52 protein-coding genes and 1 riboswitch are annotated in these 56,895 nt (G+C 71.8%); of the genes, 25 read left to right on the plus strand and 27 right to left on the minus strand.

Features of this window, described 5'->3' with window-relative positions; translation table 11 throughout:
* The first annotated feature begins 240 nt into the window (after positions 1-240).
* The 10 genes from DLJ59_RS09515 to DLJ59_RS09560 all read left to right on the plus strand — a co-directional run bounded on the left by DLJ59_RS09515 (position 241) and on the right by DLJ59_RS09560 (position 13,827).
* On the plus strand, positions 241-1,611 hold the full coding sequence (locus tag DLJ59_RS09515; protein ID WP_124772134.1) for an L-serine ammonia-lyase: 1,371 nt from the start codon (positions 241-243) through the stop codon (positions 1,609-1,611).
* 71 nt (positions 1,612-1,682) lie between these two features.
* The gene (locus DLJ59_RS09520; RefSeq protein ID WP_124772135.1) at positions 1,683-2,510 is read left to right on the plus strand and encodes an ABC transporter permease; all 828 of its coding nucleotides are present in this window, start codon (positions 1,683-1,685) and stop codon (positions 2,508-2,510) included.
* A 1-nt stretch (position 2,511) separates the two neighbouring features.
* Positions 2,512-3,258 (plus strand): ABC transporter ATP-binding protein, encoded by a 747-nt coding sequence (locus DLJ59_RS09525; protein WP_124772136.1) that lies wholly within the window; start codon positions 2,512-2,514, stop codon positions 3,256-3,258.
* Entirely contained in the window at positions 3,255-5,315 is a 2,061-nt protein-coding gene (locus DLJ59_RS09530; protein WP_124772137.1) for a DUF5941 domain-containing protein, read from the plus strand. Before DLJ59_RS09525 ends, DLJ59_RS09530 begins: the two co-directional genes overlap by 4 nt.
* Before the next feature lie 14 nt (positions 5,316-5,329).
* The gene (locus DLJ59_RS09535; RefSeq protein WP_124772138.1) at positions 5,330-7,540 is read left to right on the plus strand and encodes a bifunctional glycosyltransferase/CDP-glycerol:glycerophosphate glycerophosphotransferase; all 2,211 of its coding nucleotides are present in this window, start codon (positions 5,330-5,332) and stop codon (positions 7,538-7,540) included.
* 123 nt (positions 7,541-7,663) lie between these two features.
* Complete coding sequence (locus tag DLJ59_RS09540; protein WP_124772139.1) at positions 7,664-8,962, plus strand: ABC transporter ATP-binding protein; 1,299 nt, start codon at positions 7,664-7,666, stop codon at positions 8,960-8,962.
* Positions 8,963-9,056: 94 nt separating this feature from the next.
* Positions 9,057-10,067, plus strand: coding sequence for a hypothetical protein (locus DLJ59_RS09545; RefSeq protein ID WP_124772140.1), 1,011 nt, complete (start codon positions 9,057-9,059; stop codon positions 10,065-10,067).
* Positions 10,068-10,130: 63 nt separating this feature from the next.
* Positions 10,131-10,595 (plus strand): DUF4442 domain-containing protein, encoded by a 465-nt coding sequence (locus DLJ59_RS09550; RefSeq protein WP_124772141.1) that lies wholly within the window; start codon positions 10,131-10,133, stop codon positions 10,593-10,595.
* Positions 10,596-10,654: 59 nt separating this feature from the next.
* On the plus strand, positions 10,655-11,458 hold the full coding sequence (locus tag DLJ59_RS09555; RefSeq protein ID WP_124772142.1) for an HAD family hydrolase: 804 nt from the start codon (positions 10,655-10,657) through the stop codon (positions 11,456-11,458).
* Positions 11,455-13,827, plus strand: a complete 2,373-nt coding sequence (locus DLJ59_RS09560; protein WP_124772143.1) for a glycoside hydrolase family 65 protein — start codon at positions 11,455-11,457, stop codon at positions 13,825-13,827. The genes DLJ59_RS09555 and DLJ59_RS09560 overlap by 4 nt, the downstream gene beginning before the upstream one ends.
* Positions 13,828-13,900: 73 nt before the next feature.
* Here DLJ59_RS09560 and DLJ59_RS09565 read toward each other — a convergent pair whose 3' ends face one another.
* Entirely contained in the window at positions 13,901-14,095 is a 195-nt protein-coding gene (locus tag DLJ59_RS09565) for a hypothetical protein (protein WP_124772144.1), read from the minus strand.
* A gap of 197 nt (positions 14,096-14,292) precedes the next feature.
* Here DLJ59_RS09565 and DLJ59_RS09570 point away from each other — a divergent pair, with 197 nt between their 5' ends.
* Positions 14,293-14,943 carry a dienelactone hydrolase family protein gene (locus DLJ59_RS09570; RefSeq protein ID WP_124772145.1) on the plus strand — a complete coding sequence of 217 codons (651 nt, stop codon included), beginning with the start codon at positions 14,293-14,295 and terminating at the stop codon, positions 14,941-14,943.
* On the opposite strand, the gene DLJ59_RS09575 is transcribed toward DLJ59_RS09570, so the two are convergent.
* The gene (locus DLJ59_RS09575; RefSeq protein ID WP_124772146.1) at positions 14,944-16,044 is read right to left on the minus strand and encodes an AI-2E family transporter; all 1,101 of its coding nucleotides are present in this window, start codon (positions 16,042-16,044) and stop codon (positions 14,944-14,946) included.
* Between the two features lie 201 nt (positions 16,045-16,245).
* Between DLJ59_RS09575 and DLJ59_RS09580 the strand changes: the two genes are divergently transcribed.
* Positions 16,246-16,428 carry an antitoxin gene (locus DLJ59_RS09580; protein ID WP_124772147.1) on the plus strand — a complete coding sequence of 61 codons (183 nt, stop codon included), beginning with the start codon at positions 16,246-16,248 and terminating at the stop codon, positions 16,426-16,428.
* A gap of 64 nt (positions 16,429-16,492) precedes the next feature.
* Here the strand turns inward: DLJ59_RS09580 and DLJ59_RS09585 are convergent, their stop codons facing one another.
* A complete protein-coding gene (locus tag DLJ59_RS09585) occupies positions 16,493-17,098 on the minus strand; it encodes a hemerythrin domain-containing protein (RefSeq protein WP_124772148.1) in 606 nt (201 codons plus the stop codon).
* 172 nt (positions 17,099-17,270) lie between these two features.
* On the opposite strand from DLJ59_RS09585, the gene DLJ59_RS09590 reads away from it, so the two are divergent.
* Entirely contained in the window at positions 17,271-18,587 is a 1,317-nt protein-coding gene (locus DLJ59_RS09590) for an FUSC family protein (RefSeq protein ID WP_124772149.1), read from the plus strand.
* A 10-nt stretch (positions 18,588-18,597) separates the two neighbouring features.
* Here DLJ59_RS09590 and DLJ59_RS09595 read toward each other — a convergent pair whose 3' ends face one another.
* From DLJ59_RS09595 to eccB, 8 genes are all read right to left on the minus strand, one after another.
* Positions 18,598-19,242: a C39 family peptidase gene (locus tag DLJ59_RS09595; protein WP_124772150.1), complete on the minus strand. Its 645-nt coding sequence runs from the start codon at positions 19,240-19,242 to the stop codon at positions 18,598-18,600.
* Between the two features lie 224 nt (positions 19,243-19,466).
* Positions 19,467-19,874 (minus strand): pyridoxamine 5'-phosphate oxidase family protein, encoded by a 408-nt coding sequence (locus DLJ59_RS09600; protein WP_124772151.1) that lies wholly within the window; start codon positions 19,872-19,874, stop codon positions 19,467-19,469.
* A 30-nt stretch (positions 19,875-19,904) separates the two neighbouring features.
* Positions 19,905-20,246 carry a YkvA family protein gene (locus DLJ59_RS09605; RefSeq protein ID WP_124772152.1) on the minus strand — a complete coding sequence of 114 codons (342 nt, stop codon included), beginning with the start codon at positions 20,244-20,246 and terminating at the stop codon, positions 19,905-19,907.
* 33 nt (positions 20,247-20,279) lie between these two features.
* A complete protein-coding gene (locus DLJ59_RS09610) occupies positions 20,280-21,098 on the minus strand; it encodes a hypothetical protein (RefSeq protein ID WP_124772153.1) in 819 nt (272 codons plus the stop codon).
* Between the two features lie 155 nt (positions 21,099-21,253).
* Positions 21,254-21,589 (minus strand): hypothetical protein, encoded by a 336-nt coding sequence (locus tag DLJ59_RS09615; RefSeq protein ID WP_148096939.1) that lies wholly within the window; start codon positions 21,587-21,589, stop codon positions 21,254-21,256.
* Between the two features lie 244 nt (positions 21,590-21,833).
* Positions 21,834-23,129 carry a WXG100 family type VII secretion target gene (locus DLJ59_RS09620; RefSeq protein WP_124772155.1) on the minus strand — a complete coding sequence of 432 codons (1,296 nt, stop codon included), beginning with the start codon at positions 23,127-23,129 and terminating at the stop codon, positions 21,834-21,836.
* Positions 23,122-23,490 (minus strand): hypothetical protein, encoded by a 369-nt coding sequence (locus DLJ59_RS09625; RefSeq protein ID WP_124772156.1) that lies wholly within the window; start codon positions 23,488-23,490, stop codon positions 23,122-23,124. The genes DLJ59_RS09620 and DLJ59_RS09625 overlap by 8 nt, the downstream gene beginning before the upstream one ends.
* Before the next feature lie 106 nt (positions 23,491-23,596).
* Positions 23,597-25,201 carry a type VII secretion protein EccB gene (gene eccB, locus DLJ59_RS09630; protein ID WP_124772157.1) on the minus strand — a complete coding sequence of 535 codons (1,605 nt, stop codon included), beginning with the start codon at positions 25,199-25,201 and terminating at the stop codon, positions 23,597-23,599.
* Positions 25,202-25,362: 161 nt separating this feature from the next.
* Between eccB and DLJ59_RS09635 the strand changes: the two genes are divergently transcribed.
* Entirely contained in the window at positions 25,363-26,550 is a 1,188-nt protein-coding gene (locus DLJ59_RS09635; RefSeq protein ID WP_124772158.1) for a type VII secretion protein EccE, read from the plus strand.
* A 22-nt stretch (positions 26,551-26,572) separates the two neighbouring features.
* Here the strand turns inward: DLJ59_RS09635 and eccD are convergent, their stop codons facing one another.
* Positions 26,573-27,970 (minus strand): type VII secretion integral membrane protein EccD, encoded by a 1,398-nt coding sequence (eccD, locus tag DLJ59_RS09640; RefSeq protein ID WP_124772159.1) that lies wholly within the window; start codon positions 27,968-27,970, stop codon positions 26,573-26,575.
* Positions 27,971-28,136: 166 nt separating this feature from the next.
* On the opposite strand from eccD, the gene eccCa reads away from it, so the two are divergent.
* The 3 genes from eccCa to DLJ59_RS09655 all read left to right on the plus strand — a co-directional run bounded on the left by eccCa (position 28,137) and on the right by DLJ59_RS09655 (position 32,920).
* A complete protein-coding gene (gene eccCa, locus DLJ59_RS09645; RefSeq protein ID WP_124772160.1) occupies positions 28,137-32,102 on the plus strand; it encodes a type VII secretion protein EccCa in 3,966 nt (1,321 codons plus the stop codon).
* Between the two features lie 205 nt (positions 32,103-32,307).
* Complete coding sequence (locus tag DLJ59_RS09650) at positions 32,308-32,616, plus strand: WXG100 family type VII secretion target (protein ID WP_030329557.1); 309 nt, start codon at positions 32,308-32,310, stop codon at positions 32,614-32,616.
* Positions 32,617-32,641: 25 nt separating this feature from the next.
* Positions 32,642-32,920 (plus strand): WXG100 family type VII secretion target, encoded by a 279-nt coding sequence (locus DLJ59_RS09655; RefSeq protein WP_030329555.1) that lies wholly within the window; start codon positions 32,642-32,644, stop codon positions 32,918-32,920.
* A gap of 91 nt (positions 32,921-33,011) precedes the next feature.
* Here the strand turns inward: DLJ59_RS09655 and mycP are convergent, their stop codons facing one another.
* Positions 33,012-34,223, minus strand: a complete 1,212-nt coding sequence (gene mycP, locus DLJ59_RS09660) for a type VII secretion-associated serine protease mycosin (RefSeq protein WP_244235929.1) — start codon at positions 34,221-34,223, stop codon at positions 33,012-33,014.
* Positions 34,224-34,294: 71 nt separating this feature from the next.
* Positions 34,295-34,630, minus strand: coding sequence for a helix-turn-helix transcriptional regulator (locus DLJ59_RS09665; protein WP_124772161.1), 336 nt, complete (start codon positions 34,628-34,630; stop codon positions 34,295-34,297).
* 226 nt (positions 34,631-34,856) lie between these two features.
* Here DLJ59_RS09665 and DLJ59_RS09670 point away from each other — a divergent pair, with 226 nt between their 5' ends.
* Positions 34,857-35,558 (plus strand): carbonic anhydrase, encoded by a 702-nt coding sequence (locus tag DLJ59_RS09670; protein ID WP_124772162.1) that lies wholly within the window; start codon positions 34,857-34,859, stop codon positions 35,556-35,558.
* Positions 35,559-35,614: 56 nt separating this feature from the next.
* On the opposite strand, the gene DLJ59_RS09675 is transcribed toward DLJ59_RS09670, so the two are convergent.
* Complete coding sequence (locus DLJ59_RS09675; RefSeq protein ID WP_124772163.1) at positions 35,615-36,634, minus strand: coiled-coil domain-containing protein; 1,020 nt, start codon at positions 36,632-36,634, stop codon at positions 35,615-35,617.
* Between the two features lie 4 nt (positions 36,635-36,638).
* Positions 36,639-36,769: riboswitch (cyclic di-AMP (ydaO/yuaA leader) on the minus strand.
* Positions 36,770-36,935: 166 nt separating this feature from the next.
* Positions 36,936-38,306 (minus strand): YibE/F family protein, encoded by a 1,371-nt coding sequence (locus tag DLJ59_RS09680; RefSeq protein ID WP_124772164.1) that lies wholly within the window; start codon positions 38,304-38,306, stop codon positions 36,936-36,938.
* Positions 38,307-38,617: 311 nt separating this feature from the next.
* Here DLJ59_RS09680 and DLJ59_RS09685 point away from each other — a divergent pair, with 311 nt between their 5' ends.
* The gene (locus DLJ59_RS09685) at positions 38,618-40,723 is read left to right on the plus strand and encodes a copper-translocating P-type ATPase (protein WP_124772165.1); all 2,106 of its coding nucleotides are present in this window, start codon (positions 38,618-38,620) and stop codon (positions 40,721-40,723) included.
* Between the two features lie 6 nt (positions 40,724-40,729).
* Here the strand turns inward: DLJ59_RS09685 and DLJ59_RS09690 are convergent, their stop codons facing one another.
* Positions 40,730-41,026 carry a metal-sensitive transcriptional regulator gene (locus DLJ59_RS09690; RefSeq protein WP_030329541.1) on the minus strand — a complete coding sequence of 99 codons (297 nt, stop codon included), beginning with the start codon at positions 41,024-41,026 and terminating at the stop codon, positions 40,730-40,732.
* 94 nt (positions 41,027-41,120) lie between these two features.
* Between DLJ59_RS09690 and DLJ59_RS09695 the strand changes: the two genes are divergently transcribed.
* From DLJ59_RS09695 to DLJ59_RS09710, 4 genes are all read left to right on the plus strand, one after another.
* Entirely contained in the window at positions 41,121-41,330 is a 210-nt protein-coding gene (locus tag DLJ59_RS09695; RefSeq protein ID WP_124772166.1) for a heavy-metal-associated domain-containing protein, read from the plus strand.
* Positions 41,331-41,343: 13 nt separating this feature from the next.
* On the plus strand, positions 41,344-42,291 hold the full coding sequence (locus DLJ59_RS09700) for a hypothetical protein (protein ID WP_124772167.1): 948 nt from the start codon (positions 41,344-41,346) through the stop codon (positions 42,289-42,291).
* Between the two features lie 12 nt (positions 42,292-42,303).
* On the plus strand, positions 42,304-44,550 hold the full coding sequence (locus DLJ59_RS09705; RefSeq protein WP_124772168.1) for a heavy metal translocating P-type ATPase: 2,247 nt from the start codon (positions 42,304-42,306) through the stop codon (positions 44,548-44,550).
* Between the two features lie 74 nt (positions 44,551-44,624).
* Positions 44,625-44,798, plus strand: coding sequence for a CsbD family protein (locus DLJ59_RS09710; protein WP_124772169.1), 174 nt, complete (start codon positions 44,625-44,627; stop codon positions 44,796-44,798).
* A gap of 59 nt (positions 44,799-44,857) precedes the next feature.
* On the opposite strand, the gene DLJ59_RS09715 is transcribed toward DLJ59_RS09710, so the two are convergent.
* The 4 genes from DLJ59_RS09715 to DLJ59_RS09730 all read right to left on the minus strand — a co-directional run bounded on the left by DLJ59_RS09715 (position 44,858) and on the right by DLJ59_RS09730 (position 48,622).
* A complete protein-coding gene (locus DLJ59_RS09715) occupies positions 44,858-45,514 on the minus strand; it encodes a class I SAM-dependent methyltransferase (protein WP_124772170.1) in 657 nt (218 codons plus the stop codon).
* A 91-nt stretch (positions 45,515-45,605) separates the two neighbouring features.
* Positions 45,606-46,859, minus strand: a complete 1,254-nt coding sequence (locus DLJ59_RS09720; protein WP_124772171.1) for an RNA polymerase sigma factor — start codon at positions 46,857-46,859, stop codon at positions 45,606-45,608.
* The gene (locus DLJ59_RS09725; RefSeq protein WP_244235935.1) at positions 46,856-47,212 is read right to left on the minus strand and encodes a YciI family protein; all 357 of its coding nucleotides are present in this window, start codon (positions 47,210-47,212) and stop codon (positions 46,856-46,858) included. The genes DLJ59_RS09720 and DLJ59_RS09725 overlap by 4 nt, the downstream gene beginning before the upstream one ends.
* A 147-nt stretch (positions 47,213-47,359) precedes the next feature.
* Complete coding sequence (locus DLJ59_RS09730) at positions 47,360-48,622, minus strand: DUF2786 domain-containing protein (protein WP_124772173.1); 1,263 nt, start codon at positions 48,620-48,622, stop codon at positions 47,360-47,362.
* 333 nt (positions 48,623-48,955) lie between these two features.
* Here DLJ59_RS09730 and DLJ59_RS09735 point away from each other — a divergent pair, with 333 nt between their 5' ends.
* A complete protein-coding gene (locus DLJ59_RS09735; RefSeq protein WP_124772174.1) occupies positions 48,956-49,438 on the plus strand; it encodes a DUF2243 domain-containing protein in 483 nt (160 codons plus the stop codon).
* On the plus strand, positions 49,435-50,295 hold the full coding sequence (locus DLJ59_RS09740) for a cytochrome c oxidase assembly protein (protein WP_244235930.1): 861 nt from the start codon (positions 49,435-49,437) through the stop codon (positions 50,293-50,295). Before DLJ59_RS09735 ends, DLJ59_RS09740 begins: the two co-directional genes overlap by 4 nt.
* Here DLJ59_RS09740 and DLJ59_RS36305 read toward each other — a convergent pair whose 3' ends face one another.
* The 6 genes from DLJ59_RS36305 to DLJ59_RS09765 all read right to left on the minus strand — a co-directional run bounded on the left by DLJ59_RS36305 (position 50,296) and on the right by DLJ59_RS09765 (position 56,788).
* Complete coding sequence (locus DLJ59_RS36305; protein WP_158630818.1) at positions 50,296-50,460, minus strand: hypothetical protein; 165 nt, start codon at positions 50,458-50,460, stop codon at positions 50,296-50,298.
* 26 nt (positions 50,461-50,486) lie between these two features.
* Positions 50,487-51,614 carry a CaiB/BaiF CoA transferase family protein gene (locus DLJ59_RS09745; protein WP_124772175.1) on the minus strand — a complete coding sequence of 376 codons (1,128 nt, stop codon included), beginning with the start codon at positions 51,612-51,614 and terminating at the stop codon, positions 50,487-50,489.
* On the minus strand, positions 51,611-53,764 hold the full coding sequence (locus DLJ59_RS09750; RefSeq protein ID WP_124772176.1) for a 3-hydroxyacyl-CoA dehydrogenase NAD-binding domain-containing protein: 2,154 nt from the start codon (positions 53,762-53,764) through the stop codon (positions 51,611-51,613). Before DLJ59_RS09750 ends, DLJ59_RS09745 begins: the two co-directional genes overlap by 4 nt.
* Before the next feature lie 15 nt (positions 53,765-53,779).
* Positions 53,780-54,994: an acetyl-CoA C-acetyltransferase gene (locus tag DLJ59_RS09755; protein WP_124772177.1), complete on the minus strand. Its 1,215-nt coding sequence runs from the start codon at positions 54,992-54,994 to the stop codon at positions 53,780-53,782.
* Positions 54,984-56,150 (minus strand): acyl-CoA dehydrogenase family protein, encoded by a 1,167-nt coding sequence (locus DLJ59_RS09760; RefSeq protein ID WP_124772178.1) that lies wholly within the window; start codon positions 56,148-56,150, stop codon positions 54,984-54,986. The genes DLJ59_RS09755 and DLJ59_RS09760 overlap by 11 nt, the downstream gene beginning before the upstream one ends.
* Before the next feature lie 422 nt (positions 56,151-56,572).
* Positions 56,573-56,788 (minus strand): helix-turn-helix transcriptional regulator, encoded by a 216-nt coding sequence (locus tag DLJ59_RS09765; protein ID WP_124772179.1) that lies wholly within the window; start codon positions 56,786-56,788, stop codon positions 56,573-56,575.
* Positions 56,789-56,895: the final 107 nt, after the last annotated feature.

Below are 56,895 nucleotides of genomic sequence, written 5' to 3' on the forward strand. Positions count from 1 at the left end.
CTCCCGAACCGTCCGCGCCTGCCGCCTGCGCCGGAACGTGCGCGCGGGCGAGATGGTGGTCGGGCGTTCACGTCCCGGACCGGGTGGGCGGTGAGCTGGGCAGGTAGGCTGGCTGATCGGCCTTCCACACCCCGGAGGGCCGGCACCCATACCCCGGACGGTCACGAGCGGGGCCGCCAGATCGGTGGTCACGACCCGGCCGGGTCCCGTACGCCGGGACGACGGCGAGGAAGCGCAGCCATGATCAGTGTTTTCGACCTCTTCAGTGTCGGTATCGGGCCGTCCAGTTCGCACACGGTGGGGCCGATGCGGGCCGCGCGTACGTTCGTTGGCGGGCTGAAGGCCGACGGGTTGCTCGCTGACACGGTGCGGGTGCAGGCCGAGTTGTTCGGTTCGCTGGGTGCCACCGGGCATGGTCACGGCAGTGACCGGGCGGTGCTGCTCGGGTTGGCCGGCGAGTCGCCGGAAACGGTCGACACGGACACGGTCGGGCCTCGGGTGGAGCGGATCCGGGCCGAGCGGCGGATCAACATCCTGGACGCCCACGAGATCGACTTCGACCCGGATCGGGACCTGACGCTGCACCGCCGCCGGTCGCTGCCGTACCACCCGAACGGGATGACCTTCGTGGCGTACGACGGGGCCGGTGCGGAGCTGCGCAGCCGCACGTACTACTCCGTCGGTGGCGGTTTCGTGGTCGACGAGGCGGCGGCTGGCGCGGACCGGATCAAGCCGGACAGCACGGTGGTGCGGTATCCCTTCCTGACCGGGGCGCAGCTCCTCGACGTGACCAGCCGTACCGGTCTGTCGATCAGCGAGGTGATGTTGGCCAACGAGCGTTCGTGGCGCAGCGAGGCGGACATCCGGGCCGGTCTGCTGGAGATCTGGCGGGTGATGCAGGAGTGCGTGCAGCGCGGCTGCGAGCGGGACGGCGTACTCCCTGGGGGGTTGAAGGTTCGGCGGCGCGCGGCGGAGCTGCGGCGCGGCCTGGAGGCGGAGGCCGGGTCGGCGGACCCGCTGCACGCGATGGACTGGGTGACGCTGTTCGCGCTGGCGGTCAACGAGGAGAACGCGGCGGGCGGCCGGGTGGTCACCGCGCCGACCAACGGGGCGGCCGGGATCATTCCGGCGGTGCTGCACTACTACACCCGGTTCGTGCCGGGGGCTGATGACGAGGGTGTGCTGCGGTTCCTGCTGACGGCGGGGGCGATCGGTGTGCTGTTCAAGGAGAACGCCTCGATCTCGGGCGCCGAGGTGGGCTGCCAGGGTGAGGTCGGTTCGGCGTGTTCGATGGCGGCGGCGGGGCTGGCCGAGGCGCTCGGTGGCACCCCGGAGCAGGTGGAGAACGCCGCCGAGATCGGGATGGAGCACAACCTCGGGTTGACCTGTGACCCGGTGGGTGGCCTGGTGCAGATCCCCTGCATCGAGCGGAACGCGGTGGCTAGCATCAAGGCGATCACGGCCGCCCGGCTGGCGTTGCGCGGCGACGGTGTGCACAAGGTGTCGCTGGACAAGGTCATCAAGACCATGCGGGAGACGGGCGCCGACATGAAGGTCAAATACAAGGAGACGGCGCGTGGCGGTCTGGCCGTCAACGTGATCGAGTGCTGAGTCCGGTCGATTCGGGGCAATCGTTCACCGACTGCTAACCTGTCGTCCGTTTCAGGAGGCGGGAGGCTGCGGTGACCTCTGGCGTCGCGGCGTTGTGGTCGCACCGCAACTCGCTGCGCATCCTGGTCAGACGGGATCTGGCGGTCAAGTACCAGCAGTCGGTGCTCGGCTACTTCTGGTCGTTGATCGAGCCGCTCGGCATGGGCGCCATCTACTGGTTCGTGTTCGGGGTGCTCTACTCCCGGGACACCGGCCGGCACCTCGGTGAGGCGGCCGGGTCGTACCCGCTCTTCCTGATCACCGGCATCTTCGCCTGGATGTGGACCAGTTCGGCGCTGAGCGAGGCGACGAACGCGTTGACCGGCCAGTCCCGGCTGATCACCACGATGAACGTGCCGCGTCAGGTCTTTCCGATCGGCCGGGTCACCGGCCGGTTCGCCGAGTACGCGGCCGGCCTGCCCATCCTGATCGCCATCGCGGTGGTCTACGCGGCGCACGGGCGGATCCACCCCGGCTGGTCGCTGCTGTCCCTGCCGCTGGCGGTGGCCGTGCAGGCCGTCCTGCTGACCGGGCTCGCCTTGCTGCTGTCCGCGTGGAACGTGCTGATGCGCGACGTGGAACGGTTGATGCGGCTGATCATCCGGGTGCTCTTCTACGCCACGCCGATCATCTATCCGCTGAGCCTGGTCCGGGAATCGGGGCTGCCGGGCTGGTTGAAGGTGGTGTACGAGCTGAACCCGCTGGTCGGGATCTTCCAGCTGCACCACGCGATCTGGTACCCGGACGAGTTCCCGGACGCCCGGCTACTCGTCACCACGATCGTCGGCAGCCTGCTGGTGCTGGCCGCCGGTTGGTGGTCGTTCCGCCGGTTGGAGCCCGCCGTGCTCAAGGAGCTCTGACGTGGCCGCGCCGATCATCGAGGCGGACGGCCTGGGCATCCGGTTCGTCCGCAACCGTCGCCGTCAACTGCGGCTGCGTGAGTTGTTCATCCACCGGGGTGCCCGTGGTGCGCTGCCCGGCCAGTTCTGGCCGCTGCGGGACGTGTCGTTCACCGTCGAGCCGGGCGAGACCGTCGGGGTGATCGGGCGCAACGGCACCGGCAAGAGCACCCTGCTGCGGCTGATCGCCGGGGTACTCATTCCGGATGAGGGCGACATCCGGGTGCACGGCGCGGTGGCGCCGTTGCTGGAGTTGTCGGCCGGTTTCTCCAACGACCTGACCGGGCGGGAGAACCTGCACCTGGTCGGTGGGCTGCACGGACTGTCGACGAACTACCTGAAGCGGCACTTCGACGAGATCGTCGAGTTCGCCGGTGAACAGGTGGAACGGGCCATCGACACGTCGGTGCGGCACTACTCGTCGGGAATGAAGGTGCGGCTGGGTTTCGCGATCATCTCGCACCTGCCGCATCCGATCCTGCTGATGGACGAGGTGACCGCGGTCGGTGACGCGGAGTTCCGTAAGAAGTGTTACGCGACGATTGATCGTCTGCTCGGGGAGGGGCGCACCTTGGTGCTGGTGTCACACAACGAAAAGGACCTGACCCGGTTCTGCCGTCGGGGGTTGTACCTCGACGCGGGCCGGTTGACGCTCGACGGCACCATCGCCGAGGCGCTCGACGCCTACCACGCCGCGGTCCCGCGGTGACGCTGGCGATCGTGCTCGCCGCCGGGGCGCCCGCGGCGGGCCTGACCACGTCGACCGGTGAGCCGCTGGCCGATCGACTGGCCGCCCAGTTGCGGGCGGCCGGGGCGGCTGAGGTGCGCTTCGCGGCGAACCTCGACGAGCTGGCCGGCCTGGTCGCCACCGCGACCGCCCCCGTGCTGATCACCGGCACGGACCTGGTGGCGCACACCGCGGTACTGCGGCACCTGGCCACCAGCCCGGTGGGGCCCACTGTGGCGTTGGTGCTCGGCGACCCGCCGGTGCCCGGTCGGGCCGCCGTTCGGGAGGAGCGCGGCCAGGTGGTCGACGCCGGCGCGTTGGAGGCTCTCGACGGGGACGCCACCGGTGTGTTCGGCGGTGCGTTGCGGGTTGGCGTGGACGACCTGCCGACCCTCGCGGCAGCCGCCCGGGCCGCCGCGTCCGGGATGCTCCCCGTCGCCGCCCCGATCGGCCCGGCTGGCGACGTGGCACCGCTGCCGGCAACCGCCGGGGCCCGCTCCGGGGGGTCGGTCGCGGCCGGTGGCCCCGGGTCCGCCGTGGACCGGCTCTTCGCGGGCCTCGCGGCGCTCGGCACCCTGATCTTCGCCCAGCGGGTACGCCTGCTCGTCGCCCACCGGGTCGAGGACGCGGCCGGGCTGACCGCTGCCGAGGCTGCGGTGACCGCTGTCGACGAGGACCGTGCCGAGCTGCGGTTGTCGGTGAAGGAGAAGGACGACTTCTTCTCCACCTATTTCGTCAGCACCTGGTCGCCGTACCTGGTCCGGCTGTCGGCTCGGCTCCGGCTCACCCCGACCGGGGTGACGGTGATCTCGGTGCTGTTCGCGCTGGGAGCGGCGGTTCTGTTCGGGGTCGGTGGGCGACCCGCGCTGGTCGGTGGCGCGGTGCTGCTCTACCTCGGCTTCGTGCTGGACTGCGTGGACGGCCAACTGGCCCGCTACACCCGGCACTTCAGTGCCTGGGGTGGCTGGCTGGACACGATGGCGGACCGGGCCAAGGAGTACCTGGTCTACGCCGGGCTGGGCTTCGGGGTGAGCCACGCCGGGCTGGGCAACGGGTGGGCGCTCGCGATCGCCGCGATGACGTTGCAGACCGTCCGGCACATGACGGACACCTGGTACGGGGTGCTGCACGACGAGGCGGCCCGTCGACCGCGTACGGCGACGAACGCCAGCGGTGGGATCGGTGACCGGCTCAACGCGGCGTCGACCCGGGTGCAGGCCGACACCGGTTCGGTGTCGTACTGGTTGAAGCGGACAGTGGTCTTCCCGATCGGTGAGCGGTGGGCGCTTATCGCGTTGACCGTGGCGCTGTTCAACCCACTGGTCAGCCTGATCGCCGTGCTGGTCTGGGGTGTGCTGGCGTTCGCGTACACCGGGGCGCTGCGGACGCTGCGGGCCCGCTGGATGTGGGTGCCGGTGCTGGACACGGTCGACGCCACCCTGCACCGCGACGACGGGCCGTTGGCCCGCTGGTTGCCGGTGGTCCGCCCGATGGGGCCGTTGACCCTGGCGGTGATCGCCGCGCTCGGCCCGGCGGTGCTGCTGGTCGGGGCGTTGCTGGGTGACGCGCCCGAGGGGCTGCGCTGGGCGGTGCCGGTGGCCTTGCTGGTGCTGCTGGTCGGCGGTCTGGGTGCCGGGGCGGCGCACAACGGTCCGTTGGACTGGCTGGTGCCGGCGGCGTTGCGGGCCGCCGAGTACCTGTTCGCCATCGCGGTCGGGGTGGTCGGCGGGGCGCCCGGTTGGCTGATCTTCGGGTACGTCTTCGTGCTCACCGTGCACCACTACGACCTGACCGCTCGGCTGGAGAAGCGGCAGGCGGCACCGCCGCTGCACGCGGCGACGCTGGGTTGGGAGGGGCGTTCGGTGCTGTTGGCCCTCGCGGCGATCGCCGGTATTGCGGGTGTCGGACTGGCTACACTCGGTGCGTACCTTCTCGTGGTTTTCGTGGTGAGCGTCGTCCTGGCCTGGTTCGTGCGACCGGCCCGTAGCGCGCGGGCGTCCGTCGCGCCGGCGGGCGCTGGAGGTGCCGCGCCGCGCTGACGGAGGGCGGCCGGATGACCCTGATCAGCTTCGTGGTGCCGGCCTTCCGGGTGCAGGGATACCTGCGGGAATGCCTGGACTCCATCCTCGGTCAGCCGGTGACCGACATCGAGGTGATCGCCGTCGACGACTGCTCGCCGGACGCCAGCGGCGACATCATCGACGAGTACGCGGCCCGCGACCAGCGGGTCCGCTCGGTCCGGTTGCCGGAGAACGTCGGCCTCGGTCCGGCCCGGAACATCGGGCTGGACCGGGCCGTCGGCGAGTACGTGTGGTTCCTCGACGGCGACGACTGGTTGGCTCCGGAGTGTCTGACCGAGGTCGCCGAACGGTTGCGGGTGACCCGCCCGGACGTCCTGCTGGTCGATCACGTGCGCACCCACTGGAACAACACCGCCACCCGTAGCGCGATGGCGGAGGTGTTTCCGGAGTCGCCGGGCTCGGGCACGTTCCGGTTGCGGGACCGGCCGCAGGCGATGCACCTGTTGCACACCGCGTGGAACCGGTTGGTCCGTCGGGAGTTCCTCGTCGACCTGGGGCTGCGTTTCGCGCCCGGCTGGTACGAGGACGTCTCGTTCAGCTATCCGGTGCTGATGGCGGCTCGGCGGATCGGCGTACTGGATCGGGTCTGCGTCAACTACCGCCAACGCCGCGCCGGCGCGATCACCAAGACCCGGGGTGACCGGCACTTCGAGGTGTTTCCGCAGTGGCACCGGGTCTTCCACCTGATGGATGAGTGGGGGCCGGCGACGGAGGCCCTGCGGCCGGCGGTCTTCGAACGGATGATCTGGCACTACCTGACGGTGCTGGGCAACGGTCAGCGGATCGCGCCGGAGCTGCGGGAGGCGTTCTTCGCGCAGATCACCGCCGACTACGAGCGCTGGCTGCCGCCCGGCGGCTATCCGGTGCCGGACGGGGTCGAGGGGATCAAACACAAGCTGGTCGCCTCCGGCCGGTGGCGCACCTTCAGCGCGTTGCGGGCGGCCAGCCGGGCCCGCGACGCTGCCCGCCGGCGGGCCCGCACGGCTCGGCGCAAGGTCGGCCCGGTCGCCCGGCGGGGTGCCCGGCTGACCCGCGACAGGTTGCTGCGCGAGTACTACCGGGCCGAGTTGCGGCGGCCGATCGATTCGACGCTCGCGGTGTACGCGGCGTACTGGTATCGGGGTTACTCCTGCAACCCGGCGGCCATCTACGAGGTCGCCCGCCGGTTGGCGCCGGGGGTGCGCGGGGTGTGGGTCGTGCGCCGGGACCGGGTGGGCGCCGTGCCGGCCGGGGTGGAGTACGTGGTGGCCGGCACGCCTGCGTACTACCGGGTGCTCGCCCGCGCCCGGTGGCTGGTCAACAACGTCAACTTTCCGGACTTCGTCCGCAAGCGACCGGAGCAGGTGCACGTGCAGACCCACCACGGCACGCCGGTCAAGGTGATGGGGCTGGATCAGCAGCGTTACCCGATCGGCGCGGGCCGGATGGACTTCGCCGGGTTGCTGCGCCGGGTGGACCGCTGGGACTACAGCATCAGCGCCAACAGCTTCTCCACCCAGATGTGGGACCGGGCGTACCCGGCCACGTACACGACTCTGGAGGTGGGGTACCCGCGTAACGACCGCCTGGTCACGGCCGGCCCCGACGAGGTGCGCCGACTCCGCGCGGAGTTCGGCCTCGACCCCGACGAGCAGGTCGTCCTGTACGCCCCGACGCACCGCGAGCACCTGCCCGGCTACCGGCCGCCGTTCGACCCGGACCGGTTCGTCCAGGCGCTGGGTGGTTCGGGTCGGTTGTTGATGCGCAGCCACTACTTCCACGACCGGGATCGACGTCCCGGCCAGCCGAAGGACTGGGAGCGGGTTCGCGACGTCAGCGGCCATCAGCGGGTGGAGGATCTCTATCTGGTTGCGGACGTGCTGCTCACCGACTATTCGTCGGCCATGTTCGATTACGCGGTGCTGGACCGACCGATAGTGCTCTACACCCCGGACTGGGAGGCGTACCGGCTGGCGCGGGGCGTCTACTTCGACGTCACGGCCGAACCGCCGGGCGCGGTGGCCGCCACGTTCGCCGATCTGCTCGATTTGTTCCGTACCGACGCGGTGCGCTCGGACGCGGCGGCCAAGGCACGTGCGCATTTCCGGGCCCGTTTCTGCACGATGGACGACGGGCGGGCGGCGGAGCGGGTGGTGCGTCAGGTGTTCCTCGGGGAGCCGGGCGAGCGGTCCGCGCACTGCTGATCGGGTTTTTGTCGTGTAATAGCGACGACATCGATCGAACATAAGACGTTTACCCGATGTCCTAAATCCATGATGCTGGTCACAGTCTTGGGGGGTTCGGCCGACGCGCTGGGGGGGAAGACGGTGAGCACCGTCACGCTCAAGGATGTGACCAAGGTTTTCCGGGATGGCACGCTTGCCGTCGACAGCATCAATCTCGATGTCAACGACGGCGAGTTCATGGTGCTGCTTGGGCCGTCCGGGTGCGGCAAGTCAACAGTGCTGCGCATGATCGCCGGGTTGGAGGATCCCACCACCGGTGCGGTGATGCTCGACGGCGAGTTGGCGAACGATCTCCCCCCACGCGACCGCAAGATCGCCATGGTCTTCCAGGATTTCGCCCTCTACCCGCACATGACAGTTGGCGACAACATCGCGTTTCCGCTGCGGCTGGCCGGGATCGAGCCCGAGCCGAGGGGCGAGCGGGTCAGTGACGTGGCGAGCGCGCTGGGCATCGGTGATGTGCTGGCCCGCAAGCCGGGTCAGCTCTCCGGCGGGCAGCGGCAGCGGGTGGCGATGGGTCGGGCGATCGTCCGTCGACCCGGCCTGTTCCTGATGGACGAGCCGTTGTCCAACCTGGACAGCGGCCTCCGTGCCGAGCTGCGCGCGGAGATCTCGGGCCTGACCCGTGAGCTGGGCGTCACCACCGTCTACGTCACGCACGACCAGGCTGAGGCGCTCACCATGGCCGATCGGGTGGCCATCATGCGCCGCGGCGTGCTCCAGGACGTGGGCACACCAACCCAGGTGTACGGCCGACCGGCGACGCTCTACGTCGCGGCGTTCCTGGGCAGCCCACGGATGAACCTGCTGGAGGCGTCGGTCTACGTCCACCTCGACCGGTACGTGACGCTCAACCTCGGTGACCAGTCGCTCTACCTGCCCTGGAACGACATCCGCAGTCGGGCCGTGGCGCACTACCACGGTGAGCGGATCGTGGTCGGGATGCGGGCCGAGGCGCTCACCCCGGTCTCGCCGGACAGCCCCGGTGACGTGCTGCGCGGGCGGATCCGCTACCTGGAGCATCACGGGCACGAGTCGTTGGCGTTCCTCGACATCGGCGCGACCGCGATCATGGTCGACGAGATGGGCGCGCCGCTCGAACCGCCGCCGGTCGGCCAGCGCGGTCTGCGCCGGTTCGGCTCGGTGATGCAGCGGCTCACCGGCAAGCCGGTGGAGCCGGTGGAGCCCTCGGTCGGTGGAGTCCAGACCAGCGTGCTCCCCGATCCGGGTCGGCACCACCGACGCCCGGCGGAGCTGGCGGTGCGGCTGGCGCCGTACCCGGCGGTCAGTGCCGGTCACCCGCTCGCCGTCTCGGTGCGGATGGACGCGCTGCACTTCTTCGACGAGCGTGGCGACCGGATCGACGTCGGTTGGCGCTGACGACGCGCCGGATCGGGGTGGCGGGCTCGCCACCCGATGTCCTACCGTCTGCCCACCCTGTCCGCCGTGCAAGACCACCGAGAGGGGTCCACCCGTGTCGGGTGACCGTCCCAGCCCGCTCGTCATCGAGCGCATCCTGCGCGATCGCGAGGGCATCTGGCAGCAGATCGTGGCCGAGCGTGACCTCAACGCCCTGACCGGGCGGATGCTGACCAGCTCCGCCATCGCGTTGGCCTGCTACGGCGCGGTGCTGGGCTTCTTCCACAGCCCGCTGATGGCGCTGACCTCGGCGCTGAAGCTGCCACTGCTGTTCCTGGTCACGCTGGCCATCTGCCTGCCCACGCTCTACCTGTTCAACCTGGTCTTCGGCGCCCGGCTCTCGGTGCGGCAGTCGTTGGCGCTGGTGATGGTGGCGATCACGGTCACCTCGATGCTCGCGGTGGCGTTCGCGCCGATCAGCCTCTTCTTCCTGATCACCGCCAACGACTACGGGTTCTTCAAGCTGCTCAACGTGGCGATCCTGGCCCTGTCGGCGCTGGTCGGGTTGCGCTTCCTGACCGGCGGCATGCAGGTGCTCAATGATCACGGCCTGCTCGCGCCGGAGGCCGCCAACGTGCCGGCGCCGGTCCAGGCCGTACCGGCAGCGGTCCAGGCCGTGCCAGCACCGGTCCAGGCCGTACCGGCGCCGGTCCAGGCCGTGCCGGCAGCGGTGCCCGCCGAGGCGACGCCGGCCACCGCTCCGGTCGCCGTGCCGGTCGGAGCCGCGGTGGCCGAGTCGACGTCGAACGGTGCCGTGACCACCGCCCCAGCTCCGGCGCAGGTTCCGACGCAGTGGGCCGGGCAGCCGGCCGGTGCCTCGTTCCCGCCCGGCTACGGGCCGCAACGCCCATGGGACGGTCGTCCGGTCCCACGCGCCGAGCCGACGCAACGGCCGACGAGCATGACCCTGCTCTACATCTGGATCCTGCTCTTCGGTTTCGTCGGCACCCAACTGGCCTGGACGCTGCGCCCGTTCTTCGGCGACCCCGGCCAGGACTTCGCCTTCTTCCGCAGCATCGACGGCAACTTCTACGCGGAGATCCTGCGCACCATCGCCAACCTCTGAAGTGCGCCCGGCGGGCGAAGGCAGTTGGTTGCCTGCCTCGTTACCGGTTAGTAACGTCAGGTCATGACTATCGACTCCCGCCAGGTGGTGGCCGGCATGCTGGAAGCGGTGCCGTTCGCCCGTACCCTCGGTCTTGAGTTCGTCGAGGTGGCGCCCGAGGCGGAGGGTGGCGTGCGGGCAGTCGTCCGGCTGCCCGACTCGCCGGCCAACCACAACCACATCGGCGGTCCGCACGCCGGCGCCATCTTCACCCTCGGTGAGACGGCCTCCGGCGCGGTCGTGCTGGCCGCCTTCGGGCAGCTGCTCGACCGGGCCGTGCCGTTGGCCGTCCGGGCCGACATCGCCTACCGGAAACTCGCCATGGGCCCCGTGCTGGCCACCGCGCGACTCGGCCGGCCGGCAGCCGAGGTGATCGAGGAGCTGGAGGCCGGTCGGCGTCCAGAGTTCCCGGTCCCGGTGGAGATCGCCACCGAGGACGGCAAGCCGACGTCGGTGATGACCGTGATCTGGACGCTGCGACCGAATTGAAACGCCGCAGGGAGGCGGAAACGGGTTTGCGGGTCCAACAGGGTGGATAGATTCGTAGGGTGCTGGGCCTACCTGCTCACGTGACCGCCTGTCTCTTCGATCTGGACGGTGTGCTGACGCAGACCGCCCGCGTACACAACGCCGCCTGGAAGCAGACGTTCGACGAGTTTCTCCGCCAACGCGCCACTGCCTCCGGCGAGCCGTTCCAACCATTCGACCCGGGCTCGGACTACAACCGCTACGTCGACGGCCGACCCCGGGCCGACGGCGTCCGCTCGTTCCTCGCCTCCCGGGGGATCGTGCTACCCGAAGGCGGGCCGGACGACCCGCCCGAAGCCGAGACCGTCAACGGCCTGGGCAACCGCAAGAACGTCCTTCTGCTGCAACAGCTGCGCAGCGCTGGCGTCGAGGTCTACCCGGGCTCGGTGCGGTATCTGAAGGCGGCAGCCGCCGCCGGCCTGCACCGAGCCGTTGTCACCGCGAGCGCGAACGGGGGTGAGGTGGTCACCGCCGCCGGACTTGAGTCACTGCTGCAGGCCCGGGTCGACGGGCTGGTGGCCCGCGCCGAGGGGCTGCCCGGCAAACCACACCCCGACACGTTCCTCGCCGGGGCCAGGCTGCTCGGCGTCGACCCGACACAGGCCGCCGTCTTCGAGGACGCGCTCTCCGGGGTGGCCGCCGGCCGCGCCGGCGGCTTCGGTTACGTGGTCGGCGTCGACCGGGTGGGGCAGGCCGACGAGCTGCTCGCCCACGGCGCCGACGTCGTGGTGAAGGACCTCGCCGACCTGCTCGACGTCGCCGAACCGCCGTCGCCGACCCGCACCGCGACCGACCCTCTGGCCGCCCGACGAGGCTCCGCATGATTCGTGAGCGCGCCTACCCGGTCGAGCCGTGGCACGTCCGGGAGACCCAGCTGGACATGGACGTGCTGGCCCAGTCGGAGTCGGTCTTCGCGCTGTCCAACGGGCACGTCGGTCTGCGGGGCAACCTCGACGAGGGCGAGCCGCACGGCCTGCCCGGCACCTACCTCAACTCGTTCTACGAGCTGCGGCCACTGCCGTACGCGGAGGCGGGCTACGGCTTCCCCGAGTCCGGGCAGACCATCGTCAACGTCACCAACGGCAAACTGATCCGGCTGTTGGTCGACGACGAACCGCTCGACGTGCGCTACGGAGAGCTGCTCGCCCACGAGCGGATCCTCGACCTGCGGGCCGGCACGCTGCACCGGGAGCTGCACTGGCGCTCGCCCGCCGGCCGGGAGGTCAAGGTCCGCAGCACCCGCCTCGTCTCGTTCACCCAGCGGTCCGTGGCCGCCATCAGCTACGAGGTGGAGGCCGTCGACGGCCCACTGCGGCTGATCGTGCAGTCCGAGTTGGTGGCCAACGAGTCGTTGCCTGCGCAGAGCAAGGACCCCCGGGTCGCGGCGGTGCTGGAGTCGCCGCTGCAGGCCGAGGAGGAGCTGACCACCCCCGACGGCGGGCAGCTGATCCACCGCACCAAGGTCTCCGGTCTGCGGGTCGCTGCCGCCATGGAGCACGAGGTGCACGGCCCGGACCACACCACCATTGAGTCCGAGGGATACGAGGACTGGGTGCGTACCACCATCGCCTGCGTGCTCAAGCCCGGCGAGAAGCTGCGGGTGATCAAGTATCTGACGTACAGCTGGTCGAGTCGCCGGTCCCTGCCGGCCCTGCGCGACCAGGTCGGCGCGGCACTGGCCGGCGCCCGGCTCGACGGGTGGGACGGGCTCCACCGGGAGCAGCGCAACTATCTCGACGAGTTCTGGGACGCCTCCGACGTGCTTGTCGAGGGTGACCCGGAGGTGCAGCAGGCGGTCCGGTTCGGTCTCTTCCACGTGTTGCAGGCCGGCGCGCGCGCCGAGCAGCGGCCGATCTCGGCGAAAGGGCTGACCGGCCCCGGTTACGACGGCCACGCCTTCTGGGACACCGAGATGTTCGTCCTGCCGGTGCTCACGTACACCCAGCCGAGCGCGGTGCGCAGCGCACTGCAGTGGCGGCACAGCACGCTGGACTCGGCGCGGGAGCGGGCCGAGACGCTCAACCTGCGGGGCGCCGCCTTCCCCTGGCGGACCATCGAGGGCCCGGAATCGTCCGGATACTGGCCGGCCGGCACGGCAGCCTTCCACATCGCCGCCGACATCGCCGACGCCGTGCGCCGCTACGTGATGGTCACCGGGGACACCCAGCTGGAACGGGAGATCGGGCTGGAGCTGCTGGTGGAGACCGCCCGGCTGTGGCGTTCGGTCGGCCACCACGACCGGCACGGGCGGTTCCACATCGATGGTGTCACCGGCCCGGACGAGTACACCGCCGTGAAGAACGACAACGTCTACACCAATCTGATGGCGCAGCGGAACCTGCTCACCGCCGCCGACGTGGTCATGCGTTACCGGGACGAGGCGTTCCATCTCGGGGTCACCGACGAGGAGGCCGCGAGCTGGCGGGACGCCGGCACCTCCATGCACGTTCCGTACGACGAGGAGCTCGGCGTCCACCAGCAGGTGGACAACTTCACCCGATTCGAGGAATGGGACTTCACGCACACACCGGCGGAGAAGTACCCGTTGCTGCTGCACTACCCGTACTTCGAGTTGTACCGCAAGCAGGTGGTGAAGCAGGCCGACCTGGTCCTCGCCATGCACTGGCGGGGGGACGCCTTCACCCCCGAGGAGAAGGTGCGCAACTTCCTCTACTACGAGCGCCGCACCGTACGCGACTCGTCGTTGTCGGCCTGCACCCAGTCGGTGCTCGCCGCGGAGGTGGGCCACCCCGAACTCGCGCACACCTACCTGCGTGAGGCCGCGCTGATGGACCTGCACGACCTCAACGAGAACACCCGCGACGGCGTACACATGGCGTCGTTGGCCGGCGCGTGGCTCGCCCTGGTCGGCGGGTTCGGCGGTCTGCGGGACCACGACGGTGGACTGTCCTTCGCCCCCCGGCTCTCCAGCCGCCTCAGCCGGTTGGAGTTCTCGCTCCAGTGGCGGGGGTTGTCGCTGCGGGTGGATGTCCGACCGCACCAGACGACGTACTCGCTGCGCCACGGCGGCCCGGACGACGTGGTGGAGCTGCGCCACCACGACCAGTTGCTGCGGGTGACCTGCGACGAGCCGGTGACGGTGCCGGTGCCGCCGGCCGAGCCGTCCGGCCCGCCGCCCGAACAGCCACCGGGCCGGTCTCCACTGCTGCGGTTGCCCGAGCGCGAACAGTGACAGGCGGGGCGGGAATGTTCCCGCCCCGCCCGCCCGCGCCGCTGAGCCAGACCGGCTCACCGGTCGTGGTGTGTCAGACCGGCTCGCCGGTGGACGGACGCCCGATCGCATCCCGGGGGGCCGCCGCCTTCGGGTCGTCGGGCAGCCGGGCCGACGCGGCCTGGTCTCCGAAATCCTGCTCCCCGAAGTCCTGGTTGCGCTCCGCGTCCTGTTCCCGCTGGGCCTGCTCGGTCAGCTGCTGCTGCCGGGAAATCTGCTGCTTGGCCATGGCGATCCTCGCGATCCGTCGGGGCGCGGTTGCGCCGACACGGTCTGCGGTCGTTCGTCGCGTACCCGACGCCCCACCCGGCAAACGCGCCACCCGGCGGCCTGCGCACAGCCCTGCTGTGACACCGGCGCCGCCGGCGTGCGTGGCGTGCGGCGGGCCGGGTACCCGGATCATTGTCGAGCAGCCGGAGGTGGGGCATGGACGAGCAGCAGACTGTGACAGTTCCGATCGGGGACGCCAAGCTCCCCGCCGACCTGAGGCTGCCCGGCCAGCCGGCCGGTGTGGTGCTGTTCGCGCACGGCAGCGGCAGTTCGCGGCACAGTCCGCGCAACGTGGCGGTGGCCCGGACGCTGAACGACCGAGGGCTCGGCACCGTGCTGGCGGATCTGCTCACCCCCGTCGAGGACGAGGTGGACACGCGAACCGCCGAGCTGCGCTTCGACATCGGGTTGCTGGCCAGCCGGCTGGCCGGGATCATTGACTGGCTCGCCACGGCGCGTCCCGCCGGTGACGTGCCGATCGGCCTGTTCGGGGCCAGTACGGGTGCTGCCGCCGCCCTGGTCGCGGCGTCGTCCCGTGCCGATCGGGTGGCTGCCGTTGTCAGCCGAGGTGGTCGGCCGGACCTGGCCGACGACGCGTTGGCCCAGGTGCGCACGCCGACGTTGCTGTTGGTGGGCGGGCTGGACGAAGAGGTGATCGCGCTCAACGAGCAGGCGCTGACCGAGTTGGGGGATGTTGCCGAGCTGCGGGTGATCCCCGGCGCCACGCATCTGTTCGAGGAGCCCGGCACCCTTGATCAGGTCGCCGACCAGGCCGGCACCTGGTTCACCACGCACCTCAGCCGCTGATCAGTCAGTGGGTAGGAGGGCCGAGGCCGAGCGGCGCTGTTGGACGGTGTCGATGACGCGCCAGAGGACGGCGGTGATCGGGACGCTGACGAAGGCGCCGGCGATCCCCGCGATCAACGTGCCGGCGGTGACCGCCACCAGGATCACCGCCGGATGCAGTCGGACCTGCCGCTTCATGACCAACGGCTCCAGCAGGTTGCCCTCGATCTGCTGGACGGCGATCACCGCCGCGAGGGTGAGCAGCGCGGTGGTGGGACCGTTCGCGGCCAGTGCCACCAGCACCGCCACCGCACCGGCCACCGTCGCCCCGATGATCGGCACGAACCCGCCGAGGAACGTGATCAACGCCAGCGGCAGGGCCAGTGGCACCCGCAGCACCACGAGCGCCAAGCCGATGCCCAGTGCGTCGATCGCGGCGATGAACATGGTGCCCCGGCTGTACGCGCCCAACGTCCGCCAACCGGCCCGGCCGGCCTCGGCCAGCACGGGTTGGTTCGGGCCGGACACCCGCGACAGCACCCAGTGCCACATCGACCGGCCATCCTTGAGCAAGAAAAAGAGCAGCACCAGAGCCAGCAGTGCGGAGCCGAACACCTCCGTGGCGGTCCGGGCGCCCGCCACCGGGTCCGGAGAGCTGCCACCGAGCCCCTGCCGGGCCTGGTCGACCAGCCGGTCCAGCTGCGCCTCGCTCACCGGCAGCGTGGACGTCACGAAGTCGCGGCTGCGCTCGACCCCCTGCGTCAGCTCCTGGCTGAGCTGATCGAACTGGCTGGCGGTCAGGTTCCACACCAGTGCGCCAACCCCGACCAGGATGCCGAGCAGCAGCAGTACGGTGCAGAGCGCGGCCAGCGCCGCCGGCAGGCGCAACCGGCGCAGCAGAAGCAGGACCGGATCGAGCAGTGCGGTGAGGAAGATGGTGGCGGCCAGCGCGATGGCCAACGGTGCCAACAGGACGGCGATCCGGCCCAGCAGGTAGAGCCCGGCGGTGATCACCACCAGGCAGGCGCTCCACAACACCGCGGTTCGGACCAGCCAGGGCAACGCCGCCCAGGTCTGGCGCGGCCCGGGGCCGCCTGTCGATCCGGGTTCCTCTGCGGCCATGTCGGTCCTCCTCGATGTCGACGAGGTCGGTACCCGGTCGGTCGCACCCCGACACCCGAATGGCTGGCTGTCACCCGCGCGGATCGTACGCCGGCCGGAGTGACGCGGTTGGGTGTTCGCGAATCGCACCCGCAACGACGGCGTTTGCGCTGTCGGGCCGAGGGAACGCGAAGGGGACGGACCGGACTGAGGAGGAACGTCGTGGGTGACTTCATGGGCAAGGCCAAGGACTTCGCGGACAAGCACGACAAGCAGGTCGACCAGGGCACGGAGAAGGCGGGCGAGATGGCCGACAAGCGCACCGGTGGCAAGTACGACGATCAGATCGACAAGGGCGTGGACCAGGCCCAGGCGCGCACCGGTGAGGGCGACCAGGTTCGCTGACTCGCGGATGGTCCTCCCGGGCCGCGTCGGCGACCCGGGAGTGCCGGTCCGGAAGGTGCGCGGGTCAGCCCTGGTGCTTGTCGCGTAGCTCGTCCATCGCGGTGGGCCGGCCGCTCAACGCGTCGCGCAGCCGGTCGACCAGACCGATGCCGGGGGCGAGCAGCCTGTTCGCCGGCGGATGGTCCGGGCTCCCCGGATGCGGCCGGGTCGGCCCGATCTTCTTGATCGCCGTCACCCGGGCGGCCACCTCGATCAACTCCTCCCGGGCCGTCGCCGCGCGCAGCCGCGGAAAGAGCTCCTTCTCCTCCTCCGCCACATGGCGTCGGACGATGCTGGTCAACTGGGCGAGCAATTCGTCGAAGCGTGGCTCGGACGGGTCGGTGGACTCCAACTCCTGCATGGTCCGCTCGGCGTCGGCGTGCTCCGCGATTTCACGGTCGGCGATCTCGTTGCCGTCGGGCAGCGCCTTGCGGGCGATCGGATACACGTACGCCTCCTCGGCCACCGAGTGGCGGACAAGTTCGGCGATCACCACGTCGGCGAGGTGCCGGCGATGCTCGGGGGTGCCCTGCCGGGTCGCCAATTCGACGAGGACTGCTTCGATCTCACGATGGTCGGAGACCAGGATGTCGACGGCATCGTGGTCGTCGGCGGTCGGTGGATTGGTCATGTCACGGCCCCTTACCGGTTGCGGGTCGGTGGGAGGTGTGCGGCTCAGGTACCCCCACGGGGCTGGGCAAACCTACGGTTGACGATGTGTTCGACGGTGTTGTTGGGGCTGTCGGGAGCGGTGGTGCGCCGGCCACCAAGATTGCCGGGCCGTTGCCGGGGTAACCGCCGCCATGGCCGAGGACCACCCACCCGACGACCGCCGGCAGTGGCGGCTCGATGAGACCGCCGAACGGACGGTTCGACGGGTGCGGCACCGTGGTGGGCAGGCCAGCCGGATCCGAGCCCGGCAGTGGGAGGTCACCCTGGTGATCTCCGTCCAGGCCGGGTTGGCCGCGGCGATCGCCGCCCTGCTCGCCAAGAACCTGCTGGGCTCCGGATCGCACGTCTTCGCTCCCGCCGCCGCCGTCGGTACGATCGCCACCGCCATCGGTCAGCGGGCTCGGCGCACCTTTGAGCTGTTGGCCGGCGTGGCCCTGGGCATCGTCATCGGTGACACGCTGCGGTTCCTGCTCGGCGCGGGCCCGTGGCAGACCGGCGTGGTGGTCGCGCTGGCCATCGCCGCCGCGTTGCTGGTGGCCGGGAAGGGTGGTCCGCTGGTCGGTCAGGCCGGCGGTACCGCCGTGCTGATCGCCACGCTGGCCCCGATGGAAAGTGGCCTGGAGTTGCCCCGCATCTTCGACGCGCTCGTCGGTGGGGCGGTCGGCCTGGTGGTGGTCGCATTGTTGTTGCCGATCAACCCGATGCGAGTGCTGGACCGGGCCGCGGCGCCGATCTTCACGATTGTCTGCGAGCAACTCGCTGAGCTGGGGCAGGCGATGCGCGAGCGCGACCGGGCCCGGACCATGGGCGTCCTGGAGCGGCTCCGCGGCACCGAGGACGACCTGGGCCGGCTGCACGATGCGCTGAGCGGGGCCGAGGAGGTGGTGACCATCGCTCCGGTTCGTTGGCACCGCCGCCAGCAGTACCACCGGTACGCCCGTAGCGCGGCCCACCTGGAGCGCTTGTTGCTGGACAGTCGTGCGATGGCCCGCTGGTCGACCACCGCCTTGCAGTACGACGAGCCGATTCCGGAGGAACTGTCGGACGCGATGCGCCAGTTGGGTCAGGCGGTGACGGTGATGCGTGCAGAGTGCAGGGTCGGTGAGGACCCTCAGCGCACCCGGCAACTGATCGAGCAGTGCGCCGAGTTGGCCGGGCGGGCCTCCGCGATCGGGGTCAGCTCGTTCGGGGAATCCCTCGTCACCGGATTGCGCACCGCGGCCAGCGATCTGCTCCGGGCGGCCGGTTGCGAACCCGAAGACGCGAACCGGATCGTGCGCCAGGCGGCCGGTGCCGGCGAGGCGGAGATCCACCCGCCCGTCCGGCGACAGATGCACCGGGTCCGACCGGCCCGGGCCGCCCGAGCCCGTCGGCGCGCACACCTCGCCCGCCGGACCCGTAACGACGGCCGGGCCGGCCTCCCCGCACGGGAGAGGCCGGCCCGGTGAACAGCCAGGGTCAGGAGGAGTAGCCGCGCTCGGCGATCCAGTTGGCGACCTTCGGAAGGCTCATCCAGTACTCGCCCAGCATGGGGTCGGCCGGGTCGGCGACCCGGATGGTGTCACCACCGTCGCGGTAGCCGACGAGGGTCAGATAGTGGCCGCCCTCGTACGAGTGCGGGTTGCCATCGGTGTCGACGGTCGTGCCCTTGATGTTGGCCACCACCGGACGGCCGGCGTCCACCGCGGCCAGCACGTCACGGCGCAACTGCTCGACCTGGTCGGGGCGGGCCACCGAATCACGGATCTCGGTGGTCCGGTACTTGCCGCCGGTCAGTTCGTTCAGCACGCGAGTGGTGTCCAGGGCCGAGGGGGTACCCGCCTCGGTGGTGCCGAGCAGTTGGGCCACCTCGTCCTGGGAGAGCGCCTTGCCCTGGGCGGACAACGCGATCCTGGTCGCGGCCGGGCCGCAGTAGTAGAAGTTCGGCTGGGCCTGGTAGTCGACGTTGAGGATCCGTTCGGCGTGCCGGTCATTCTGGTTCGACGAGGCCGGCGCGGCGGGCACCGGGGCGGCCTGTGCGGCCACCGCCGGGCCGAGGGCACAACCGCCGGCGACCAGCAGGCCGACGACGGACAGACCGCTCTTCTGGACGATCGGGTTCATGGTCGAGTCTCCGTTCGGGGGTTGGCGCCTCCGACGAGCGGAGGGCGGCAGCACCGGGAATGGCGCTCGGCGCAACACGGGGGCCGACCATCGGTGGTCTCGGCCCGGGGCGTACCGAGGGCGTAACCGCTCTGCTCCACCGAGAATTCCGCCGGTTGCGCCGACCGGGGGTCGCGCGGCCTCTCGGCCTGGCCCGAACCGGTCATCGGGGACGTGCGGTCAGCTCAGAGGCTCCCCAGCAGCCCGGTCACGGTGATCTCGATGACGACCCGCTCCGGATTCGGGCGTGGTGTCCGATACCGCTCGGCGTACCGCCGCTCGGCCTCCGCCACGGCGGCCGGATCCGACCGCAGCACGGCGCGACCCTCGATCGTCAACCACCGGCGGCCATCCACGTGGCACACGGCCACCGCCGCGCCCGCCGCGCCGGCCGCCGCCACCTGACTGGCCTTGCGGGAGGTGCCGGAGGTGATGACCCGGGCCAGCCCGGCGGCCGGGTCGAGGGTCACCCCGACCGGTACGACGTGCGGGGTGCCGTCCGCGCGCAGGGTGGTCAGCGTCGCGAGGTGCCGTTCGGCACAAAAGGCGACAACCCGCTCATCGTGCATGTCCAACCGATGATCGCCCGTCATGCCCGTCCCCCGTCCCCGAACCGACCTCGATCATGGCACGCGGCGGTGGGCCCGGTCCCGGTCCGGTGGGGCGTCCGGCTGACCGGGCAGCTGGCGACCCGTCGCCCGACGTTTGTGCACCAGCCGGGTCAGGTAGATCAACGCGGCGGCCAGCACGCCCATGTCATCCAGGTAGATCGGGTCCGGCAGCACGTCCACCGGGAAGATCGTGTAGATCAGCGCCCCGTAGAAGGCGACCTTGCCGCCCGCGCCGAGCCCGTTCAGCAGCCGGCGAGTACGCACCACCCGCACCGCCAGCACCACGGCACCGACCAGTGTGGCGAGCGCCAGGATGCCGGCGACCACCACGAGGACCCACGCCTGTCGGGACATGCCGTCACGCTAACCCACCCGAGACCGCACGGCTCAGTACGCGGGCACCGTCGCCCGGCCGCGCGCGGCCACCTTGTTCTCCCGGGTCTGCTCGACGTTCTCCCGGGTCTGCGCGCGCAACGGCCCGGCAACCTCGCTCAGTGGCAGCACCGACGCCGACTCGGCGACCCGTCGACCGATAGCCGCGTGCGCCTCCTCACGCAGGCTGCGAGCCGCAGCCACCGCCAACTCCGCAGCCCGCCACGCGGCCTGCTCCCGCTCGCGGGCCACGGCATGTTTGGCCGCCAGATTGTCCCGGATCGCCCGCTGGAGCACCAGTTCCTGCTCGACCGGGTGCAGTCGCGGGTCCCAGCCGTCGCGGTGCGCGAAGACATCGCTGAGCTGCTCCACCGACAGCTCCCGCCGCCAGTACGCATCCAGGGCCGCCCGGTGCAGGTAGCGCTCCCGGTCGGCGTACTCGGCGGGAGTCCGTGCGGTGTGCGGCAGCGGCATCGCGGCCGCCGCGTCAAGCCGCCGCACACCGGCCTCGGCCGCCTCGTACGCCAGCCAGGCCGCCTCGACCTCCTCCTGCGCGGCCACCCACTCGGCCCGGCGACGCCGCACCGTGGTGGTCGCCCGTTCCGCGGCCACCGCGACCTCCTGCGCGTAGCGGCTCTGCTCCCGCTCCTCCTGCGCCTGCTCAAGTTGGCTCGGCATGGCCGCGCGGCGGATCCGGGCGCCCGGATCGAAGCGGAACCGGCCGGGCCGCAACAGGAGCGCGGAGACAGCGACAGCGACCACGCCGAGCAGGCTCAGCCAGATGACGGCGGCCCGGGAGAGGTCTGGCAGGACGGCGGAGAGGATGGTTTGCATGATCAGCACCTTGCGGTCGAAGGCGGGTATCGACGGGCGGCAGGATGGCGCGGCAGCGCCGGTCGGCCCGGTGGCGGGATTGCCCCGTCGACGGCCACCTCAGGTGCCCGTACGGGATCAGCCGGGATCGGGCACCGGGGCTTGCCGGGCCTGGCTCAGCTGGTGGGCGGACCGCGTCGCGCGGGAGTGCCCCGGCCGGGATCGATGGCCGGGGCGTAGACCGGGCCCGTCGCGACCGGACCGGTCGCCGTGGCCGTATCGGCCGTGTCGGTATCGAGCGTGCCAGCCGGCGGGGCGACAGCAGGCTGGCCGGCTCGCGTGGTAGCGGGGCCGGCGTCGGGGCGGACACTCGTCACCCGGCTGCTCACGGCACTGGGCCGCAGCTGCGTGGGGGCGGGCGGTGGGGTCGCGGAGAGAGCGGCGCCGAGGCCGACCACGAGCACCAGCGCGGTGACCGCCAGGCGGGTCAGTTCCCGCAGTGACCACAGCACAGCCCGCCGGGCTGGGCGGACAGACGCTGCGGACGACACCTCACCAACCTATCGCCCGTTCCGGCGTACCGCACCACGGCGACGGGCCGCACTGGCGTGACCACCACCACGGTGGGCAATGTGGACGCTGTCGATCGGGGCTGAGAAGTGTGGTGCCCCCGACCGGATCGGGTCCGATCGGGGGCACCGTGCATGGTCCGGGTGGCCTCTCCGGTGGTGGAGGCCGGCCGGTGGCGGACCGTGCTCAGTCTCCGGTGCCGAGCACCGAAGGAGCGGGCTTGTCGTCGCCCTGCCACACCATCTCGTCCTCGGTCAGCCAGGTCTGTCGCTCGTCGGAGTCGTCGTCCTGCCTTCCACCGCGCCCGCCGAGCACACCGGGACGGCCGCCGCCGGCCCCCGGCCGGGAGTTGCCACCGGTCACGGCCGGCCGGCCGCCACTCCCAGAGCGCTGGCCGTCAATACTGCGCCCGACCCCGTTGGCGGCGCGGCTCTCCGCCGGGGCCGCACCACCGCCGGTCGGCCGAGCCGAGGCGGGGGGCGCGTTGCCCGAGCCCGCGAGCGCGCCGCTGCGCAACACCCCACCGGCCGGTGCCCCGCCCGGTGCTCCGTAGAGCAGGCCGGGACCGGTGCTCGCCGCAGCGGGTCCGCCCGCCGGCGCGGACAGGCCGGCCAGCCCGGCGACACCCCCGCCCAACAGCGCGCCGCCGACCAGGGGATCCGCCCCGGCGAGGGACGTGCCCCGGCCGGTGAGGTCGCCGCCAACGCCGACCGGGCCGGTCGCGACAGCCGGGCTGCCACCGATGCCCGCGCCGACCTCATCCGTAACCGAACCGTGGCCCGGCAGTTGCGCGACGCGGTCCGGCGTCGAGATGGTCGCGTCACCAGTGCGCACGGTGTGCGTGCTGGTGTTGGGGCCGCCTGTCACCTTGGCGATGGCCGAGACACTGTGTGGCGTCGTCGGATCCTTGCTGGCGGTGCTCGGAGTGTCCGGGTCGGGCGGAGGCGGGTCGACCACGCGGTCGTAGGCGGAGATGTCGTAACTGCTGGCCAGGTCGGCCACCAGGTTCACCATCCGCTGGTGGGCCTTCTCCTGCTCTGCCTTGTCCTGCTGGTGACCCGCGATGCCCCCGACGATCAGGCCGGTCAGACCGAAGATGGCGCCACCCTTGATCGCACCGCCGATCGCCTTGTCGTTGTCGTCGGTCTCCTCCGGGCTCTCGGCCTTCTTGTGGGCGGCCCGCAGGTGGTCGGCCATCATGGTCAACCCCTGCTTGATGCCGGCCATCCCTTCGCCCAACGCGTCGCTGTGGGCGACGATCAGGTTGAGTCGCCGGTGGAACTCCCGACCTGCCGAGCCCGTCCAGGTGTTGGCGAGCTTGTCGAGGTCACCGCTCAGCTCCCGGCCGAGGCCGTCGAGGATGCCCTTGAGCTCGGCCCACTGGGTGGCCACTCCCTCGATCTGCTCCGGCTTGCCCGCCATCAGGCCGTCGTACAGCTGCTGGTGACTGTTGCCCTGGTAGCGCTGGGTGTATTCAGACACGCCCGTCCTCCTTCGGCTGGAACGCCCGGTCAACCGGGGTCAGCGCGGCGGTGACATCGTCGGCGTTGGCCGCGTTACGCGCCTCGGCGGTGCGGTAGTTGCTCAGGATCGTGCTGGTCGCCTGCTGTGCCGCCAGCACCGCCTGCCGGATCCGCTGGGCCTGCTCCACATAGGACTGGTGGACCTCGCTGTAGCGACGCGCCATGTCGGTGGCGTCGAAGAACGAGCCCAGCGCCGGAGGGCGGCACTGCATCTCGGTGTTGAGCTTGCGCAGCACCGACTCGGCCTGGCTCAACCGAGACGCCAGGTGCTCGTGGAAGTCCTCAAGGGACAACAGGTCGACTTCCGTACGCCCGGCCATGGCAACATCCCCGTCGTTCTGGTTGACAACCGTCAGCGACGTCAAGGTTAGTCCACCAGTGCGACTCCAGGCGACCCGTCCAAGCTGCTCAGCCGTTGGCGTCGGTCTATTCCGACGGCCCCCCGCCGCCGGCCCCGCCGCTCTGCGACGCGCCACTGGCCGGAGCCGACGGTGTCGAGCCCGACGGTGGCGCGGCGGACGACGACCGAGACGGTGGCGCGGCGGACGGCGAGCCCGAGGGCGGTGCCGCCGATGGTGAGCCCGACTTTGGCGCAGCCGACGGTGAGGCGGCCGGTGCCGGTCCGTCGGCTGCGAAGACGGCGAACGCGTCCTCGCGGTCCAGGGTGGGCCCGGTCGGGATCAGTGCGAGCAGGGAACCGGGCACCGCCAGCGGGGTGACCCCGCCGTAGCCGAGCACCTCCAGTGTCGCCGCCGAGCCGAGGGGATACCGGATGCCCTGCGGGCTGATCAGGTAGATCGTCGAGCCGGCGGCACCGGACCCGCTGGTTCCGGCGCCGGGCGAAGCCTGCGCGATGACACCCTTGCCGCCGGGCAGCAGCACCGCCTCGGCGGTGCGTACGGCGTCGCGCCTGGTCTGGCGCACCGGCACCAGTCCCGGATCACTGTCGGTCAGCTCATCCGGCACCCGGTCGAAGACCTCGATGGTGGTGGTCGGCGGGCCGCCCGCGCTGCCCTTCCGGTACGTCGCGCACAGCGTCGTCTGACCGGGCTGGGTCGGGTAGAGGGCGGGCACCGTGGTGGGCAGCCCTTCCTCCTCGATCCGCTGCTCCTTGAACGCCTCGCTGGCCTCGTTCGGTGTGATGTCGGTGATCCGACCGCTGCCGCTGGTCTGGAGCAACGCGGTGATCTCGCTGATCGACACGAGCGCGTCGCGGGTCAGCACGTAGTGCCGCCCGGCCGCCTTGAACACCGAACCGACGTTGTACGACTTCCCGGCCACCTTGCGGCTGCTGGGCTCGCCCTCACCGGCCAGCGTCATCCTGCGCAGCGGTGGCCCGGCCGGCACGGCGTTGAGCAGTTGCTGCCCGATCTGGATTCGCTCGGTGCCGGCCATCCGCAGCGCCGTCATCGTGCGGACCGGGTCGAGCAGCTGGAGCCGGGTGTTGTTGGTGACGAGGTAGCGCTGGTCGTCCACCGAGACCAGCACTCCCCGGTCGCCCAGCGGCGTGCCGCCGGGCAGCGCCCGGTCGATCACCAGCCGGGTGCTGGAGCGCCGCCGGTCGACCGGGTCGGGCACGTCACAGACCGACCAGGGCAGCCCGGTCAGCGACTTACGGTCCGGCAGAGCGTCCGGTGCCCCGACGATGCCGACGGTGACGCCGCGGGGCCGGTCCCGCAGCGACGCCTGGGACATCGTCCGCACCTCGGCACTCGCATCGTTCACGATGAGGCGCGCCGACGTGTAGTTGAGCGTCGGGTGCAGCTTCCCCTCGATGAACACGTACGTCGCGCCGGTTTCCCGTTCGATGACCAGGGTGTTCTCGGCCAGCGGCGCCGCGCCGCCGGTCAACTGGCCGTAGGCGCCCACCCCACCGAGCACGATGGCCGCGGCCAGGACACTGCCGAAGACGGCCATGCCGAGCCGTCGCATCGGCAGGTTGGTGGTCTCCGGATCGCCAGACAGCAAGGCGGAGACAATGCGGCGGGTGACGAAGCGGTACGCCTGCACCTGATCGCGGCGGGTCCGCATGACTTACCTCCGGCGGGGTTTTTCCGCGACGATCAGGTCGAAGTGCCGTCGCGGGCTTCCCTACGATAAGGGGCCGACGGTGCTTCCTTGGGACCACCGCTCGTGGCCGGCACCGGACCGACCCGGCGCAGAGCCGTACCGTGCAGGAGGGACAGTCAGCGATGACGCAGGTTCAGGCGCCACCCGCCCGAGCGGTCACGGGCCCCGTCGACGTTTCGGCCCGGCCGGCGTCCCCGGCCGAGCGGCCCGGCCGTGGACGGGTCGGTCCCGTGCTGGTCGGGCAGCTCGTCTTGCTGGAGTTGTGCGTGGTCGGCGTCTGGGCCGCCACGGCCGGACCCAGCTGGCTACTCGCCGCAGCGGGGGCGGTGGCGCTGCTGATCGTCCTGGCGGCTTTCGCCCGACGAGGTGGCCGCTGGTGGTTCGAGGACCTGCTGCTGCGCCGGCGGCTGCGGCGACGCGGCGAGCGGGCGTCAGCCGCGCTGGCCAGCGGCACGGCGACGGACCCGCGGTTGGCGGCGCTCGCCCCCGAGCTGAGCGTGATCGAGCTGACCGACCGGGGCACCCGCCTCGGCATCGGGCGCGACGACCAGGGGTGGTTCGCCGCCGTCGCCCTGCAGTCCGCCGCCGGCGTGGCGGTCGGTTCCGTCGACGCCGCCGCGGTGGACCGTGCGCTGGGGGTGCTCGCGGACTTCAGCGCCCCGGTCTCCCGGGCGCAGGTCGTCGCGCACACGCTGGTCTGGTACCCGGCGCCCGGTGCTCCGCCGGCGGCACACCGGACCGTCTGGGTGGCGGTGCGGCTCACCGTCGGGGACGCCCGGGTCGAGGCGGTGAGCCGGGGTGGCGGGCTGACCGGAGTGCACCGGACGGTGGCCGCCGCGATCGGCCGGCTCGGCAAGGCGCTGACCTCGGCGGGGCTGGCGCATCGCCCGTTGGGCCGCGAGGAACTACGCGCGGCGATCGTCTCGGCCGCCGGTCTGGACCTGGGGCCCGAGGCGCCGACGGAGAGCTGGCGGGGACTGGGCGGCGGCGGCTGGACGCACCGCTGCCTCACGCTGCGGGGCCGCTCCGACGCGCCGCTCGGCCCCCTCGTGGACGCCATCACCGCCACCTCGGCGCCGTCGCACACCGTGGCCGTGACCGTCTCGACGGACGGTCGGATGGCAGCGCCGCTGCTGCGGGTCGCGGCCATGGACAACCACGTCGAGGCGCTGGTCAAGGTGGTGCGCGAGGTCGCGGATCGAGCGGGCGCGGCCACCCGGCCGATGGATGGTCAGCATGCCCCGGGCGTCTACGCCACCGCCCCGGTCGCTTCGGCGCTGGGTGTCACCACCGGTCCGCGGTCGCGCTGACCGGTGCGGCGGCGCGACCCGGTCAGGGTCGGAGGTTGACGATCCAGCCGTAGAGGCCGCAGACCCAGAAGGCGAGCGGCACCAGCGAGATGATGAGCAGGATCTCGACGATGTCCAGCAGGCGGCCCCAGACCGGCGAGATGCGCTTGCCGGCGACGGTCAGACCGTAGATCAGACTGATCACGGCGGCCAGCACCAGCCCGCCCAGGATCAGGCCGAGCCGGACCGGCAGCGACCCGCCGGCGAAGGTGGCCGCGGCGGCCAGCCCCAGACCCACGGAGCCTGCCAGCAGCACCGGGGTGCGCTGGGACCGGCCCAGCAGGGGGCGAGCCCGCAGCAGCGCCAGCAGGGCCAGCACCAGGCACAGCAACACCGCGGGCAACCGCCCGTCCAGGGCCAGCACGAACTGCGCGCCCAGCACCAGCAGGGCAACCGTCCACAGCAGACCCGTCAGGAACTCGTCGGCGCGCTCACTCTGCTGGAGCACCTGTCGACCGTCCACCGACTCGCTGTCGGTCTTCAGGTCCTCCGGGCCGGTCGGGATCGACGGCACCGGCAGCCGGGCCAGCCGGTAGGCCATCATCGGCAGCGCCGGCACCACACCGAACGCGACCGCGGCGACCACCGCGGCGGAGGCCGCCGCGTCGAGGCCGAGGACCAGGCAGAGCACCGCGCCCAGGCCGGTCGCGGCCGCGACCCCGATCGCGGCGAAGAAGAGGGGGTACCGGTCGCCGACCGCCAGCACGGCCACCGCACCGGCAACCACCGTGGCGGTTGCCGCGAGCAGGACGTGCGGACTGGCCAGCTCGGTCAGCGATCGATCGCCGGCGAGCAGCAGCAGGCCGCCGGTGGCCGCGTGCGTCAGGCCGACCAGGGCCAGCACCGCGCCGGTGCCGCTGTCGCCGGCGGCGCGGGACAGCACCGCGGCGCCCACCAGCAACGCCACCGCAACCAGCAGCGCGGCCAGCGCACCGGGCAGGTGCGGCGGGCCGGCGAAGAGGGCGGCCAGCGCGCCGGCGCCGAGCGCCGCCGCCGCGAAGGTCACCGCGAAGGAGCGGGTCGCGCCGACCTGCCAGGCGCCGGGGCGCTGGTTGGTAGCGGTGGCGACCGCGTCCACCACGTCGTCGAAGACGATCTCCGGCGCGGCGTTGGACCGGGGGTTGAAGTAGAGCACCTCACCGTCCCGGACGCTGAGCTGCGCCGCGGTACGACCACCGTCCAGCGGCGCACCGCCCAACCGGGACAGTGCCCAGCCGCCGTGCCGCGCACCCTCGTCGGCCATGTCCTCGCCGGCGTAGCGCAGCAGGGTGGGGAGCAGGTCAGCCATCGGCACGTCCGACGGCAGCGCCAGATCCATCCGGGTACGCGGAGCCACGATCGTGATTCGGCTCAGACCACCGGTCGCCGTCTTCGTCGCCACAGTGGCCTCCTGGTGTGCGTCCGCGCTCGGCTGGCTGTGCTGCTGCGGTCCGGGTCCACCGCGCACACGGCAGATTACCTACGATGACTGGCACGTACGATGCCCACCCGCGGGCGGTGTTCCGCGGCGGCACGTCATCAGGGCCGCTTCTGGGGAGGAGACAGCCGTGAGCACTGTGGTGTTCCGCCGGCTCCCGCGTCAGCCGGGGCCGGCCTTACCACGCGGCGAGGTGCTGCTGGAATCGCCGCCCGAGCTGCCCGAGCCGACGCCCCGCGGGATGGGGCAACTGCTCATGATCCTGCCGATGTTCTGCGGGGTCGGTGCCATGGCGTTCCTCTACGCCGGCAAGGGCGGCGGCATGATGACGTACGTCGCCGGTGGTCTGTTCGGTGTCTCGATGCTCGGCATGGCGATCGGCTCGCTGGCGAACAGTGGTGGCAAGGACAAGGCCGAGCTGAACGCCGATCGCCGCGACTACATGCGCTACCTGGCTCAGATGCGCAAGCGCACCCGGCGCGCCGCCGAGCAGCAGCGGGCGGCGATGGCCTGGCGGCACCCGGAGCCCGACGCGCTCTGGTCGATCGCCGCGTCCCGGCGACTCTGGGAGCGGCGGATCACCGAGGACGACTTCGGCGAGACCCGGATCGCCCTCGGCCCGCAGCGGCTCGCCGTGGAGATCGTTCCGCCGGAGACGAAGCCGGTGGAGGACCTGGAGCCGATGAGCGCCATCGCGCTACGCCGGTTCGTCCGTGCCCACTCCACGGTGCCTGATCTGCCGACGGCGCTGTCGGTGCGGGCGTTCAGTCGGGTGGTGCTGCGCGGCGAGCGCGAGCCCGTGCTCGACCTGACCCGGGCGGCGCTGGGGCAACTGGCCACCTTCCACGCACCGGACGACCTGGTGATCGCGGTGGTCGCCGCACCCGACCGGCAACCGGCCTGGGGCTGGGTCAAGTGGCTGCCGCACGCCCACCACAGCGGTCGTACGGACGCGGCCGGCGCGCGCCGGCTGGTCTTCGCCAGCCTGGCCGAGGCCGAGGCGGCGCTCGCCGCCGAGCTGACCGGGCGGCCCCGGTTCGCGCCGGAGGCCAAGCCGCTGACCACCGCCGGGCACCTGGTCGTGGTGATCGACGGCGGGGAGATCTCACCGACCTGCCAGCTGGTGGGCCCGGGGTTGCTCGGCACCACCGTGATCGACCTCTCCGGGACGGTGCCGCGCGACGCCGGCCGCTGGCTGCTCTGCCTCGACGTGGGCGACGGAAGCTCACTCGATCTGGTCCGGGGCAGCTCGTCGTCGACGTTGGGTCGGCCCGACCGGCTCAACGCCGAGGCCGCCGAGGGGCTGGCCCGACAGATCGCCCCCTTCCGGCTCTCCCAGCAGCAGACCGGCGGCGACGAGCCGTTGGCCCGCAGCACCGAGCTGCCGGACCTGCTCGGCGTCGGCGACGCGGCGGCGGTGGACGTTCAGAACACCTGGCGTCCGCGTGGTCACCGCGATCGGCTGCGCATCCCACTCGGTGTCGGCCCGGACGGCAACGTGGTCGAGCTCGACTTCAAGGAGTCGGCGCACGAGGGCATGGGCCCGCACGGTCTGGTGATCGGCGCGACCGGGTCCGGCAAGAGCGAGCTGCTGCGTACGGTGGTGGCCGCGTTGGCGGTGACCCACTCGTCGGAGGAGCTGAACTTCGTCCTGGTGGACTTCAAGGGCGGCGCGACCTTCGCCTCGCTGGAGGCGCTGCCGCACACCAGCGCGGTGATCACCAACCTGGCCGACGAGTTGCCGCTGGTCGACCGGATGCGCGACGCGCTCGCCGGCGAGATGGTGCGCCGGCAGGAGCTGCTGAGGGCGGCCGGCAACTACGTCTCCCGTTTCGAGTACGAGAAGGCGCGTTCGGCCGGTGAGCCGCTCGCTCCGATGCCCAGTCTGCTGATCATCTGCGACGAGTTCAGCGAGTTGCTCGCCGCCAAGCCGGACTTCATCGACCTGTTCGTGATGATCGGCCGGTTGGGTCGGTCCCTCGGTGTGCACCTGCTGCTGGCCAGCCAGCGCCTCGAGGAGGGCAAGCTGCGGGGCCTCGACACGCACCTGTCGTACCGGATCGGTCTGCGCACGTTCTCCGCGGTGGAGAGCCGGATCGTGCTCGGTGTACCGGACGCGTACGAGCTGCCGAACGCGCCGGGCCACGGCTATCTGAAGACGGACACCAGCACCATGCTGCGGTTCCGGGCCGCGTACGTGTCGGGGGCGTACCGGGCGCCGGGGCAGCAGGCCTCCGCCTCGCAGGCGTTGGTGCAGCGGCGGATCGTGCCGTACGGCCTCGACTTCGTTCCGGTGCAGGTCCCGCAGGTGCCGGTGGACACCGCCCCGGAGCCGGAGCAGCCGGCCGATGGTAAGGCCGTGGCGATGCTCGACGTGCTGATCGACCAGCTCAAGGGCCGGGGCCGTCCGGCCCACCAGGTGTGGCTGCCGCCGCTGGCCGACCCGCCGGGCCTGGGTGAGCTGCTCGGCCCGCTGGCTGTCGACCCGACCTACGGGCTGTGCACCGCGTCCTGGCCTGGGCGCGGGCAGCTGACCGTGCCGGTCGGCGTCGTGGACCGCCCCTACGAGCAGCGCCGGGACCCGATGATGGTCGAGCTGGCCGGGGCCGGCGGCAACGTGGTCATCGTCGGTCGGTCGCTGAGTGGCAAGAGCACGATGCTGCGGACGCTGCTCGCCTCGCTGGCGCTCACGCACACGCCACGGGAGGTGCAGTTCTTCTGCCTGGACTTCGGCGGCGGCGCGCTGCGCAGCATGGAGCGGTTGCCGCACCTGGCCGGGGTGGCTGGCCGGCGCGACGTCGAGGCGGTCCGCCGGACGGTGGCTGAGGTGGTCGCCGTGCTGGACGACCGGGAGAGTCGGTTCGCCCAGCACGGCATCGACTCGGTGGCGAGCTACCGCCGTCGCCGGGCCGCCGGTGAGTTCGCGGACGACCCGTTCGGCGACGTGTTCCTGGTGGTGGACGGGTGGAACACGCTGCGCCAGGAGTACGAGGAGTTGGAGCAGACCATCACCACGTTGGCCAACCGGGGCCTCGGCTTCGGTGTGCACGTGGTGCTCACCGCCGTGCGGTGGGCGGAGATCCGGATCAACATGCGGGATCTGCTCGGCACCAAGTTGGAGCTGCGTCTCGGTGACGCCTCGGAGTCCGAGATCGACCGCCGCGCCGCGAACAACGTGCCGGAGAAGTCACCCGGTCGGGGCCTGACCCGGGACAAGCTTCACTTCCTCACCGCGATCTCCCGGATCGACGGTCGGCGGGACATTGACGATCTGAGCGAGGCCTCGCTGTCCCTGGCCGGGCACGTGGCGGCGAACTGGCCGGGTCGCCCGGCGCCGAAGGTACGGCTGTTGCCCCGTCGCCTGCCGGTGGCGGAGCTGGCCCGGATCATCGACCGGTCGGCACCCGGGCTCCCGGTCGGTGTCAACGAGTCGGCACTCGCGCCGGTCTACCTGGACCTGGCCAACGAGCCGCATCTGACGGTCTTCGGCGATGCGGAGTGCGGCAAGACCAACCTGCTGCGCCTGATCGCCAGGGGGATCACCGAGCGGTACACCCCGGCGCAGGCCCGGCTGGTGATCGCCGACTACCGGCGTGGCCTGCTGGGGGCGGTGGAGGGTGACCACCTGCTCGACTACGCCCCGTCGAACCAGGCGTTCGCCCAGGGGCTCGGGTCGATCCGCAGCGCCCTCTCGAACCGATTGCCGGGCCCGGATGTGACCACCGCCCAACTGCGCGACCGGAGCTGGTGGAAGGGCCCGGACCTGTACATCCTGGTGGACGACTACGACCTGGTGGCCTCTGGTGGTAGCAACCCGCTCAGCGCCCTGCTGGAGCTGTTGCCGCAGGCCCGTGACATCGGTCTGCACCTGATCGTCACGCGTCGGGTCGGTGGTGTGTCCAGGGCACTCTACGAGCCGGTGCTGCAACGGCTGCGTGAGCTGGACTCGCCGGGCCTGCTGATGTCCGGCAACCGGGAGGAGGGCGCGGTCTTCGGCACGTTGCGACCGAGCCCGCAACCGCCCGGCCGGGGCACCCTGGTGCGTCGTCGCGATGGCCAGCAGCTGATTCAGACTGCCTGGTCTGAGCCGGTCTGAGCGCTGTCGGCCGTTCGGTGGGTGGTGGTGGGCCGTCCCGGCCCGATTCACCATCATCCATCGAACGGCGCCGGCCAGGGCTGCGAGGGCTGGACAGGTTCCGCTACGGTCTTCACAGGAGTGTCCGTCGGTGGGGTGTTGCTGCCTTGCCGCGGGGGAGGGGTGCGGCAAAGCCGCCACCACAACAGACGGAAGGGTGTGAAGCATGGCGTTCGAGGTCGAAGCTGCGACTCTGCATACCGCCGCGAGTGACGTGCGGTCCACGCGCAGCGAGGTCGACGGTGAGCTGAAGAAGCTGTGGAACGTGGTCGACGACCTGGCCATCGCGTGGAAGGGTCAGGCGTCCACGGGCTTTCAGTCGCTGATGACGCGCTGGAACGAGGACACCGTCAAACTGCTGACGGCGATGGACAGCATCGCTGACCTGCTCGACAAGTCGGGTACGACGCACCAGGTCAACGACGAAGAGCAGCAGCAGATGCTGGACAAGTTCCACTCTGCTCTCAACCCGTGATCCGTAGCCGGCAGAGGAGGAAATCGTGACGATCAAAGTTGACTATGCGGTCCTCGAGAGCAGCAACCAGCAGATGCAGGCCATCTCGAAGACCCTCGAGGAAAAGCTTGACACGCTGCGGTCGATGCTGACCAAGCTGCACTGGGACGGCGAGGACCGGGTTGCCTACGAGCAGCACCAGGCGAAGTGGGACGCGGCGGTCCGGGACATCAACCGGATCCTGAACGAGATCGGCGGTGCCGTGGGCATCGCTCGCGAAAACTACCTCACCACGGAGATGAGCAACTCCAAGGTGTGGAGCTGAGGCATTCGCACGAGCGGCTCCGGTCCGGTTCATCCGGCCCGGAGCCGCTTTGCGTTGGCGTTGGCGCCGGAACCGCGTTGCGGTGCGCCGCTCAGCCAGCGGTTGGCGCGTCTCCGCGTCGGCCGGGGCGCCAGTCGCGTCGACGGCCCAGGGCCATGATCGGTCGTGCGACCAGCAGCAGCCCGGCGAGCAGAGCGCCGATGACCGCCGCCCAGATCGCGACGGGGCGCTGCCAGCTCAGCGGGTCGTCGCGCACGGCGGGTGCCGGGATCGCGCTGGCGGGCGGGTTCGGCCGGGTGCCGAGCAGGCTCGACACCGCCCGGTACGGGTTGACCATCCCGTAGCCGATGTCGGCGTTGTGACCCTCGGGTGGGTTGTCGGCGGTGCGTTGCAGCCGGTCGGCGACCTGCTGCGGGCTGAGATTCGGGTAGGCGGCCCGGACCAGCGCGGCCGCTCCCGAGACGTACGCCGCCGCGTAGCTGGTGCCGCCCTCCGGCACAGTGCGGTAGCCGGTGTTTCCGGGTGCCGGCCCGACGATGTTCATCCCCGGCGCGGCGATGTCGACGTAGTCGCCGCTGATCGAGGTGCCGACGTGGCTTCCCTGCTCGTCCACCCCGCCGACCGCGATCACCCCGGGGTACGCGGCCGGGTAACCCGGCAGATTCTGGGAATCTTCCGAACGGTTGCCCGCGGCGGCGACCAGCACCACCCCTTTGTCCAGCGCGCGCTCGACGGCGGCCGTCAGTTCGGGGCGGGGAATCGTCGTCAGGGACAGGTTGATCACGTCGGCGCCCTGCGCGACCGCCCAGTCGATGGCCGCCGCGATCTGCGCGGGGAGCTGCGGGTTGTTGACCGCTCCGAGCTGCGGCAGAACCCGGATCGGCAGGATGCGGGCGGCCGGGGCGATGCCGGTGAACGGGACGGCCGCGGCCTCCCGGCCCGCGATGATGCCGGCGATCAGTGTGCCGTGCCCGGCCTCGTCGCACTGGCCCTGCCTGGCCGGCAGGCCGTTGAAGTCGCGACCCTCGAGCACCTGCCCCTTGAGGAGCGGGTGGGCGGCGGAGACTCCGGAGTCGATCACGGCCACCGTGACCCCGGCGCCCCGGGACAGTGGCCACGCCGAGGACGGCTCAAGCCGGCGTAGCGCCCACGGCATCTGGGTCAGGCTGTCGGAGCCGGTGGGGCCGCAGAGGGGCGGTGCCGCGGTCGCGGGGGAGGGTGCCACCAGGCCGGCGCCGAGCAGGGCCGCCAGCGCTCCACTGAGGACGCCGCGAAGGGCACGTCGGGACGGGGTCGCGCTCATCGGCGGGCATTCGCGCACCCGCAAAGGTTACCGCCGGGGCCGTCGGGCAGCGGCCCCCCCCGGTGACGTGGTCAGGGCCGGGGGTCCGCTTTCGCGGTCGCGGTGTCGGCGAACAGCGCGAGGAGGTCGCCGACCTGCCGGTCGGCCTCGGCCGGGTGCCGGAACCGGCCGGCCGGGTTGAGGGTGTACTCGTTGCGTCGTCCGACTCGGGTGCGGTGCAGGTAACCGCCCGCCTCCAGGTCGGCGACGATCGCCTGCGCGGCTCGTTCGGTGACGCCGACCTCGGCCGCGACGTCGCGTAGCCGGGCGGTCGGATTGCGGGCGATGGCCAGCAGGACGTGCCCGTGATTGGTGAGGAACGTCCAGTTCCGCCCGCCGTCGGTGTCGCCCGTCACCGTGCTCGTCATCGTGTGGCCGCCCTTCTGGATGTCCGCCTGCCCTCGCGAGAGTCTTGCCCGTCCCGCCCAGGGAGGGTTGCCCAGGGTGCGGCCGGGGTCAACGTATGAAATCTAAATCACGCATACCTTGACGCATCTTACGGTGCGTGTGACGGTGGAGCGCGAGTGAGCGCCCGCCTACCGGCCGGCGGAAAGTCGGTTTGACCAGGTGAGATGCGTCGAGACGAGGTGCGGGATGAGTCATATCGGGAGCGCCGGTGGTCAGCCGGGTTCGCAGCGGGCCACCGACCGAGCGTCCACGCCCAGCGAGCCGGCTCTGGCGTACGCCGAGCTGGTCGCCGGCAATCGACGCTTCGTCGGTGGCGCGCCACGCCACCCCAACCAGGATGCCGGGCACCGGGCCGTCGTGGCCGACGGGCAACACCCGTTCGCGGTGATCGTCGGCTGCTCCGATTCCCGGCTGGCCGCGGAGATCATCTTCGACCGGGGGTTGGGTGACCTGTTCGTGGTTCGCACGGCCGGGCACACCGCCGGCCCCGAGGTGCTTGGCAGCGTCGAGTACGCGGTGACCGTGCTCGGCACTCCGCTGGTGGTGGTGCTCGGTCACGACTTGTGTGGCGCGGTGCAGGCCGCCCGAGAGTCCGTCGCGACCGGTACCGCACCGAGTGGCCATCTGCGCGCGGTGGTCGACGCCGTGCTGCCCAGCCTGCGCCGCGCCGAGGCCGAGGGCGTGGACGACATCGACGGCATCGTCGACATCCACATCGCACAGACCGTGGAGACGTTGCTCGCGCAGTCCCCGGTGCTGGCCGACGAGGTGGCGCGGGGGCGGTGCGCGGTGGTGGGAATGTCCTACCGGCTGGCCGCCGGGGCGGTGCACCCGGTGGCCGCCGTGCCGGCAGGCTTCGCGACACTGGACACCCCGGCCACCGTCTGACGTGACGAGGGCCGCTCCGCGTCACGCGGAACGGCCCTCGACCGGGATCGTGCGGGTCAGAGCAGCGACATGTGGACGTGGTCGGTGTGGTTCGACGGCCCGCTGTACGAACTCCAGCCGGTCGCCGGGAACCAGATCTGCCGGTTCCAGATCACGTAGTAGATGCCGAGCCGGTCGGCGTTACGGATGAGGAAAGCGGCGACGTTGTTGCCGTACGTCCGGGTGTCTTCGTTGTGCCACGGAGAGAAGCCGCTCTTCTGGAGCGACCAGTCGCAGGCGCGACCCTTCGGGTGCTCCCACGGCCCGCCGGGCCGGTAGCAGCCGACGAACCGGTTGAAGCCGGCCCGCTTGACCTCCTTGTACGCGTGCAGCGTGCGGGGGGTGATGCAGCCGGACGTGGTGGGGTCGTTCTCGCTGCACGACTGGGCCTTCCAGTCACCGTCGGCCGTACGACCCGGGCCGATCTTCGCGACCGGGGACTTGGCGTCCACCAGGCCGCCGGTGAAGCCCTTACCACCGACGAGGGAGAGCGCCTTGTCGGCTTCGCTCTTCCGCTTCGCCATCACGGCGGTCTGCTTCTGCTGCTCCCGGACCTCCGTGTCGAGGGCCAGCTTGGCCTGCTCGGCGCGGGCCTTCACCACGTTGACCTCGGAGAGCTTCTTCTCGTTGACCATGTTCATCTCGTCGAGCACCGCCGCGCGCCGGACGAACGAGTCGGGGTTGTCGCTCTCCAGCAGCATCGCGATCGCGCCGATCCGACCGGTCCGGTACGACTGGGCGGCGATCTGCCCGACCTGCGGGGCCAACGCGTCCAGGTCGGCCTTGGCCCGGTCGACCTCCGCCGCCAACTCGCTCTGCCGCTTCTTGGATTTGTCCAGCTTGGACTTGGCGGCGGAGTAGTCGCGGTTGGCCTGCTCGATGACGTCGTTGAGCAGCTTGGGCTCGCCGTCCTCCTCGTGCCCGGACGGTGTGGGGTTCGTCGGGGCGGCGGCCGCCGGGAGTGGCCCGGCGAGCACGGTCAGTGCGGCGATCACGGCCACCACGGGTGTCAACCAGCGGCGTAGGGGTGCCGTCACAATGTTCCCTTCCGTCGACCGCCGACCGGGTTAGCTGACGGGTTCGGGGCGGAAGCGGCCCCTACCGCTGACGCGGATTCACCCCAGGTACCTGGGTCCCCGGCTCGCCGGTTGGCGATTGGGCGGTGGCACCGCAGGCGCCGCTTCGCGCCTTCATCGGTAACCGGCAGCGAGGTTACCCGAGAGTCGACCGGGTGAGCTACGCCTGGATGCCGACCAAAAGCGTCATTTCGCCATAGCGTTGAGTGACCAGTGACGTGGTTCTCAGGGTGGATGCCCGATCTGGTCACGCTGAGGAGTGTCACCATGCCGTATCCGTGCTCCTGTTCGACTCCGGCCACCGGTCGGCGGCCTCGGATGGGGGTGCGGCCCGCGGCCGGTCCGGCTCGTCGGAGCCGGTCGTTCGCGGTGAAATGAGTGCGGCCAGTGCCTCCGTGCGGTCCGGCTGGGGTCGCGCGGCGGGAGTGTCCGCCGACGACGTGCCATCGGTGCGCCCGGCGGCGGTCACCACCGCGGCCAGCCCGGTGGTCAGCGGCACGGCGGCGATCAGACCGAGGGTGGCGACCGCGCTGCGGACGATCTCCTGCGCGAGGAACTCACTGGTGAGGATCTGCCCGATCGGTCGCGAGTCGGCGGTGAGCAGGAGCAGCAGGGGTAGCGACGCGCCCGCGTACGCCAGCACGATGGTGTTGACAGTGGAGGCGATGTGCGCGCGGCCGACCCGGGTGGCCGCGCGGTACAGCTGCAACCGGGTCAGCCCGGGGTTGGCGTTCGCCAGTTCGGTGACGGTGGCCGCCTGGGTGACCGTCACGTCGTCGAGCACCCCGAGCGATCCGATGATGATCCCGGCGAGCAGCAGACCGTGCAGGTCCACGTCGCCCTGGAACATCGACAGGGTGGTGGCGTCTTCGCTGCCGAAGCCGGTGAGGTGGGTCGCGGCCGTGGCGATGGTGGCGAGTACGCCGGTCAGCACCAGGCTGCCCAGGGTGCCGAGCACCGCCACCGAGGTCTGTGCGGTGACCCCGTGCGTCAGATAGAGCACCACGAACATGATCAGGGCTGCGCCGACCACCGCCACCAGCAGTGGCGACCGGCCGGCGCCGATGCCCGGCAGCACGAAGGTGAGCAGGATGGCGAAGCTGGCGGCCAACCCGGCGAGGGCGGCCAGACCCCGCCACCGACCGAACGCGACGATCGCGGCCGCGAAGACCACAGCCAGCCACATCATCGGGGTGCCGCGCTGGTGCTCGGCGATGTTCCAGTTGCTGGTGGTGGGATCGGTGGGATCGGCCAGCTCGACCAGGATGACCTCGTCGCCGACGTCGACCCGGGGGGCGCCGGGTCCGTCCGGCACCGGGGTCCGCACCTGCTGGCCGGCGGTCGGCCCGTCGTCCACCCGTACGTCGACAGTGCCGCACCGTCGGTCGCCGACCGTCGGTGTGCCCTCGGGGACCGACGGCGCCGGCGGGCACGGCTCGCTCACCACCCGGGTGACCGTGCCGGGGTAGCGCGGCACGTCCGTGCCACCATCGGTCTGCGGTGACCCGCCGCTCGGCCAGAGCAGCACCGCGGCGAGCACTGTGGCGACGAAGAGGGGCACCACCGTCACGACGAGGATCCGTCGCACCCTCGGTGGGGCGGACGGAGCCGGGCGGGTGTGGTCGGAACCCAAGGCGAGACTCCCAACGATCCGGTGCGGGGTACGGGTCAGCGGGCCGGGCGGTTCACCGTTTCGGTGGAAACGCGGCGGATGGCGGGGCGGATCGCTGCCTGATGCCCGCTTGATCACGGACGGTCAGTGCTCGGCTCGGTCGGCCGCGGGCGACGTCAGGTCGTGGCGGCGTCAGTGCCCGACTGTGCGGCGGTATTCGGAGGGCCATCGTCGGAGATGCTAGCCAGCCCGTCCGGGGGTTGCAGGTCGTGGCGGAGTGTCGGGCAGCCGAACGCCTCGCGTGGCGGCCCGCGAGGCGGCATGTTGGAGCCATGCCCGCTCCGTCACCGCCCGACCCCGACCACCCGCAACACGCCGAACCCGTGCCGCACGACAAGCACGCCGGGCACGACAAGCACGCCGGGCACGACAAGCACGCCGGGCACGACAAGCACGCCGGGCACGATCCGGCGATGTTCCGCCGCCGGTTCTGGGTCTGCCTGGTGTTGACCATCCCGGTGGTGCTGACGAGTCATCTCGTATCGGATCAGCTGGGCCTGGCCGAGGAGGGTGTCCCCGGTCGGTCCTGGGTGGGCCCGGTGCTCGGCTCGGTGGTGTTCTGGTGGGGCGGTTGGCCGTTCCTGGTCGGCGCGGTCCGGGAGGTGCGGGACCGGGCACCCGGGATGATGCTGCTGGTCGCGATGGCGATCACCGTCGCCTACACCACATCCCTGGCGACCAGCGTCGGTGTCTTCGACCTGGATTTCTGGTGGGAGTTGGCCGCGCTGGTCACCATCATGCTGCTCGGGCACTGGCAGGAGATGAAGGCCATCGGGCAGGCCCGGGGGGCGCTGGCGGCGCTGGCCGCGCTGCTTCCGGATGAGGCCGAACGGGTGGCGGCGGACGGGCGGGTCGAGGCGGTGCCGGTGGCCGGTCTGCGAGTCGGTGACGTGGTGTTGGTCCGGCCGGGAGGTCGGGTGCCAGCGGACGGCCGGGTCGTCGAGGGCGCCGCCGAGCTGGACGAGTCGATGATCACCGGCGAGTCGCGACCGGTCGCCCGGTCGACTGGCGACCGGGTGGTGGCCGGCACCGTCGCCACCGACTCGTCGATCCGGGTACGCGTCGAGGCGGTGGGTGAGCAGACGGCCCTCGCCGGCATCCAGCGGATGGTCGCGCAGGCCCAGGGTTCCGGTGGGCGTGCCCAGCTGTTGGCCGACCGGTTCGCCGCCGCGCTCTTCTACCTGGCCACCGGCACGGCCGTGCTGACCGTGCTGGTCTGGACCGCGCTCGGTGAGCCGGACGAGGCGGTGGTCCGGGCGGTCACCGTCCTGGTGATCGCCTGCCCGCACGCGCTGGGTCTCGCCATCCCCCTGGTCGTCGCGCTCTCCACCGCGCTCGCCGCGCGCTCCGGGATCCTGGTCAAGGACCGGTTGGCACTGGAACGGATGCGGACGGTCGGTGCGGTGCTCTTCGACAAGACCGGCACGCTGACCCGGGGTGAGCACGGGGTGACCGACCTGGTGACGGCGCCCGGCGTCGAGCGGGACGAGGTGCTGCGGATCGCGGCCGGCGTCGAGTCGGAGAGCGAACATCCGTTGGCCCGGGCGATCGTGGCGGCGGCCGGGTCGACCGGTCCGGCGCGGGCCGCCGGGTTCCGGGCGCTGCCGGGCCGGGGGGTGCAGGCGACCATCGACGGTACGCGGTACGCGGTGGGCGGGCCGGCGCTGCTGCGGGAGCTGGGCGTTCCGCTCCCGGCCCAGGTGCAGGCCGCGGCCGGGCGGTGGTCGGCGCGGGGTGCCGCGGTGTTGCACCTGGTGCGGCTGCCGGACACCGTGCTCGGTGCGTTCGCGTTGACCGACGAGGTGCGTCCGGAGGCCCGGCGGGCGGTGGACGAGCTGCGGGCCGAGGGGGTCCGGACCATCGCCATGATCACTGGTGACGCGCGGCCCGTGGCCGAGGCGGTCGCGGCCGACCTCGGGTTCCGACCCGGCGTCGACGAGGTCTTCGCCGAGGTGCTGCCGGCGGAGAAGGACGATCGGGTGGCGGAGCTTCAGCGGCGAGGGCTGGTGGTGGCGATGGTCGGCGACGGGGTGAACGACGCGCCAGCGCTGGCCCGGGCGGATGTGGGCATCGCGATCGGCGCCGGCACCGATGTGGCGATCGAGTCCGCCGGGGTGGTGCTGGCGTCCTCGGACCCGCGTGGGGTGGCTGCGGTGGTCCGGCTGTCCCGGGCGTCGTACCGGAAGATGCGACAGAACCTGGCCTGGGCGGCCGGCTACAACGTGGTGGCGCTGCCGTTGGCCGCCGGGGTTCTGGCCTGGGCCGGCGTGGCGTTGAGCCCGGCGCTGGCGGCGGTGCTGATGTCGGCGTCCACCATCGTGGTGGCGCTCAACGCGCAGTTGCTGCGTCGGGTCCGTCTCGACCCCGCGTCGGACTGAGGGCGGTCAGCCGCGCTTCATCAGCCGGCCGACCGCCGCCATCATCTCGGTGGCCATCTCGTCGGCCCTGCCCTCGGCGGCGCCCTCGTGCATGCAGTGCCGGGCGTGCCCGTCGAGCAGCCCGAGGGCCACCTTGTCGAGGGCGGCCTGGATCGCGGAGATCTGGGTGAGCACGTCGATGCAGTACCGGTCGTCGTCGACCATCTTCTCGATGCCCCGGACCTGCCCCTCGACACGGCGGAGCCGCGCGAGCAGCTGGTCCTTGCTGGCGGTGTATCCGCGGATCGGGGTGGGTGCGGTCATGCCGACCAGGATAGCGTACCCCTGGGGGGTATGGTACGGTCGTGGTCTGGTGGATACCCCCACCGGGTACCGGTACCGTAAAGGAGACGATCCGATGGTCAACACGACGTACCAGGTGCAGGGCATGACCTGTGGGCACTGCGTCAGCGCGGTGAGCGCCGAGGTCGGTGCCATCGCGGGCGTGCGCGACGTCCAGGTCGACCTCTCGGCCGGCCGGGTCACCGTCAGCAGCGACCAGCCGCTGGACACCGCGGTTGTCCGGGCCGCCGTCGACGAGGCCGGCTACGACCTCGTCGACGCGTGATCGGAGGGCCGGCGTGCGTACGGTGACCAAACTGGCCGGGTTCGCCGTCGGCCTGACGGCGGTCTTCGGCGCGACCTACGGGATCGGCCGGATCGTCGACCCCACCCCGGTCGCCGAGAGCCGGCACGAGGCTGCCGCCACCCCGTCTGCGGACGAGCGTGGCGGGACCGCCGACCAACTCCCCGGTGGGCTGCTCGTCTCCGAGCGGGGCTACACCCTCGAACCGGTCGACGCCCCGGCCGGCGAGTTCGCCTTCCGGATCGCCGGCCCGGACGGCCGCCCGGTCACCCGGTACGAGGTGGCGCACGACAAGCAGATGCACCTGATCGTCGCCCGACGGGACCTCTCCGGCTTCCGCCACGTCCACCCCGAGCTGGCCCCCGACGGCACCTGGCGGGTCGACACCCCGCTGACCGGCCCCGGGCAGTGGCGGGCGTTCGCCGACTTCACCCCGACCGGGGGTGAGCCGCTGACCCTCGGTGTGGACGTGACAGTCCCCGGCGAGCTGACCGAACGGCCGTTGCCCGCCCCGGCGACCAGCACCACCGTCGACGGCTACACGGTCACCCTGACCGGCGCGCCGCAGCCCGGCCGCACGTCGTCGCTGACCCTGACCATCAACCGGGACGGGCAGCCGGTCACCGACCTGGAGCCCTACCTGGGCGCGTACGGGCACCTGGTGGCACTGCGCCGGGGTGACCTGGCGTACCTGCACGTGCACCCGGACGGGACGCCGGACGACGGGCGCACCCGGCCCGGTCCGGACGTCACCTTCCTCGCCGAGGTTCCCTCGCCTGGCAGCTACCGGCTCTACCTCGACTTCTTGCACGGCGGGCGGGTGCACACCGCCGAGTTCACCGTCGTCGCCGGCGCTGCCCCGACCGGAGCCGCCCCCAGCCCGAGCGGGCCCGCGCCGACCGGCGGGGCCGACCACGGCACCCCCGGGCACGGACACAACTGACGGGACCAGACGATGACCACCACCAGCAGACCGCTGCCCGAGGCACCGAACCGGATCGAACTCGCGATCGGTGGGATGACCTGCGCCGCGTGTGCCGCCCGGATCGAGAAGAAGCTCAACCGGATGGACGGGGTGAGCGCCACCGTCAACTACGCCACCGAGAAGGCGACAGTCCGGTACGCCGACGGCGTCACGCCGGACGACCTGATCGGGACGGTCCAGAAAACCGGCTACACGGCGGCGCTGCCCGCCCCGCCCAGCGCGGAACCCCAGGTGGACCCGCTGCGGGGTCCGCGTACCCGGCTCTGGGTCTCGGTGGTCCTGAGCGTGCCGGTGGTGCTGCTGGCCATGGTCCCGGCCTGGCAGTTCGAATACTGGCAGTGGCTGTCGCTGACCCTGGCCGCCCCGGTGGTGGTCTGGGGTGGGCTGCCGTTCCACCGGGCCGCCTGGACGAACCTGCGGCACGGTGCCGCCACCATGGACACGCTGGTGTCGCTCGGCACCCTGGCCGCGTTCGGTTGGTCGCTCTGGGCGCTCTTCCTCGGTGACGCGGGGATGCCCGGAATGACGCACCCGTTCCGCTTCGACATCACCCGGACCGACGGCGCCGGGAACATCTACCTGGAGGCGGCCGCCGGGGTCACCGTGTTCATCCTGGCCGGCCGCTACTTCGAGGCCCGGTCCAAGCGCACCGCCGGCGCGGCCCTGCGCGCCCTGCTCGACCTCGGCGCCAAGGATGTGGCCGTGCTGCGCGACGGTGTGGAGACGCTGATCCCGGTGGACCGGCTCGTCGTCGGTGACCGGTTCGTGGTTCGTCCCGGGGAGAAGATCGCCACCGACGGGGTTGTCGACGAGGGCACCTCCGCGGTCGACGCCAGCATGCTCACCGGTGAGTCGGTGCCGGTCGAGGTCGCCCCGGGCGACGGCGTGGTCGGCGCCACGATCAACGCGGGCGGGCGGCTGATCGTCACCGCCACCCGGGTCGGCGCGGACACTCAGCTCGCCCGGATGGCCGACCTGGTCGAGCAGGCGCAGAGTGGCAAGGCGGCGGTGCAGCGGCTGGCGGACCGGATCTCCGGAGTCTTCGTGCCGATCGTCATCACCCTCGCCGTCGGCACGCTCGGCTGGTGGCTCGGCACCGGGGCTGGCCCGACCGCCGCGTTCACCGCCGCGGTGGCCGTGCTGATCATCGCGTGTCCGTGCGCGCTCGGCCTGGCCACCCCGACCGCGTTGCTGGTCGGCACCGGTCGGGGCGCCCAGCTCGGCGTGCTGATCAAGGGCCCGGAGGTGCTGGAGTCGACCCGCCGGGTGGACACCGTGGTGCTCGACAAGACCGGCACCGTGACGACCGGTCGGATGACGCTCGTGGATGTCGTGCCAGCGAGCGGTGTGGACCGGGCCGAGCTGCTCCGACTCGCCGGGGCGGTGGAGGCCGCTTCCGAGCACCCGATCGCCCGCGCGGTCGCCGCCGCTGCCACCGACGCGGGCACGCTGCCCCCGGTGACCGACTTCGGCAACCTCGAAGGGCTGGGGGTGACCGGCGCTGTCGACGGGCAGGCCGTGCTGGTCGGCCGGGTCCGGCTGCTGCGCGAGCGCGACTTCGACGTGCCACCGGAGGTCGAGTGGGCCGTGCGCGACGCGGAGGCCGTCGGCCGTACGGCGATCGTCGCCGGCTGGGACGGGCGGGCCCGCGGGGTGCTCGCGGTCGCCGACGTGGTCCGGCCGAGCAGCCGGGCGGCGGTGGCCCGGCTGCGCGGGCTGGGGCTGACCCCGGTCCTGCTGACCGGGGACAACACCACAGTGGCCCGCGCGGTCGCCGCCGAGGTGGGCGTCGACGAGGTGATCTCTGAGGTGCTGCCGGCCGGGAAGGTCGACGTGATCAAGCGGCTCCAGGCCGAGGGGCGGTCGGTGGCGATGGTCGGTGACGGGGTGAACGACGCCCCGGCGCTGGCCCAGGCCGACCTGGGGCTGGCCATGGGCACCGGCACCGACGTGGCGATCGAGGCGGCTGACCTCACCCTCGTCCGGGGCGACCTGGCCGCCGCGGTGGACGCCATCCGGTTGTCCCGACGCACGCTCGGCATCATCCGGGGCAACCTGTTCTGGGCGTTCGGCTACAACGTGGCGGCCCTGCCGTTGGCCGCCGCCGGGTTGCTCAACCCGATGATCGCCGGCGCCACGATGGCGCTCTCCTCGGTCTTCGTGGTGGCCAACAGCCTGCGCCTGCGTCGCTTTCGGTCGGCCGCTGCCGAGCTGTGACGGTGGTGATGGTTGGACCGGCGACGGCGGGGGTACCTCTGTGGTCGTAGCGACGCTTGCAATGGAGGTTGGCAATGGGTATCGACGACAAGCTCAACAACGCCACCGAGGACGCGACCGGCAAGCTGAAGGAAGGCGCCGGTCGGGCCACCGACAACGAGCAGCTGGAGGCGGAGGGTCGCGCTGACCAGTCCACCGCCAAGCTCAAGCAGGCGGGCGAGAAGATCAAGGACGCCTTCAAGAGCTGACGTACGACGTAACCCGCACGCCGGGCCGGTGATCATCACCGGCCCGGCGTGCGGTGTGCTCAGGGGCGTCGGGTGGCCCGTACGACGACGTCGGACAGCGGGGCCTCCCGGCCCGGCATCGTGCGGCGCTGCTCCTCGGCGGTGACGATCTCCCAGCTGGCGTTGTCCAGGCCGGCGGTGATGTCCGCGAGGGTGACCGATGCCTCGTCGGGCGGGTGGTGTCCATGCCCGTGTGCGTGCCCGTGCCCCTGCCCGGTGGCTTCGTTGCTGTGCAGGTGCCCGACGATCAGCAGAGTGCCCCCGGGTGCCACCCACCCGGCGATGCGCTGGTAGAAGCCCAGCTGCGGCATCGCGGGGTGCGCGTAATGCGTCGTGACCAGGTCGAACCGCGTCTCCGGGACCCAGGCCGTCAGGTCCGCCTCCACCCACCGCACGCGCTCGGACACCCCGCTGTCCGTCGCACGTTCGGCGGCCCGAGCGAGCGCGACGGGTGCGATGTCGACAGCGGTGACCTGCCAGCCGTGGGTGGCGAGCCAGATCGCCTCAGCGCCCGCGCCGCACCCGGCGTCCAACGCCGATCCCGGCACCAGAGCGCCGGTCTCCCGGGCCAGATACGGGTGCGCGGGACTCGTGCTCATCGCGCCGGGGCGGTCGTGGTGCGTCTGGTGCCAGTGCCGCTCCCAGTAGTCCTTGTCGAACTCGTGCTGCTCGGTCATCTGTGCCTGCTCCTTCGCGCGTCGCCAACGACTGTGACCGGCGACCGGTCGATGCGCAAAGGTTGTTGCCAAAACGGCAAGGCGATGTCGCTCACCCCTGCCCGGTCAGCCGGGCCGCCCGTCCCTCCAGATAGCGCTGCTCGGGCCGGCTCGTGGTGCCCCGCGCCGCGACCAGGTACGCCTCCCGCGCCGCGCCGACATCCCCGGCCAGCTCCAACAGGTGAGCCCGGACGGCGGCCAGCCGGTGGTGCCCGGCCGTGCGTTCGTCGGCGTCCAACGGCGTGAGCAGAGCGAGCCCGGCCCGGGGCCCGTCCACCATGGCCACCGCCACCGCCTGGTTCAGGGTGACCATCGGGTTCGGCGCGATCCGGGCCAGCAGCCGGTAGAGCGCGACGATCTGCCGCCAGTCCGTCTCCGCCGCCGTCGACGCCTCGGCATGCACCGCGGCGATCGCCGCCTGAAGCTGGTACGGGCCCGGCGGCGACCAGGTCAACGCCTCGGTGATCAGCGCGATCCCCTCCGCGATGGCGGCGGTGTCCCAGCGGGAGCGGTCCTGCTCGGCCAGCGGCACCAGCTCCCCGTCCGGCCCCACCCGGGCCGCCCGGTGCGCGTCGGTCAGCAGCATCAACGCCAGCAGCCCGGCCACCTCACCGTCGTCGGGCAGCAGCCCGCGCAGGATGCGCGCCAACCGGATCGCCTCGCCGGTCAACTCGGCCCGGCGCAGATCCGTCCCACTGGACGCGGTGTAACCCTCGTTGAAAATCAGGTAGAGCACCCGGAGCACCGTCCCGAGCCGCTCGTCCCGCTCAGCCGGCCCGGGCAGGGTGAACCGGGCCCCGGCGGCCTCGATCCGCTGCTTGGCCCGCCGGATCCGTTGACTCATCGTCGCCTCGGGCAGCAGGTGCGCCCGGGCGATCTGCGCGGTGCTGAGACCGCCGACCGCGCGCAGGGTGAGCGCCACCTGCGCCGACCCGGGCAGCGCCGGGTGGCAGCAGAGGAACAGCAGCGTGAGGGTGTCGTCGTCGGCCGGAACGAAGGGCTCCGCGTCGGCCGGCGGCGCCACCCCCGCGTACGCCGGTTCGCGCCGCGCCACCGCCACCTCGCGGTCCCGGCGCGCGCTCTCGGTGCGCCACTCGTCGGTGAGCCGGCGGGTGGCCACGGTGAGCAACCAGGCGCGCGGATTGTCCGGTACGCCCTGCCCGGGCCACTGTGTCGCGGCGGCGAGCAACGCCTCCTGGACCGCGTCCTCACACCTGTCGAACTGTCCGTACCGCCGGACCAGCAGGCCGAGGACCTGCGGCGCGCACGTACGCAGCAGGTCCTCGACCGTCCGGTCCTCGGTCACATCTCCGTCCCGGCCTCGTCCATGATCGGGCGAACCTCCATCGCGCCGCCGTACCGGACATCCGGCCACCGGGCGGCGATCTCGGCGGCCCGCTGCGGGCTGTCGCAGTCCACGGTCAGGTAGCCGGCGAACTGCTCCTTGCTCTCCATGAACGGGCCGTCGAGAACCTCAGGGTTGCCGTCCACCAGCCGGACCGTCAACGTCTGCGACGGATTGGCCAACGCCTGGCCACCGATCAGCTCGCCGCTCTCGGTCAGCTCCTTCATGATCTCGTCGACCTCACCGAAGAGGGCGGTGCGATCCTGCTCGCTCAGCCCCTCGGTGAAGCCGGGCCGGTTCCAGATCAGCAGCATGTACTTCACGGCGATGCTCCTCAGGCTCTGGTCGCACCCCGATCGGGGCGCGGCTCACCGGAGGGTCGGAGCCGTTCCTCCGATCCCTACCGCGTACCGAAGAAAAACGCAGAAACCTCCGCCGGGGGTGGTCCCACGCCGGAGGGTTCAGCGCGGATCGGGTCGGCCGGGCACCTGTCGGGGTTTCCGACCGCCCCCGACGTCCAGCGACGCCCGGTCGGCGGCCGAGGTGCCGGACGACCAGCCCTCGGCGTCGCGCACGCTGAGCCGGTGCCGGGTGACGCCGGGGAAGAGCGTGTCCAGCCGCTCCCGGACCGCCTCGCTCCGCGCCGCGAGCACCGGCAACAGCCGTTCCGCCCCTGCCGTTTCGGCCGCCGCCTGGTCCGCCGCGTCGGTCGCCGCCTCGGTGGCCGCCCGCAGTCGCTCGCCGATCCGCAGCGCGAACGCGTTGAGGAAGGACTCGTCCCAGACCTTCGTCCGCCGCCCCGACCCCGGCCGGCGCTCGGCACGCCCCCGCAGCATCGCCGCCGTGGCCTGCACCAGCAGCGACGTGTAGAGCAACTCCACCGCCACCAGATCCGCCGGCCAGCCCAGCACGGTGGCGAAGCCCAGATCGTCGGACCAGACCGCCTCGCACCGGTTCGCCGCCGCCACCTCCTGCACCAGCAGCGCCTTCGCGCCCGCGTACGGGGCGTCGGTGCTCAGGCGCACCCCGCCGGGCAGATCCCCGCGCTCCGACCCGGCCGCCAACAGCGCCTCGTCGATGCTGTGCCGGGCGATCAGCTCCTGGGCCTTGCCGGTCAGCGCCTCCGCCTCGGCCGGGAAGGTGGTCGACTCTGCCTTCGCCAGCAGCGCGCGTACCCGATCCAGCATCGGCGACCCGCTGCGAGCCGTGCCGGTGGCGCGGGGCAGCGCCGCGCCGCTCGTGCCCGGCGGTGGGCGCAGCACCGCGATCGGCGGCAGGCTCTCCACCAGCGCGAGAGTGTCCACGGCGGTCCGGAGCGCGTCGGCCCGGTCCAGCCCTTCCCTGGTCGCCCAGCCGGCCAACACCTTCCGGTCGTCACCACCCTGGCTGGTCACCAACTCGCGGAGCTGGTCGTCCCACCAGGCCGGGACCGGTTCGGCCTGGTCGCGTCGCTGCACCGCCATCGCGTCGCGGACCAGCCGGGCCGCGCGGGCGTCGAGCCGTCGACCGGTGATCCGGTCCACGTCGACCGGCTGCCAACCGCGCGGCCAGAGCCGGCCCAGGCCGCGGACCAGGCGACGGAGCAGCGCCGCGTCCACCGCCGTGGTGCCGTCCGCGGCGCCGGTGCCGACCATCAGTTGGTCCAGCTGCCGTTCGGCCTGCCGTACGTCAGTGCCGCGCACCGCCGCGAGCGCATTGGCGACTAGTTCGTCCGCGTCCGGCACGGGCACCTCCTTCTCGGGATCTGGCTGTCGTTCTTCTCGGGCTCTGGCGGTCGCCGCCTCTCCAGGCTCCATGATCATGCCGCTCCTGGCCCGTGAGTCGCGAAACGGGGAGGTCACCGGCCCCATTCCGCCGCGCCTTGCTCAACGTCGCGCCGTCCGCGTTGATCGACACGGCTTCCCGGAAGTCGCGGCATCCCACCCGGCCGGACACCCCAGTTTCGCCAAACTCGTGTTGATCACCCCTCGTGCGGTCGCCCGTCATCGACTTCGCAGGCATGGTTCGTCCGGTCCGGGGTAATTTGAGGCTGGCCTGACGCGGATGCGAGGTGTGTGGTGGCCGATCACCCTCTGCCAAGCTCACGCGTCGCCGACGTGCGTTCCTCCACCCTCGTCGGCGTCCTGATCGGCATCGCGATCATGGCTGCGGTCGACGAGATCGTCTTTCATCAACTGCTTGCCTGGCACCACTTCTACGACCGCTCCACCCCCTCGGTGGCGTTGCTCTCGGACGGGCTGCTGCACGCCGCCGAGGTGATCGCCCTGGTCGGCGGGTTCTTCTGGTTCGCCGACCTGCGTCGGCGCGGTGCCCTGTCGAGCCGGCTGGCCTGGGGCGGTTTCCTGCTCGGCGCGGGCGGATTCCAACTCTTCGACGGGCTCGTCGACCACAAGGTGCTCCGACTGCACCAGATCCGCTACGGCGTACACCTGGTGCCGTACGACGTGGTCTGGAACGTGGCCGGCGCGGTGCTGCTGCTGGCCGGTGTCGCTGTCCTGTGGTCGGCCCGGTCCCGCCGGCTCGGCGGCGGCCCCCGGTGACGGTGGCCGTGCCGCCGGCGATGGTGGCCGTGCCGCTGGCGCACGCCGGGCACGGTGCGGGCGGGCCGACCTGGTTACCGCTGTTCCCGGTCGCGTTGCTGGCGGGCGGCTACCTGCTGGCCGCCGTCAGCGACCCACGGGGTTGGGATCACCGGCGCACCGCCGCCTGGTTGGTCGGTTGTGCGTTGCTGGCGGTCGCCGTCGGGCCGCTGGCCCAGGCTCCCGGTGATCCGCGCGGGCACATGGCGCAGCACCTGCTGCTCGGCATGCTGGCCCCGCTCGGGCTGGTGCTCGGCGCCCCGGTGACGCTGCTGCTGCACGTCGCGCCCGCGCCGGTGCGCCGGCTGGTGGGCCGGCTGCTGCGCGCCCGCCCACTGCACCTGCTCGCCCACCCGGTCACCGCCGCGTTGCTGACCACCGGCGGGTTGGCGCTGGTGCTGCTCACCCCGCTGTACGCGGCCGCCGAACGGCAACCGGTCCTGCACCACGCCGTGCACCTGCACTACCTGGCCGCCGGGTACCTCTTCGCCTGGTCGTTGGCGGGGCCGGACCCGGCCCCGCGTCGCCCCGGCCTGGCGGTGCGAGTCGGCGCGCTGCTGGTCGCGGCGGCCGGCCACGCCGTGCTGTCCAAATACCTGTACGCCCAGGCCGAAACCCTCCCGCCCGGCCTGACCGACCGGGACCCGGAAGCGTTCCGCTCGGCCGCCCAACTCATGTACTACGGCGGCGACGTAGCCGAACTACTCCTGGCCGTAGCCCTCTTCGCAACCTGGTACCACCGCCCCCACCCCCGCTCCTCTGCGTTGATCAAGAAGTTTGCGTCAGCAAAGGACGGATCCTTGACCGAAACCTCTTGATCAACGCGGTGAAGGTGGGGTGGGGGTCTCGGCACGGTCCCCCGGGTAGAGCCCGGTGGTCACCCCGTCGGCCACCCGAGTCACCACGGTGCCGTCGAGCGCCTGGTCGAACTGGACTCCGTAGAGGATGCCGTTGACGTGGCCTTTCCACGTGTCCATGCCCATGCTCGCTGGCTCCTTCATCGTCCGGGTCAGGGCTGCGACCAACCGTCGAGGATCTCCTCGACCGTCACAGTGTCCCGCTCCGGGTTCGGTGCCGGTGCCGGGCGGTCGGCCGGCGTGCGGTCGAAGCGGGGTGCCGGGGCCGGTTGGATCTCGCCGTCCACCTCGACGAAGGTGCCCCGGGCGGCGTTGTGCGGGTGCCTGTGCGCCTCGCCGGGGGCGAGCACCGGCGCGACGCAGGCATCCAGGTCGGCGAAGACCGCCGTCCACTCGTCCCGGGTGCGCTCGGCGAACCGTTCGGTGAACCGGCGGCGCAGCTCGTCCCAGCCGCTCGGGTCGTACTGCGCGGGCAGATCCGGGTCGTCGGCGAGGTCGAGGCCGGTGAGGAGTACGGCGTAGAAGGCCGGTTCCATCGCGCCGACCGCCATGAACCCGCCGTCGGCGGTGGCGTACGTGTCGTAGAACGGCGCCCCGCCGTCGAACATGTTGCGCCCGCGCGGGGCGGCCCACAGGCCGCTGCCGAGCAGCCCGTGCAGGAACGAGGTGAGCAGCGCCGAGCCGTCCACCATCGCCGCGTCGACCACCTGACCGAAGCCGGAGCGCTCCCGCTCCAGCAGCGCGGCCAGCACCCCGACGGCGAGCAGCATGCCGCCGCCGCCGAAGTCGCCGAGCAGGTTCATCGGCGCGTACGGGCGTTCGCCGGCCCGTCCCAGCGGCTCCAACGCCCCGGCCACCGCGATGTAGTCGATGTCGTGCCCGGCTCGGGCCGCCAGCGGGCCGTCCTGACCCCAGCCGGTCATCCGCGCGTACACCAGGCGGGGGTTGCGGGCCTGGCACACCTGCGGGCCGAAGCCGAGCCGCTCGGCCACCCCGGGCCGGTACGCCTCGACCAGCACGTCCGCGCGCTCGACGAGACCCAGCAGGTCCGCCACCCCGGCCGGGGACTTCAGGTCCAGCGCGGTGACCCGCCGCCCGCGCTGCAACGGCCCGCTGGTCGGCGCGGCCAGTCGGCCCGCACCCGGGGCGCCCGGCCGGTCCACCCGCACCACGTCCGCGCCGAGGTCGGCGAGCACCATGCAGCCGAACGGCGCCGGGGCGAGACTGGCCAGCTCGACCACCCGTACCCCGGCGAGCGGACCGCCGCGTGCCGCCGTCACGCGACGCCCACCCGGTCGACCGGGGCGTCGAGCCGTTCGACCAGGTCGGCGGGGGGCGTGAACCGGTCGCCGTAGCGGTCGGCCAACTCGTTGGCGCGGGCCGCGAACCCGGCCGGGCCGCCCGCGTACTGCCGGACGTAGCGGATCACCCCGCCCGTCCAGGCAGGGAAGCCGATGCCGAAGATCGAGCCGATGTTGGCGTCGGTCTCGGTGCGCAGCACCCCCTCGTCGAGGCAGCGCAGCGCGTCCAGCGCCTCGGCGAAGATCATCCGTTCCTGCAGGTCGGTGAACGGCACCGCCCGACCCGCCTCGGTGATCAGGTCGGCGAGACCGGACCACAGCCGGCCACGGGTGCCGTCGTCGTAGCGGTAGAAGCCGCGTCCGGCGGCGCGCCCCGGCCGGTCGTACGCGTCGACCAGCTCGTCCACCAGGCGGTGCGCCGGCAGCGGCCGGAACTCCTCGCTGGCCGCCTCGAACTGGCGGCGGATCCGCTGGATCAGCGTGAGGCTGACCTCGTCGGCCAACGCGAGCGGCCCGGTCGGGTAGCCGGCCTGAAGGGCGGCCTGCTCCACCGACGCGGCGGGGACACCCTCGGCGACCATGCCGACCGCCTCGTCGATGAACCGGCCGATCACCCGGCTGGTGAAGAAGCCCCGGCCGTCGTTGACCACGATCGGGGTCTTGCCGATCCGTCGGCCCAGGTCGAACGCCCGGGCCAGCGCCACGTCCCCGGTCCGCTCGCCCACCACGATCTCCAGCAACGGCATCCGGTCCACCGGGGAGAAGAAGTGCATGCCGATGAAGTCCGCCGGCCGGTCCACTCCGGCGGCCAGTTCGGTGATCGGCAGGGTGGAGGTGTTGGAGGCGAGCAGCGCGTCCGGTGCCAGCACCGGCAGCACCTCGGCGAAGACCTGCTGTTTCAGCGCCGGGTCCTCGAAGACCGCCTCGATGACCGCGTCGCAACCGGCGAGCGCGTCCACCTGGTCGGTGGTGGTGATCCGGTCCAGCACCGCGCGGGCGTCGGCCTCCGTGGCGCGGCCCTTGCGTACCTTGCGGGCCAGCAACCGCTCGGCGTGCTCCCGGGCCCGGCCGGCGGCCTCCGGCGTGACGTCCTTGACCACGACGTCCAGCCCGGCGTTGGCGCAGGCGTACGCGATGCCCGCGCCCATCATGCCGGCCCCGAGCACCGCCACCCGGTGTACCGGCGGGGCGTCCACATCGGCCGGTCGCGCGGCACCCCCGTTGACGGCCCGCAGGTCGAAGAAGAAGGCACCGATCATGTTCTTGGCGACCTGCCCGGTGAGCAGGCCGATCAGGTGCCGGGTCTCCACGGTCAGGGCGGTCTCCAGGTCGACCTGCGCACCCTCGACGGCGGCGGCCAGGATCGCCTCGGGCGCGGGTAGCCGGGCCCCCTTGAGCTGCTTGCGCAGCGTCGCCGGGAAGGCGGGCAGTTGTGCGGCGAGTGAGCGGCTGGCCGGGGTGCCGCCCGGCATCCGATAGTCCGGACGGTCCCACGGCTGTGCCGGGTGCGGGTTCGCCGCGATCCAGGCCCGCGCGTGTTCCAGCAGCTCCGTCGGCGTGGCCACCACCTCGTCGACCAGCCCGGCGGACAGGGCGTCGGCCGGGCGCATCCGTCGGCCGGTGAGCAGCACCGTGGTCAGTGCGTCGGCCAGGCCCAGCATCCGTACCGTCCGGGTGACGCCGCCAGCCCCGGGCAGCAGGCCCAGGGTCACCTCGGGCAGCCCGAGCCGGCTGCCGGGCGCGTCCAGCGCGATCCGGTGGTGGCAGGCGAGCGCGATCTCCAGGCCACCGCCGAGCGCGGAGCCGTTGACGGCCGCGACCACCGGCCGGCCCAGTGTCTCCAGGCGACGCAGGTCCCGTTTGATGGTGCCGAGCAGGTCGGCCAGCGCGGGCGCGTCCTCGCGGGTGGCCCGGATCATCTCGGGCAGGTCGCCGCCGGCGAAGAAGGTCGACTTCGCGCTGGTGACGATGACTCCGGCGAGATCGGGCTCGGCCTCCAGCCGATCGAGCACCGCGCTCATCGAGGTGACGTACGCCCGGTTCATGGTGTTGGCGGACTGGGTGGGGTCGTCCAGAGTGAGCGTGACGATGCCGTCGGCGCCGCGGTCGTACCGGATGGTGTTGGTCATGGTCGTCCTCCGGGGTCAGCAGCGCTCGAGAACGGTGGCGACGCCCATGCCGCCGCCGATGCAGAGGGTCACCATGGCGCGGCGCAGGTCGCGGCGCTCCAACTCGTCCAACGCCGTCCCGAGCAGCATCGCTCCGGTCGCGCCGAGCGGGTGGCCGAGGGCGATCGCGCCGCCGTTGACGTTCACCCGGTCCGGGTCGAGGCCCAGGTCACGGACGTACTTGAGGACCACCGCGGCGAAGGCTTCGTTGATCTCGAACAGGTCGATGTCGTCGACTGTCAGCCCGGCTACGGCGAGCGCCTTGTGGGTGGCCGGGATCGGGCCGGTCAGCATCAGGGTCGGGTCCGCGCCGGTGACCGCCGCGCCGACGATCCGGGCCCGCGGGGTGAGGCCGAGATCCCTGCCGACCTCGGCCGAGCCGATCAGCACCAGCGCGGCGCCGTCCACGATGCCGGACGAGTTGCCCGCGTGGTGAACGTGCTCGATCGCCTCCAACCAGTGGAACTTCTGCAACGCCACAGCGTCGAAGCCGGCCGCCGCACCCATCGTGGCGAAGGACGGGGTGAGCTTGGCCAACGCCTCCCGGGTGGTCTCCGGCCGCGGGTGCTCGTCGACGGTGAGGATGTCCAGCCCGTTGCCGTCGCGCACCGGCACCACCGATCGCGCGAAGTGCCCGCCGGTCCACGCCTTGGCGGCCCGCTCCTGCGACCGCAGCGCGTAGCCGTCCACGTCGTCGCGGGTGAAGCCCTCCAGGGTGGCGATCAGGTCGGCGCTGACGCCCTGCGGCACGAACGAGGTGGCCAGCGCGGTCTGCGGGTCGGTGGCCCAGGCCGCCCCGTCGGAGCCCATCGGCACCCGGGACATCGACTCCACCCCGCCGGCCAGCAGCAGGTGCTCCCAGCCGGAGCGGATCCGCGCGGCGGCGGAGTTGACCGCCTCCAAACCGGAGGCGCAGAACCGGTTGAGCTGCACCCCGCCCACCTGGTCGGGCAGCCCGGCCAGGAGCGCGGCGGCCCGGGCCAGGTCGCCGCCCTGCTCACCGACCGGGGTCACGATGCCCAGCAGCAGGTCCTCCAACCGGCCGACGTCCAGGCCGGGGTTGCGCTCCCGCAACGCGTCGATCAGGCCGACCACCAGGGAGATCGGTTTGACCCCGTGCAGGGCGCCGGTGTCCCGGCCGCGTCCGCGCGGGGTGCGGACCGCGTCATAGACGTACGCCTCAGAGGGCACGGGCGATCAACTCCTTCATGATCTCGTTGGTGCCGCCGTAGATCTTCTGGACTCTGGCGTCGGCGTACATCCGGGCGATCGGGTACTCAGTGGTGTAGCCGTAGCCGCCGAAGAGCTGCAGACACCGGTCGACCACCTCGCACTGCCCGTCGGTGAGCCAGGACTTCGCCATCGCCGCGGTCGCCACGTCCAGGTCGCCGCGCGCGTGCCGGACGATGCAGTCGTCCAGAAAGACCCGGCTGACCCGGGTGCGGGTGGCGCACTCCGCGAGCACCATCCGGGTGTTCTGGTGACCCATCAGCGGCTTGCCGAAGGCGGTGCGCTCCTTCGCGTACGCGACAGTCAGCGCTACCGCCCGTTCCATGACCGCTACCGCGCCGACACCGATGACCAGCCGCTCCTGCGGGAGTTGCTGCATGAGCTGGACGAAGCCCAACCCTTCGACGCCGCCGAGCAGGTTGGCCGCCGGCACCCGGAGTTCGTCGAAGAACAACTCCGCCGTGTCGTTGGCGTGCAGGCCGATCTTGGACAGCAGTCGGCCACGCCGGAACCCCGCCGGGTCGCCACCCACCTCGCAGACCAGCAGCGAGACACCAGCCGCCCGCTGCTCGGGGTCGGTCTTCACGGCCACGATGATCAGATCGGCCAGACCGCCGTTGGTGATGAACGTCTTCGCGCCCGTGACCAGGTAGTCGTCGCCGTCCCGGACCGCCCGGGTACGCATCGCCTGGAGGTCCGAGCCGCCGTCCGGCTCGGTCATCGCGATCGCGCCGACCAGCTCACCGCTGCACAGGCCGGGCAGCCAGCGCCGCTTCTGTTCCTCGCTGCCGTACGCCACCAGGTAGCCGGTGACGATGCCGCTGTGGACGGCCAGGCCGAGGCTGCCCTCCCCGGTGTACGCCTGCTCGTGCAGCAGCACCGCCTCATGGGTGAACCCGCCGCCCCCGCCGCCGTACTCCTCCGGGACCGACAGGCCGAGCAGCCCCAGCTCGCCGGCGCGGCGGTAGTGCTCGCGGTCCGGATGGCCCTGCGCCAGTAGGCGCTCGGCGTGCGGCAGCACCTCCTTTGTGAAGAAGGTGCGGGCCAGATCGGCCAGGTCGTCGTGTTCCGGCTCGCGCCAGGGTGAGGGGGAGCCGTCGGGCGGGGGAGTCGGCATGGCACCACCCTCGCGCGCTGTTGGCGGCATGTCAATAAGCCGTGATCGGCTGCCTGCCTTGGGGCGGCATTGTGCGGCCCCTGGCATAGAAGTCGCCGATCATGGACCTGTGGTGCCCCGGCAAAAAGGGGATTGTGTGGCCATGTCGCCCACCACGAATCCATGATCGCCGAGGGTGACGCGCGGGCACGCAGGGCTCCGCGCGACGCGGAGGGGTACCACCGCGACTGGATACGCGGAGATCTTGGACAGTTTCCGTTAGCTGCTAACGGAAACTGTCCAAGATTGCGAAAACTGCCCGCCGCGAGACGTGCGTCGTGTGCGGCGCGGGGAGGGCTAGGTGGACCAATCGTGCGAACCCGGCGTTGTTGCGCAGCGTGGGCAGGCGGCGAGTGGGCGGGTGAAAAAGCGGGGAGTGTGAACTACTCGGCCTCGTCGCCCTCGGTGGGGCGCGGCGGGCGGTGCTCGGCTATCCACGCCTCCACGTCGGCGCGCAGCCACACCGTTGTGCCGTGCAGTCGCTGGAACGGCACCGGGAAGGTCGGGTAGCGGATGAGCTGACGCATGCGGGTCCGGCTCACGCCGAGCAGGTCTTGCAGCTCGTGCGGACCGACCAGCGGACCCGGGACTTCACCCATCACTCGACGGTAGGGCGATCGGGCATGCCTAATTGGGTCTACCTACTTGCGCAGCCTTATCGAATGGGTGAGGGTGAACAAGGCAGGTGCCTGGCCGGGCCGGGTGC

The sequence above is a fragment of the Micromonospora inaquosa genome, from assembly GCF_003857055.1.
Lineage (GTDB): Bacteria > Actinomycetota > Actinomycetes > Mycobacteriales > Micromonosporaceae > Micromonospora > Micromonospora inaquosa.

Coding starts and splice junctions, on each gene's coding strand:
- DLJ59_RS09515 (WP_124772134.1), top strand. CDS start 241: ATGATCAGTGTTTTCGACCTCTTCAGTGTCGGTATCGGGCCGTCCAGT.
- DLJ59_RS09535 (WP_124772138.1), top strand. CDS start 5,330: ATGACCCTGATCAGCTTCGTGGTGCCGGCCTTCCGGGTGCAGGGATAC.
- DLJ59_RS09550 (WP_124772141.1), top strand. CDS start 10,131: ATGACTATCGACTCCCGCCAGGTGGTGGCCGGCATGCTGGAAGCGGTG.
- DLJ59_RS09560 (WP_124772143.1), top strand. CDS start 11,455: ATGATTCGTGAGCGCGCCTACCCGGTCGAGCCGTGGCACGTCCGGGAG.
- DLJ59_RS09565 (WP_124772144.1), bottom strand. CDS start 14,095: ATGGCCAAGCAGCAGATTTCCCGGCAGCAGCAGCTGACCGAGCAGGCC.
- DLJ59_RS09570 (WP_124772145.1), top strand. CDS start 14,293: ATGGACGAGCAGCAGACTGTGACAGTTCCGATCGGGGACGCCAAGCTC.
- DLJ59_RS09575 (WP_124772146.1), bottom strand. CDS start 16,044: ATGGCCGCAGAGGAACCCGGATCGACAGGCGGCCCCGGGCCGCGCCAG.
- DLJ59_RS09585 (WP_124772148.1), bottom strand. CDS start 17,098: ATGACCAATCCACCGACCGCCGACGACCACGATGCCGTCGACATCCTG.
- DLJ59_RS09590 (WP_124772149.1), top strand. CDS start 17,271: ATGGCCGAGGACCACCCACCCGACGACCGCCGGCAGTGGCGGCTCGAT.
- DLJ59_RS09595 (WP_124772150.1), bottom strand. CDS start 19,242: ATGAACCCGATCGTCCAGAAGAGCGGTCTGTCCGTCGTCGGCCTGCTG.
- DLJ59_RS09600 (WP_124772151.1), bottom strand. CDS start 19,874: ATGACGGGCGATCATCGGTTGGACATGCACGATGAGCGGGTTGTCGCC.
- DLJ59_RS09605 (WP_124772152.1), bottom strand. CDS start 20,246: ATGTCCCGACAGGCGTGGGTCCTCGTGGTGGTCGCCGGCATCCTGGCG.
- DLJ59_RS09610 (WP_124772153.1), bottom strand. CDS start 21,098: ATGCAAACCATCCTCTCCGCCGTCCTGCCAGACCTCTCCCGGGCCGCC.
- DLJ59_RS09625 (WP_124772156.1), bottom strand. CDS start 23,490: ATGGCCGGGCGTACGGAAGTCGACCTGTTGTCCCTTGAGGACTTCCAC.
- eccB (WP_124772157.1), bottom strand. CDS start 25,201: ATGCGGACCCGCCGCGATCAGGTGCAGGCGTACCGCTTCGTCACCCGC.
- DLJ59_RS09635 (WP_124772158.1), top strand. CDS start 25,363: ATGACGCAGGTTCAGGCGCCACCCGCCCGAGCGGTCACGGGCCCCGTC.
- DLJ59_RS09650 (WP_030329557.1), top strand. CDS start 32,308: ATGGCGTTCGAGGTCGAAGCTGCGACTCTGCATACCGCCGCGAGTGAC.
- mycP (WP_244235929.1), bottom strand. CDS start 34,223: ATGAGCGCGACCCCGTCCCGACGTGCCCTTCGCGGCGTCCTCAGTGGA.
- DLJ59_RS09665 (WP_124772161.1), bottom strand. CDS start 34,630: ATGACGAGCACGGTGACGGGCGACACCGACGGCGGGCGGAACTGGACG.
- DLJ59_RS09670 (WP_124772162.1), top strand. CDS start 34,857: ATGAGTCATATCGGGAGCGCCGGTGGTCAGCCGGGTTCGCAGCGGGCC.
- DLJ59_RS09685 (WP_124772165.1), top strand. CDS start 38,618: ATGCCCGCTCCGTCACCGCCCGACCCCGACCACCCGCAACACGCCGAA.
- DLJ59_RS09690 (WP_030329541.1), bottom strand. CDS start 41,026: ATGACCGCACCCACCCCGATCCGCGGATACACCGCCAGCAAGGACCAG.
- DLJ59_RS09695 (WP_124772166.1), top strand. CDS start 41,121: ATGGTCAACACGACGTACCAGGTGCAGGGCATGACCTGTGGGCACTGC.
- DLJ59_RS09705 (WP_124772168.1), top strand. CDS start 42,304: ATGACCACCACCAGCAGACCGCTGCCCGAGGCACCGAACCGGATCGAA.
- DLJ59_RS09710 (WP_124772169.1), top strand. CDS start 44,625: ATGGGTATCGACGACAAGCTCAACAACGCCACCGAGGACGCGACCGGC.
- DLJ59_RS09715 (WP_124772170.1), bottom strand. CDS start 45,514: ATGACCGAGCAGCACGAGTTCGACAAGGACTACTGGGAGCGGCACTGG.
- DLJ59_RS09725 (WP_244235935.1), bottom strand. CDS start 47,212: ATGCTGCTGATCTGGAACCGGCCCGGCTTCACCGAGGGGCTGAGCGAG.
- DLJ59_RS36305 (WP_158630818.1), bottom strand. CDS start 50,460: ATGGGCATGGACACGTGGAAAGGCCACGTCAACGGCATCCTCTACGGA.
- DLJ59_RS09750 (WP_124772176.1), bottom strand. CDS start 53,764: ATGACCAACACCATCCGGTACGACCGCGGCGCCGACGGCATCGTCACG.
- DLJ59_RS09760 (WP_124772178.1), bottom strand. CDS start 56,150: ATGCCGACTCCCCCGCCCGACGGCTCCCCCTCACCCTGGCGCGAGCCG.
- DLJ59_RS09765 (WP_124772179.1), bottom strand. CDS start 56,788: ATGGGTGAAGTCCCGGGTCCGCTGGTCGGTCCGCACGAGCTGCAAGAC.